Annotated in this window: 61 protein-coding genes and 1 pseudogene (2 of these 62 running past the window's edge); 23 read left to right on the plus strand and 39 right to left on the minus strand. The window is 36.1% G+C overall.

All coding sequences use genetic code 11. The features are described 5' to 3' along the window. Positions 1-769, plus strand: the 3' portion of a protein-coding gene (prsA, locus tag EUC40_RS20035) for a peptidylprolyl isomerase PrsA (protein WP_071711084.1). Its footprint begins 89 nt before the window's first position; only the last 769 of its 858 coding nucleotides appear in the window; its start codon lies off the left edge, out of view; its stop codon occupies positions 767-769. A gap of 51 nt (positions 770-820) precedes the next feature. On the opposite strand, the gene EUC40_RS20040 is transcribed toward prsA, so the two are convergent. After that, positions 821-1,675: a CvfB family protein gene (locus tag EUC40_RS20040; protein WP_088231452.1), complete on the minus strand. Its 855-nt coding sequence runs from the start codon at positions 1,673-1,675 to the stop codon at positions 821-823. Between the two features lie 238 nt (positions 1,676-1,913). Between EUC40_RS20040 and EUC40_RS20045 the strand changes: the two genes are divergently transcribed. Beyond that, a complete protein-coding gene (locus EUC40_RS20045; RefSeq protein WP_001040146.1) occupies positions 1,914-2,405 on the plus strand; it encodes a YajQ family cyclic di-GMP-binding protein in 492 nt (163 codons plus the stop codon). 35 nt (positions 2,406-2,440) lie between these two features. Here the strand turns inward: EUC40_RS20045 and EUC40_RS20050 are convergent, their stop codons facing one another. After that, entirely contained in the window at positions 2,441-2,668 is a 228-nt protein-coding gene (locus EUC40_RS20050; RefSeq protein WP_001170025.1) for a hypothetical protein, read from the minus strand. Between the two features lie 51 nt (positions 2,669-2,719). Beyond that, complete coding sequence (locus EUC40_RS20055; RefSeq protein ID WP_244322167.1) at positions 2,720-4,015, minus strand: alpha-amylase family glycosyl hydrolase; 1,296 nt, start codon at positions 4,013-4,015, stop codon at positions 2,720-2,722. 219 nt (positions 4,016-4,234) lie between these two features. Here EUC40_RS20055 and EUC40_RS20060 point away from each other — a divergent pair, with 219 nt between their 5' ends. Beyond that, on the plus strand, positions 4,235-5,467 hold the full coding sequence (locus EUC40_RS20060) for an ammonium transporter (RefSeq protein WP_071711088.1): 1,233 nt from the start codon (positions 4,235-4,237) through the stop codon (positions 5,465-5,467). 206 nt (positions 5,468-5,673) lie between these two features. Here EUC40_RS20060 and katB read toward each other — a convergent pair whose 3' ends face one another. From katB to asnB, 3 genes are all read right to left on the minus strand, one after another. Beyond that, a complete protein-coding gene (gene katB / locus EUC40_RS20065) occupies positions 5,674-7,140 on the minus strand; it encodes a catalase KatB (RefSeq protein WP_156576369.1) in 1,467 nt (488 codons plus the stop codon). 59 nt (positions 7,141-7,199) lie between these two features. Beyond that, the gene (gene hemH, locus EUC40_RS20070; RefSeq protein WP_156576370.1) at positions 7,200-8,159 is read right to left on the minus strand and encodes a ferrochelatase; all 960 of its coding nucleotides are present in this window, start codon (positions 8,157-8,159) and stop codon (positions 7,200-7,202) included. 189 nt (positions 8,160-8,348) lie between these two features. After that, the gene (gene asnB / locus EUC40_RS20075; protein ID WP_156576371.1) at positions 8,349-10,196 is read right to left on the minus strand and encodes an asparagine synthase (glutamine-hydrolyzing); all 1,848 of its coding nucleotides are present in this window, start codon (positions 10,194-10,196) and stop codon (positions 8,349-8,351) included. A gap of 239 nt (positions 10,197-10,435) precedes the next feature. On the opposite strand from asnB, the gene EUC40_RS20080 reads away from it, so the two are divergent. Next, positions 10,436-10,990 (plus strand): DUF2777 domain-containing protein, encoded by a 555-nt coding sequence (locus EUC40_RS20080; protein WP_071711093.1) that lies wholly within the window; start codon positions 10,436-10,438, stop codon positions 10,988-10,990. A gap of 54 nt (positions 10,991-11,044) precedes the next feature. On the opposite strand, the gene EUC40_RS20085 is transcribed toward EUC40_RS20080, so the two are convergent. Further along, positions 11,045-11,413, minus strand: a complete 369-nt coding sequence (locus tag EUC40_RS20085; protein WP_000233505.1) for a YisL family protein — start codon at positions 11,411-11,413, stop codon at positions 11,045-11,047. A gap of 150 nt (positions 11,414-11,563) precedes the next feature. Between EUC40_RS20085 and rocD the strand changes: the two genes are divergently transcribed. Further along, complete coding sequence (gene rocD / locus EUC40_RS20090; protein ID WP_071711094.1) at positions 11,564-12,754, plus strand: ornithine aminotransferase; 1,191 nt, start codon at positions 11,564-11,566, stop codon at positions 12,752-12,754. Positions 12,755-12,860: 106 nt separating this feature from the next. Next, complete coding sequence (locus EUC40_RS20095) at positions 12,861-13,145, plus strand: hypothetical protein (protein WP_071711095.1); 285 nt, start codon at positions 12,861-12,863, stop codon at positions 13,143-13,145. Between the two features lie 34 nt (positions 13,146-13,179). Here EUC40_RS20095 and EUC40_RS20100 read toward each other — a convergent pair whose 3' ends face one another. Continuing rightward, the gene (locus tag EUC40_RS20100) at positions 13,180-14,079 is read right to left on the minus strand and encodes a fumarylacetoacetate hydrolase family protein (protein WP_001213068.1); all 900 of its coding nucleotides are present in this window, start codon (positions 14,077-14,079) and stop codon (positions 13,180-13,182) included. Positions 14,080-14,325: 246 nt separating this feature from the next. Between EUC40_RS20100 and EUC40_RS20105 the strand changes: the two genes are divergently transcribed. The 7 genes from EUC40_RS20105 (at position 14,326) to gerPF (ending at position 16,587) form a co-directional block, all read left to right on the plus strand. Further along, positions 14,326-14,502: an aspartyl-phosphate phosphatase Spo0E family protein gene (locus EUC40_RS20105; RefSeq protein WP_000462856.1), complete on the plus strand. Its 177-nt coding sequence runs from the start codon at positions 14,326-14,328 to the stop codon at positions 14,500-14,502. 98 nt (positions 14,503-14,600) lie between these two features. After that, positions 14,601-14,822, plus strand: coding sequence for a spore germination protein GerPA (gene gerPA / locus EUC40_RS20110; protein WP_001111191.1), 222 nt, complete (start codon positions 14,601-14,603; stop codon positions 14,820-14,822). A 14-nt stretch (positions 14,823-14,836) separates the two neighbouring features. Continuing rightward, positions 14,837-15,043, plus strand: coding sequence for a spore germination protein GerPB (gerPB, locus tag EUC40_RS20115; RefSeq protein ID WP_001012506.1), 207 nt, complete (start codon positions 14,837-14,839; stop codon positions 15,041-15,043). A 68-nt stretch (positions 15,044-15,111) separates the two neighbouring features. Continuing rightward, on the plus strand, positions 15,112-15,726 hold the full coding sequence (gene gerPC, locus EUC40_RS20120) for a spore germination protein GerPC (protein ID WP_001070758.1): 615 nt from the start codon (positions 15,112-15,114) through the stop codon (positions 15,724-15,726). Positions 15,727-15,732: 6 nt separating this feature from the next. Next, the gene (gerPD, locus tag EUC40_RS20125) at positions 15,733-15,927 is read left to right on the plus strand and encodes a spore germination protein GerPD (RefSeq protein WP_001102342.1); all 195 of its coding nucleotides are present in this window, start codon (positions 15,733-15,735) and stop codon (positions 15,925-15,927) included. A gap of 15 nt (positions 15,928-15,942) precedes the next feature. Further along, positions 15,943-16,329 carry a spore germination protein GerPE gene (locus EUC40_RS20130; RefSeq protein WP_149175974.1) on the plus strand — a complete coding sequence of 129 codons (387 nt, stop codon included), beginning with the start codon at positions 15,943-15,945 and terminating at the stop codon, positions 16,327-16,329. 42 nt (positions 16,330-16,371) lie between these two features. Then, positions 16,372-16,587: a spore germination protein GerPF gene (gene gerPF / locus EUC40_RS20135; RefSeq protein ID WP_001141570.1), complete on the plus strand. Its 216-nt coding sequence runs from the start codon at positions 16,372-16,374 to the stop codon at positions 16,585-16,587. 264 nt (positions 16,588-16,851) lie between these two features. Here the strand turns inward: gerPF and EUC40_RS20140 are convergent, their stop codons facing one another. Together EUC40_RS20140 and EUC40_RS20145 are read right to left on the minus strand one after the other, a co-directional pair. Next, on the minus strand, positions 16,852-17,232 hold the full coding sequence (locus EUC40_RS20140) for a hypothetical protein (protein WP_071711096.1): 381 nt from the start codon (positions 17,230-17,232) through the stop codon (positions 16,852-16,854). 10 nt (positions 17,233-17,242) lie between these two features. Next, entirely contained in the window at positions 17,243-18,412 is a 1,170-nt protein-coding gene (locus tag EUC40_RS20145; protein WP_156576372.1) for a hypothetical protein, read from the minus strand. A gap of 58 nt (positions 18,413-18,470) precedes the next feature. On the opposite strand from EUC40_RS20145, the gene EUC40_RS20150 reads away from it, so the two are divergent. Continuing rightward, positions 18,471-18,848, plus strand: a complete 378-nt coding sequence (locus tag EUC40_RS20150) for a DUF1433 domain-containing protein (protein WP_156576373.1) — start codon at positions 18,471-18,473, stop codon at positions 18,846-18,848. Between the two features lie 236 nt (positions 18,849-19,084). Further along, positions 19,085-19,462: a DUF1433 domain-containing protein gene (locus EUC40_RS20155; protein WP_156576374.1), complete on the plus strand. Its 378-nt coding sequence runs from the start codon at positions 19,085-19,087 to the stop codon at positions 19,460-19,462. A gap of 93 nt (positions 19,463-19,555) precedes the next feature. On the opposite strand, the gene EUC40_RS20160 is transcribed toward EUC40_RS20155, so the two are convergent. From EUC40_RS20160 to cspA, 11 genes are all read right to left on the minus strand, one after another. Continuing rightward, entirely contained in the window at positions 19,556-19,834 is a 279-nt protein-coding gene (locus tag EUC40_RS20160; RefSeq protein ID WP_156576375.1) for an RNA polymerase alpha subunit C-terminal domain-containing protein, read from the minus strand. Positions 19,835-19,857: 23 nt separating this feature from the next. Then, complete coding sequence (gene addA, locus EUC40_RS20165; RefSeq protein ID WP_156576376.1) at positions 19,858-23,583, minus strand: helicase-exonuclease AddAB subunit AddA; 3,726 nt, start codon at positions 23,581-23,583, stop codon at positions 19,858-19,860. Further along, complete coding sequence (gene addB, locus EUC40_RS20170) at positions 23,580-27,095, minus strand: helicase-exonuclease AddAB subunit AddB (protein WP_156576377.1); 3,516 nt, start codon at positions 27,093-27,095, stop codon at positions 23,580-23,582. The genes addA and addB overlap by 4 nt, the downstream gene beginning before the upstream one ends. Before the next feature lie 116 nt (positions 27,096-27,211). After that, positions 27,212-27,775: a signal peptidase I gene (lepB, locus tag EUC40_RS20175; RefSeq protein WP_000751903.1), complete on the minus strand. Its 564-nt coding sequence runs from the start codon at positions 27,773-27,775 to the stop codon at positions 27,212-27,214. 56 nt (positions 27,776-27,831) lie between these two features. Next, a complete protein-coding gene (locus EUC40_RS20180; RefSeq protein ID WP_000347509.1) occupies positions 27,832-28,425 on the minus strand; it encodes a TVP38/TMEM64 family protein in 594 nt (197 codons plus the stop codon). A gap of 305 nt (positions 28,426-28,730) precedes the next feature. Further along, complete coding sequence (locus tag EUC40_RS20185) at positions 28,731-29,327, minus strand: DUF4306 domain-containing protein (RefSeq protein ID WP_156576378.1); 597 nt, start codon at positions 29,325-29,327, stop codon at positions 28,731-28,733. Between the two features lie 216 nt (positions 29,328-29,543). Next, positions 29,544-30,125, minus strand: coding sequence for a competence protein ComK (locus EUC40_RS20190; protein ID WP_071711105.1), 582 nt, complete (start codon positions 30,123-30,125; stop codon positions 29,544-29,546). Positions 30,126-30,344: 219 nt separating this feature from the next. Then, positions 30,345-31,118: an FkbM family methyltransferase gene (locus EUC40_RS20195; protein WP_156576379.1), complete on the minus strand. Its 774-nt coding sequence runs from the start codon at positions 31,116-31,118 to the stop codon at positions 30,345-30,347. Between the two features lie 150 nt (positions 31,119-31,268). Continuing rightward, on the minus strand, positions 31,269-31,838 hold the full coding sequence (locus tag EUC40_RS20200) for a glycosyltransferase family A protein (RefSeq protein WP_156576380.1): 570 nt from the start codon (positions 31,836-31,838) through the stop codon (positions 31,269-31,271). A gap of 360 nt (positions 31,839-32,198) precedes the next feature. Further along, positions 32,199-32,474, minus strand: a complete 276-nt coding sequence (locus EUC40_RS20205; protein WP_156576381.1) for a hypothetical protein — start codon at positions 32,472-32,474, stop codon at positions 32,199-32,201. 107 nt (positions 32,475-32,581) lie between these two features. Next, a complete protein-coding gene (cspA, locus tag EUC40_RS20210) occupies positions 32,582-32,785 on the minus strand; it encodes an RNA chaperone/antiterminator CspA (RefSeq protein WP_000301522.1) in 204 nt (67 codons plus the stop codon). 355 nt (positions 32,786-33,140) lie between these two features. Between cspA and EUC40_RS20215 the strand changes: the two genes are divergently transcribed. Then, positions 33,141-33,932, plus strand: a complete 792-nt coding sequence (locus EUC40_RS20215) for a phosphotransferase (RefSeq protein WP_156576382.1) — start codon at positions 33,141-33,143, stop codon at positions 33,930-33,932. A gap of 100 nt (positions 33,933-34,032) precedes the next feature. On the opposite strand, the gene aceA is transcribed toward EUC40_RS20215, so the two are convergent. From aceA to EUC40_RS20260, 9 genes are all read right to left on the minus strand, one after another. Further along, the gene (gene aceA, locus EUC40_RS20220) at positions 34,033-35,310 is read right to left on the minus strand and encodes an isocitrate lyase (protein WP_071711109.1); all 1,278 of its coding nucleotides are present in this window, start codon (positions 35,308-35,310) and stop codon (positions 34,033-34,035) included. Between the two features lie 21 nt (positions 35,311-35,331). After that, positions 35,332-36,921 carry a malate synthase A gene (aceB, locus tag EUC40_RS20225; protein WP_156576383.1) on the minus strand — a complete coding sequence of 530 codons (1,590 nt, stop codon included), beginning with the start codon at positions 36,919-36,921 and terminating at the stop codon, positions 35,332-35,334. 208 nt (positions 36,922-37,129) lie between these two features. Further along, positions 37,130-37,912, minus strand: a complete 783-nt coding sequence (locus EUC40_RS20230) for an S-layer homology domain-containing protein (RefSeq protein ID WP_156576965.1) — start codon at positions 37,910-37,912, stop codon at positions 37,130-37,132. Positions 37,913-38,041: 129 nt separating this feature from the next. Further along, positions 38,042-38,698 carry an S-layer homology domain-containing protein gene (locus EUC40_RS20235; RefSeq protein ID WP_151626473.1) on the minus strand — a complete coding sequence of 219 codons (657 nt, stop codon included), beginning with the start codon at positions 38,696-38,698 and terminating at the stop codon, positions 38,042-38,044. A gap of 291 nt (positions 38,699-38,989) precedes the next feature. Next, positions 38,990-39,889 carry a DMT family transporter gene (locus tag EUC40_RS20240; protein WP_084064554.1) on the minus strand — a complete coding sequence of 300 codons (900 nt, stop codon included), beginning with the start codon at positions 39,887-39,889 and terminating at the stop codon, positions 38,990-38,992. Positions 39,890-39,985: 96 nt separating this feature from the next. Beyond that, entirely contained in the window at positions 39,986-41,251 is a 1,266-nt protein-coding gene (locus tag EUC40_RS20245; RefSeq protein WP_071711113.1) for a M48 family metallopeptidase, read from the minus strand. A 173-nt stretch (positions 41,252-41,424) separates the two neighbouring features. Next, positions 41,425-41,724, minus strand: a complete 300-nt coding sequence (locus EUC40_RS20250) for a DUF2101 family protein (protein ID WP_151626475.1) — start codon at positions 41,722-41,724, stop codon at positions 41,425-41,427. A gap of 31 nt (positions 41,725-41,755) precedes the next feature. Next, entirely contained in the window at positions 41,756-42,112 is a 357-nt protein-coding gene (locus tag EUC40_RS20255) for a hypothetical protein (protein ID WP_071711114.1), read from the minus strand. Between the two features lies 1 nt (position 42,113). Further along, positions 42,114-42,962 carry a CPBP family intramembrane glutamic endopeptidase gene (locus tag EUC40_RS20260; RefSeq protein ID WP_156576384.1) on the minus strand — a complete coding sequence of 283 codons (849 nt, stop codon included), beginning with the start codon at positions 42,960-42,962 and terminating at the stop codon, positions 42,114-42,116. Positions 42,963-43,102: 140 nt separating this feature from the next. Here EUC40_RS20260 and EUC40_RS20265 point away from each other — a divergent pair, with 140 nt between their 5' ends. Continuing rightward, positions 43,103-43,807, plus strand: a complete 705-nt coding sequence (locus EUC40_RS20265; protein ID WP_151626478.1) for a response regulator transcription factor — start codon at positions 43,103-43,105, stop codon at positions 43,805-43,807. A 9-nt stretch (positions 43,808-43,816) separates the two neighbouring features. Beyond that, a complete protein-coding gene (locus EUC40_RS20270; RefSeq protein ID WP_156576385.1) occupies positions 43,817-45,559 on the plus strand; it encodes a sensor histidine kinase in 1,743 nt (580 codons plus the stop codon). Between the two features lie 232 nt (positions 45,560-45,791). Here EUC40_RS20270 and EUC40_RS20275 read toward each other — a convergent pair whose 3' ends face one another. After that, positions 45,792-46,157, minus strand: coding sequence for a VOC family protein (locus EUC40_RS20275; RefSeq protein ID WP_151626480.1), 366 nt, complete (start codon positions 46,155-46,157; stop codon positions 45,792-45,794). 60 nt (positions 46,158-46,217) lie between these two features. Continuing rightward, positions 46,218-47,120: an AraC family transcriptional regulator gene (locus tag EUC40_RS20280; protein WP_156576386.1), complete on the minus strand. Its 903-nt coding sequence runs from the start codon at positions 47,118-47,120 to the stop codon at positions 46,218-46,220. 118 nt (positions 47,121-47,238) lie between these two features. Here EUC40_RS20280 and EUC40_RS20285 point away from each other — a divergent pair, with 118 nt between their 5' ends. Further along, positions 47,239-47,742 carry an RNA polymerase sigma factor gene (locus tag EUC40_RS20285; RefSeq protein ID WP_156576387.1) on the plus strand — a complete coding sequence of 168 codons (504 nt, stop codon included), beginning with the start codon at positions 47,239-47,241 and terminating at the stop codon, positions 47,740-47,742. Positions 47,743-47,747: 5 nt separating this feature from the next. Next, positions 47,748-48,866, plus strand: coding sequence for an anti-sigma factor (locus tag EUC40_RS20290; RefSeq protein ID WP_156576388.1), 1,119 nt, complete (start codon positions 47,748-47,750; stop codon positions 48,864-48,866). A 45-nt stretch (positions 48,867-48,911) separates the two neighbouring features. Here EUC40_RS20290 and EUC40_RS20295 read toward each other — a convergent pair whose 3' ends face one another. The 4 genes from EUC40_RS20295 to EUC40_RS20310 all read right to left on the minus strand — a co-directional run bounded on the left by EUC40_RS20295 (position 48,912) and on the right by EUC40_RS20310 (position 51,593). Beyond that, positions 48,912-49,889 (minus strand): HD domain-containing protein, encoded by a 978-nt coding sequence (locus tag EUC40_RS20295; RefSeq protein ID WP_156576389.1) that lies wholly within the window; start codon positions 49,887-49,889, stop codon positions 48,912-48,914. A gap of 356 nt (positions 49,890-50,245) precedes the next feature. Further along, positions 50,246-50,662: a YvaD family protein gene (locus EUC40_RS20300; RefSeq protein WP_016093106.1), complete on the minus strand. Its 417-nt coding sequence runs from the start codon at positions 50,660-50,662 to the stop codon at positions 50,246-50,248. Further along, positions 50,659-51,021 (minus strand): DMT family transporter, encoded by a 363-nt coding sequence (locus EUC40_RS20305; protein WP_071711123.1) that lies wholly within the window; start codon positions 51,019-51,021, stop codon positions 50,659-50,661. Before EUC40_RS20305 ends, EUC40_RS20300 begins: the two co-directional genes overlap by 4 nt. Positions 51,022-51,035: 14 nt before the next feature. Next, the gene (locus EUC40_RS20310; protein WP_071711124.1) at positions 51,036-51,593 is read right to left on the minus strand and encodes a TetR/AcrR family transcriptional regulator; all 558 of its coding nucleotides are present in this window, start codon (positions 51,591-51,593) and stop codon (positions 51,036-51,038) included. 577 nt (positions 51,594-52,170) lie between these two features. On the opposite strand from EUC40_RS20310, the gene EUC40_RS20315 reads away from it, so the two are divergent. Beyond that, positions 52,171-53,061, plus strand: coding sequence for a CPBP family intramembrane glutamic endopeptidase (locus EUC40_RS20315; protein ID WP_156576390.1), 891 nt, complete (start codon positions 52,171-52,173; stop codon positions 53,059-53,061). A gap of 73 nt (positions 53,062-53,134) precedes the next feature. Here the strand turns inward: EUC40_RS20315 and EUC40_RS20320 are convergent, their stop codons facing one another. Continuing rightward, positions 53,135-54,241, minus strand: coding sequence for a metallophosphoesterase (locus EUC40_RS20320; RefSeq protein WP_156576391.1), 1,107 nt, complete (start codon positions 54,239-54,241; stop codon positions 53,135-53,137). A 662-nt stretch (positions 54,242-54,903) separates the two neighbouring features. On the opposite strand from EUC40_RS20320, the gene EUC40_RS20325 reads away from it, so the two are divergent. Both EUC40_RS20325 and EUC40_RS20330 read left to right on the plus strand, forming a co-directional pair. Next, positions 54,904-55,611: a M15 family metallopeptidase gene (locus EUC40_RS20325; RefSeq protein ID WP_156576392.1), complete on the plus strand. Its 708-nt coding sequence runs from the start codon at positions 54,904-54,906 to the stop codon at positions 55,609-55,611. A 294-nt stretch (positions 55,612-55,905) separates the two neighbouring features. Further along, a complete protein-coding gene (locus EUC40_RS20330) occupies positions 55,906-56,271 on the plus strand; it encodes a hypothetical protein (RefSeq protein WP_156576393.1) in 366 nt (121 codons plus the stop codon). A gap of 179 nt (positions 56,272-56,450) precedes the next feature. Here EUC40_RS20330 and EUC40_RS20335 read toward each other — a convergent pair whose 3' ends face one another. Beyond that, complete coding sequence (locus EUC40_RS20335; protein ID WP_000435466.1) at positions 56,451-56,702, minus strand: hypothetical protein; 252 nt, start codon at positions 56,700-56,702, stop codon at positions 56,451-56,453. A 112-nt stretch (positions 56,703-56,814) separates the two neighbouring features. Then, positions 56,815-57,671: pseudogene (locus EUC40_RS20340) on the minus strand (fatty acid--CoA ligase family protein); it runs 675 nt beyond the window's last position.

A 57,671-nucleotide genomic window follows, 5' to 3' on the forward strand; every position in this document is an offset into this window, starting at 1 on the left:
CGCTTCAGCAACAGACTCAACCATCACGAAGAGCGACTTCGAAAAACAATTAAAAGATCGTTATGGTAAAGACATGCTATATGAAATGATGGCACAAGACGTTATCACCAAAAAATATAAAGTATCTGACGATGATGTAGATAAAGAAGTAAACAAAGTGAAAAATCAATATGGAGATCAGTTCAAAACAGTACTAGAAAACAACCGTTTAAAGGATGAAGCTGATTTCAAAAATCAAATTAAGTTCAAACTTGCTATGAATGAAGCGGTTAAGAAAAGCGTCACAGAAAAAGATGTGAAAGACCACTATAAGCCAGATATTAAAGCGAGTCACATTTTAGTAAGTGACGAAAATGAAGCGAAAGAAATAAAGAAAAAACTAGACGCTGGTGCTTCATTTGAAGAATTAGCAAAACAAGAATCACAAGATCTACTATCAAAAGAGAAAGGCGGAGACCTCGGATACTTCGCATCAGGCACAATGACACCTGAATTCGAAACAGCTGCCTACAAACTAAAGGTCGGACAAATTAGCAATCCAGTTAAATCTTCGAACGGTTATCACATTATAAAATTAACTGATAAAAAAGATTTAAAGCCTTACAATGAAGTAAAAGACTCTATTCGCAAAAACTTAGAAGAAGAGCGCATCGCTGACCCTACATTCAGTCAAAAATTGTTACAAGATGAATTGAAAAAGGCAAATATTAAAATAAATGATAGCGACTTAAAAGATACATTTACACTTGTATCAGAGCCAGAGAACTAAAAAAGCACCGCCTTATTTTTACAAAAAGTAAGGCGGTGCTTTTTATTCAATTTACTTCTTGAAGTATGTCCAGCCTTCTTCTTGGTAAACCTTTTCTTCTTTCATCAACTTGCCAAGCGCACGCTTAAATGCAGCTTTACTCATATTGAAACGTTCTTTAATGTCTTCTGGGTAACTCTTATCCCAAAACGGCATTGCTCCGCCTCGTTCTTCCATATATTCATAAATTACTGCTGCATCATCTTCCATTCCTTCTTCTTTACGAGGAAGAAGTGAAATATTAATTGTACCGTCATCTTTCACGTCAATAATACGGCCCGTTACACGCTCACCGATACGGACTTGTTCTTTTCTTTCAGTATGGTGTAAGAAAGCACGGAAATGCTCATCAGTAAGTATGAATGAACCAACTTGAAGTGAACGATACACACGTCCATTTACGTTTTTATTACGCATAGATGGCGTCGCATCTACGATAATTTCTTGCATATCGCTGTCTCTTGCCGGAAGAGCGATAAGACGATCACGATTCGTTAATTTTAACGTACAATATAATTCGTCTCCTACTTCTGGCCATACTGGCATATAAATTGGAAACTCATCAGCTGGAATTAGTATATCTTTTGATACACCAATATCAACAAACACACCTAAACTAGGAATAACTTCTACAACCTTTACCCAGTTCCAATCATACGTTGTAATGATTGGCTCCTTCATTGTCGCTGAAATACGATTTTGATGATCCAGGTATAAGAATACATCAATCGTATCGCCTTCTTCAATTTCTCCAGCTACTTCGTTTTTATGTAGGAAGATTTCTTCCTCTTCGTTTCCAACCATATATCCGATTTCTGTTTCGCGTAAAACAGTTACTTGCTCAATCGCTCCTAATTGCAAATACATATTTTTTTAATTCCCTTCTCTATATATAAAATTAACTTTTTATCTTTTTATCATTCCAAACAAAAGTTAATTATAACACGATTTTTCCTTTATTTGTCCAACTGCCCAAAATTCACTATAATAAAATGAGGTTACATAAATATAAGTATGAAAACACTTAAGTCTAGGCTCGTTTTCAGCTATACTTTAGTATGTACAGTACATAAAAAGATTAGAAATTTATTTGGAGGTGCTAACTATGGCAAAAGATAGTTCTTTTGACATCGTTTCGAAAGTAGAATTACCTGAAGTAACAAACGCAATTAACATCGCATTAAAGGAAATCCAAAATCGCTATGACTTTAAAGGAAGTAAAAGTGATATTAAATTAGAAAAAGAAGTACTCGTTTTAACTTCTGACGACGAGTTCAAATTAGACCAAGTAAAAGACGTTCTAATTTCTAAACTTGTAAAACGTAACGTTCCAATTAAGAACTTAGATTACGGAAAAGTTGAAGCTGCGACTGGTAACACTGTTCGTCAACGCGCAACACTTCAACAAGGTATCGATAAAGATAACGCGAAAAAAATTAACAACATCATTAAAGAAATGAAATTAAAAGTAAAAACACAAGTACAAGATGATCAAGTACGTGTAACAGCGAAAAGCCGTGATGACTTACAAGCAGTAATCGCAGCTGTTCGTAGTGCTGATTTACCAATCGACGTACAGTTCATTAACTACCGATAAAAAGAAAACTCCTCTTAATTAGAGGAGTTTTCTTTTTATGAGCAGCAATATATTGCTTTATCAAATGATTTTTCCGGAATATACACTTTATCGTTTTCGATTTTGTATTGAATATTATTTCTCTTAAGGACTGCCGTATCAACAGAATGAACACTATCACCCCATCGAACAAATTCCCCTTCGCCGCCGTTGTCCCACAAATACAAACTTACGAATGCGATAAGAAGACAAAACCATAGAGCGAACCACTTCTTTTTCTGCAAATATCTCACCTCTTCTTAAACTGCAGACGAACTACTAAAGAAAAGAGTTACTCATTTCCGTTTCCTTTTAACCGCAATTAAAAATGCAATGAATACTATGTTTACACCGACGATTAAGGAAATAAATAACCAATTCACACCTGTTTCTCCACTAACTTTATATACATTTGATTCTTCTCGCTTTAAAACGAGATAAAATTGACCGTTTTCTTCCCTTATAATTTCATCTTCCAATAGGCCACGTAATTCCTTTTTTTCTCCAATCAAATTTGCATGAAGAGGAACTTTTTGCGTCTCTTTCGTATTGTTAATCGCTACTAACGTTACCTCATCTTTATACTTTCGTTTAAATATGCTCATTCCACCTTTATCGTATAGAAGTTCAAACGTACCACGGCGTAAAGATGGTCTCATTTGCCTAAGTTCACCTAGCTTTGTTATGTGCTGCATAAACTTTTCATCTGATTTAAAATCCATTAACCTTCTGTTATCCGGAACATCCCCTCCATCTAATGCGATTTCAGTCCCGTAATAAAAATTCGGTATCCCTGGCGATGTGAATAAGTACGTGAGCGCTATTTTTAAACGAGACGGCGGGTAATACATATTTTCTTTTGCAATACGTGCAAATCTTTTTGTTTCTTGATTATCTAAAAATGTAACAAATTCTCCTTCTTTTTTGCTCACTGCATATAACGATTTTACCGATACATCCGCCTTGGAAAACGATTCTACTATTTTTTTGTTATATTCATTATCTTCCTTTGTCATAATACGAAAATCTTTCTTTATCGCTTGCATATCTTTCTGCACGTCAACCCAAAAGGAATGCGGCTTTTTCTCACTATGTATCACATAACTTCCATCTAAATCAACTTCTTTTATCCACCATTTCATCGAATCAATTACTTGTTGTTCATTTTCTCCAAACGGAAATTGAAATACAACTTTCATTCCTTTTTCATGAGCTTTCGTTACAAGCTCTTTCACATCATTTTCCGTTCCGTAATGTTCATTTACTATTTGAAAATTTTGTACGTCTAATCCATCGTACTTTCCACTTTCAAATAGCGGAGAAAGCATAACAGTGGTAAATCCCATTTCTTTTATGTAATCTAGTCTTTTTATAATTCCTCTTATATCTCCACCCTGATATCCTTCTAAATTACCAACGTCTAACCGTTTGTCATTTTTCGGCTCTCCATTATTAAAACGATCGATCGTAATGGAATATATGACTTCATCTCGCCATTCTCTTTTTTCTTCTGCGAAAGTATGTATTGGTACAAATAAAACGACAGCTAAACAAAAGCAAATGAATAGTTTCCTAGTCCATATTTTTCCCACACGCATCCCCCAAGTTTTTTAATTGTAAGAATATTATACCAATTATCCAGACGAAGCGCATACGTTGATTTCATTACTCTGAAAATTATTCATGTCAGAAAATCTAACATGAATAATAAAGTTTTCTGAATTTTTAGTTGATTTTTCTTTTTATTTCGAATATGATATGAAACATAACAAATCGATGTTATTTTTTCTAACATCACAGGAGGAGAGAAAATGAATACAGGAGATACGGTTTTTATGTTTGTGACGACCGTAATGGTCATGTTGATGACACCAGGATTAGCACTTTTTTACGGAGGCATGGTTCGTAGTAAAAATGTACTGAGCACAACAATGCATAGTTATAGCGCAATGGCTATCGTTTCGATTCAATGGGTTGTAATCGGTTATTCTTTATCATTCGGACCAGATTGGCATGGCCTTATCGGCAATCTCGATTGGTTCGGTTTAAACGGAGTTACCTACGCACCAAATCCAGACTACTCATCTACTATTCCTCACAATTTATTTATGATGTTTCAACTTATGTTCGCCATTTTAACTCCCGCTCTAATTTCAGGTGCATTCGCCGAAAGAATGCGATTTTCTGCCTTTCTTATTTTTATCCTTCTATGGACAACACTCGTTTACAATCCTGTCGCTCATTGGGTATGGGGCGTTGGCGGATGGCTAAGAGAACTCGGCGCGCTAGATTTCGCTGGTGGTAACGTCGTTCATATCACTTCTGGTGTTGCCGGCCTTGTATTAGCTATATTCCTTGGAAAACGAAAAAACATAAATGGTACTTCACCTCACCATTTACCATTTACAATGCTAGGCGCTGGGCTACTTTGGTTCGGCTGGTTCGGCTTTAACGTCGGGAGTGCATTATCCTTAAACGACGTAGCTTTAACCGCATTTATTAATACAAATATAGCCGCTGCTGCCTCTGCCCTAACTTGGATGCTATCTGAATGGTTCTTCCAATCAAAGCCAACTGCGATGGGAGCTGCTTGCGGAGTTGTTTCGGGTCTAGTTGCTATTACGCCAGCTTGTGGATTTGTTACACCCTTTTCCGCTCTTCTTATCGGGGCAATTGGCGGCGTATTATGTTTCGGCGCTGTTTTCTTCTTAAAAACAAAATTCGGATATGACGATACACTCGATGCTTTTGGATGCCACGGCATCGGCGGAACTTGGGGCGGGATTGCAACAGGACTATTCGCAACTACTACTGTAAACGGCGATGGTGCGAACGGATTGTTTTACGGAAATACCGCTTTACTGTTTAAACAACTTGTAGCAATCGGAGCAACATATGCATTTACCATCATCATGACGTACGCCATTATTAAAGCCATTAACTTCTTCCTCCCTGTCCGGGTAGATGAGCACGAAGAACATATGGGACTTGATATTTCAATGCACGGCGAGAAAGCTTACGAGTATACTGAGCGAGTGAACTAAAAAAAAGAGATGCAATCTATCGGTAGTAGATTGCATCTCTTTTTTTGTACTTGTTGGCGATATACCCCATCTAGTATCAACATACATATATTAGCGATTCTTTCAACATATCGATTTACCAATAAATTACGACATGTTTTAAACGTAACATCCCCCGTTAAATTTCACACAAAAAAGACGACCGAAGATCGGTCGTCTTTTTCTATTTATTTCGGAGCATTTCCTACATATTGCGTAATATCAACATTTAATGATTGCGCTAAACGCATACCGTACTCTTGATCTGCACGGAAGAAGTTACAAACAGCTAATAATTTCGTGCGCTCATTTACGTCTTTTAGGTCATTTGTTAAGTTTGCAATTAAGTTATCTTGCTCTTCTTTAGAGAATGAACGGTAACGCTCACCCGCTTGTTTGAAGTCATTTGGTTTCTCAATTTTTTCACGAGATACGTAGCCTTCTACTTTCATAGTTGAATCGCGGTAAGCTTTGTCTTCAACCGGATTTTCCGTATGACGGCTTGGTTCGTAGTTAATTGTAGATGGGTTTTGATCGATTTGCATTGCCCCATCACGTTGTTGATTACGAACAGCTGCATACGGGCAGTTTACAGGAATTTGTAAATAGTTTGCACCAAGACGGTAACGCTGTGTATCTGGGTAAGAGAATAAACGACCTTGTAATAATTTATCTTCAGATGGTTCAATACCATTTACAGTTGCACTTGGCGTAAACGCCGCTTGCTCTACTTCTGCGAAGAAGTTTTTCGGGTTACGATTTAACGTCATTGTTCCTACTTCAATTAACGGGAAGCGATCTTCTGGCCACACTTTCGTTGGATCTAACGGATCAAAATCTAAAGAATCCGTTTCATCTAACTGCATCACTTGTACGTGTAAATCCCATTTTGGATAGTTCCCTTTTTCAATCGCATCGAATAAGTCACGAGTTGCGTGGTTGAAGTCTTTCCCTTGTACTTCTTGCACTTCTTTTGCATTTAAATTACGTACGCATTGCTGTGGTTTCCAGTGATATTTAATGTAAACAATCTTACCTTCTGCATTAATCCATTTGAATGAATGGACACCGAAACCTTCCATTTCGCGATAATTTGCTGGTGTACCGTAATCAGAAAATACCCACGTCATCATATGTGTAGATTCTGGTGTTAACGTCATGAAATCCCAGTAACGATCTGGTGTTTGCACATTTGTATCAGGCGCTGGTTTTAAAGAATGCACCATGTCCGGGAATTTAATTGCATCACGTATGAAGAAAACTGGTAAATGATTACCTACGATATCATAATTTCCTTCTTCTGTATAAAATTTAACAGCGAATCCACGTGGATCACGCGCTGTTTCTGGAGAACCTTGACCATGAATAACCGTTGAAAAACGAACAAATACAGGCGTTTCAGTTCCTTCATCTTGTAAAAATGCCGCTTTCGTATATTGCTTCATGCTGTTTTTCGTTACGAATACACCGTGAGCACCTGCACCACGTGCATGCACCACACGCTCTGGAATACGTTCGCGATCAAAGTGTGCAAGTTTTTCTACTAAATGATAGTCTTCTAGCAATACCGGTCCGCGGCGACCAGCTGTACGAGAATTTTGGTTGTCTCCAACTGGAGCACCTTGGTTTGTTGTTAAGCGATTATTTGGATTCATCTAGGGGGATCCTCCTCTTTCTTTCATAGTAATTATTATTTATTTAAAATTATTATAAACTAATTATTATTCAAAACTAAATCTTTGTCAACTATTTCCTTCATTTTTTTGGAAACAATTGCAGCTAAGCAATCAATAAATGTAGGTTGTGCATTCGGCATATTCGGTCTAAAATACGCTGCATTTATTTCATCCGTTACAACCTTGCATTCATAATCGTTGTCATACAAAACTTCTAAATGCTCTGCAACAAAACCAACTGGACAATATATGAAAGATTCATAGCCATGCTCTTCATATAAATCTTTCGTTAAATCTTGCACATCAGGTCCAATCCACGGATCAGGCGTATTCCCAGCACTTTGCCAACCGATTGTATAGTTTTGGATATTTGCAGCCTCTGCAATTAAATCCGCTGTATGTTGTAATTGCTCGACATAAGGATCACCTGCTGCAATAATTTTTTCTGGTAAACTATGCGCTGAAAAAATTACGACCGCTTTCTCTTTATCTTCAATTTTTGTAAATGTTTCTTTTATTTGGTCTGCCCAATATGAAATAAACTTCGGTTCGTCGTACCATTGTTCAATCGGTTCAATAGCAGGCCCACCTATTTCCTCCGAAAGACGAATTGCACGGTCATTATACGCTTTAATGCTAAAAGTTGAATAATGCGGCGCCAATACTATACTAATTGCCTGCTCAATCCCATCTCTCTTCATTTCTTCTACTGCATCTTCTATAAATGGAGCAATATGTTTTAAACCTAAATAACACGTAAATTCATACCCTTTAAATATGTTATTCATTGAATCTGTTAATTTATGCGCTTGCTCTTTCGTAATTTTTGCAAGCGGCGAAATTCCACCAATCGCTTTATAACGCCCGACTAAATCTTGGAGCGCTTCTTCAGATGGTTTACGACCATGACGAATATGCGTATAATACGCCTCTACATCATCTAATGACTCTGGTGTTCCATACGCCATTACGAGTAAACCTATTTTTTTCTTTACCATCTATATAACACCTCAATTTCATAAATGAGAATATTTTTCAAGAACATTTGTTTCCAATTATAACAAGCAATAATGAGTACGTCAAAATAATAATTCTAATTAAGTATTATTCATAAGGTGATTTTGAATTTTATTTGACAATTTTTTTAATAAAAAAAGCGACTCACATAAATGCAAGCCGCTTTTCTGCTATTCTTTAATATTCACTCCATACTCTTTAAACCACACATGAATTTGCGCTAAATGAGCTAAAAGCTGAGGCCCAGTCATTAATTGACCGAACCAAGGTTTTTGAAATGCACTACCGCCAGACTCGATCAATCCACTTAGCTGTTCTTTATCAAATAGTTCGTGTAAAATTGAGCCTTTATCCGTTAATAAACCTTGTAACCATACTGTTACTGCTTTTGTATAGTGTGGATTATGCGTTTTCGGATACGGACTTTTCTTTCTATACAATATATCATTTGGAAGTAATCCTTCTAGCGCTTTACGCAATAGACCTTTTTCGCGGTTTTTATACATTTTCATTTCCCAAGGAATATTCCACGCATATTCGACAAGTCGGTGATCCGCAAATGGAACACGTACTTCTAAGCTTGCGCCCATGCTCATACGGTCTTTTCTGTCTAATAATGTTGTCATAAACCATACCATATTTAAATAAAATAATTGTCGTCTCTTTGCTTCAATTGGGCTTTCTCCCTCTAAAATCGGAACTTCTTGAATGGATTCTTCATAGCGCTGCTGTACATATTGTTGTAAATTTAATTTATTTCTCCATTCTTTCTTTAGCAATTGTTCACGTGCTTCTGTAGAACGCATCCACGGAAATGCACTCGATTGTAAATCATCTTCTCTATAAAACCACGGATAACCACCAAATATTTCATCTGCACATTCCCCAGATAAACCGACGACAAAATCTTGTTTAATTTCGCGGCAAAACCATAACAATGAAGAATCGATATCTGCCATACCAGGCAAATCACGAACGAGTACTGCTTCCGTTAAATACTCTGCTAGTTGTTCATTCGAAATGACGCAACGATGATGAATTGTTTCAAATGTCTCCGTCATTAAATTAATAAATGGTGCATCTGAATTCGGCTGAAATGCATTTGCTTTAAAATACTTGTCATTATCTTCGTAATCAATAGAATACGTGTGTAATTGTCCTTTTCCTGATCTTTCGTATTCTTTTGCAGCAATCGCTGTAATCGCACTCGAATCTACGCCGCCCGATAAAAAAGTGCATAACGGTACGTCAGAAACGAGCTGTCTTGTAATCGCATCTTGCAATAAAAAACGCGTTTTCTCTACCGTTTCTTCAAAAGAATCTTCATGTTTTTTGCTTTCAACATTCCAATATCTCCATATACATAAACCATTCTTTGAAAATGTCATCGCATGACCTGGACGTAATTCTTTTATACCAGCATAAATACCGTGACCAGGTGTTCTAGATGGTCCGAGACCAAATATTTCTGATAATCCTTCTAGCGTTACTTCCGCTTTTACATCTGGATGCGCCAATATCGCTTTTAGCTCAGATCCAAATAATAATCGTCCGCTATCATATTTATAAAATAGCGGTTTTACGCCTAAACGATCTCTTGCAATAAACACTTGCTCTTTCTGCTCATCCCATACTGCAAAGGCATATATACCGTTTAAATGATCGACACATTCTTCTTTCCATTCAATATAAGAAGCTAATAGTACTTCCGTATCAGAGTGACCTTTGAACGTATATCCTCTTCTTAACAATTCCTTTCGAATGTCTTCTGTATTATATAATTCGCCGTTGTAGCAAATAGCATAATTCGTTTCATCTTTTAAACAAGTCATCGGCTGTTTACCGCCCTCAGGGTCCACAACGATTAACCGCTTATGCCCAAATGCAACATTTCCTTTAATCCAAACCTTATTATCATCCGGACCCCGCTTCGCTAACGTTTCAGCCATCTTTGTAACGACGTCTCTTTCTCCTTCTAATGAGCGTTTATAATCCACCCATCCTGTAATCCCGCACATATGAATCATCCTTCCATCTTATTTCTTTTCCTAAACGAGCAGCAATCCCCACCCTGTGAGTGCGGATCAAAAAAATGACAAACTTGACGATAACCTACTATCCACATATGGAATAGCATTCTCACTCAGTAAAACGTGTTTTATTGTATGCCCACCTATGTCTAGATGTGTCTAGTTATAAAGAATGCAGGAACTGTCTATAACAAGAATAACTACTTTCAATAAAGGAGAAATCATGTATGATACAACGTAAACATATTTTATATAACCAACCCCGCGCTCATACAGTCGGTAATGTAGAATGTATAAATAATGAATGGGTGTTCTTTGATGACGAAAATGAAGAAGCTTTTTTATTAGAAGACATTGCTGAAGATGGGTTTGAAATTTTGTATAACAACAATTGGCTACCTGCCCGTTTCTACGAACAAGATATATTACAAATCGCCAACGAGCAGCACCATTTGCAAAACGGTGAAATGATACGCATTCGAAAAAAATTACTTCTTAGCTATAATGAATGGCTTGAGGAATTACCTGATTCTGTCTTTACATTATTAACTGAATCATTACAATCCCTTCACTACTCTTTATATGATTGCATGTATTGTCATAATTATTTATCCTTCTTACCAAAAGAGGAAGCATGCGAAGGAGTAAACATTCTTTTATTCGATAACGAAGAGATGATTTGTGCACTGCAGCACCATTTCGTCCGTCACGCTACTTCAAATAAAAACACGTTCCGTTTTACGAAAGTAAATGGAGAAGAGTTGCATATCGATGCGACATAAAAATAAAAACCACCTTATCTCCCAAATACTTGAGATCAAAAGGTGGTTTTATTTTTATTTGAACACGTACCAGCCAATCGGTAATTTTAGTCCTAAGTAAATTACTGCTACTAACGCGACAATAAATAAGCCCCAAACCGCCCCTGTTGGTTTGTTTTTGCTCATTTTTACAAGAACCATTTCCATGCCGCCAATTACTAAAATACCAGCTAACATTTTCATGCCGTACCACATGTGCATGCTACCTGTTGCTGTCTTCACAATACTCATGTACAACATGAAGCCTGTCACAATAATGAGTATATACATTAGGCGAAGCCCCATATGTACACCTTTACCTTTTCTTCCTGCCGAATAAAGTGAATACGCCACAAAGAATAAAATTAAACCTAACGCCCATGCTGTAATATGCATATGTACCATCGTATTCCTTACCTCCTCTTTTCACACTTTTTCACTCTATATGATAACATGTTCATTTATTTTCAGGAAATGTTTCGCTTTTTTACATTTAAATGCTATAATATTTAGAGTATTTACAAACTTCTTGTAATAACAAAAGGGGGAACAATCATGATTCAAACTAAGGATATTATCGAACTTACAGACACATACGGAGCAAATAACTACCACCCACTTCCAATCGTTATTTCTAAAGCAGAAGGTGTTTGGGTAGAAGACCCTGAAGGAAACCGCTATATGGACTTATTAAGTGCATATTCTGCAGTAAACCAAGGTCATCGCCATCCAAAAATTATTAACGCTCTAATCGAACAAGCTAACCGTGTTACGTTAACTTCTCGTGCTTTCCATAGTGATCAATTAGGTCCTTGGTACGAAAAAGTTGCGAAACTAACTAATAAAGAAATGGTACTTCCTATGAACACAGGTGCTGAAGCTGTTGAAACTGCAATTAAAACAGTTCGCCGCTGGGCTTATGATGTGAAGAAAGTAGAAGCAAACCGCGCTGAAATCATCGTTTGTGAAGATAACTTCCACGGACGTACGATGGGCTCTGTTTCTATGTCTTCAAACGAAGAGTACAAGCGTGGATTCGGTCCAATGCTTCCTGGCATCATTGTAATTCCTTACGGTGATTTAGAAGCATTAAAAGCTGCAATTACACCAAACACAGCAGCATTCATTTTAGAGCCAATTCAAGGTGAAGCAGGAATTAACATCCCACCAGCTGGTTACTTAAAAGAAGCTTTTGAAGTATGTAAAAAAGAAAACGTTTTATTCGTAGCAGATGAAATCCAAACAGGCTTAGGCCGTACTGGTAAAGTATTTGCTTGCGACTGGGACAATGTAACTCCTGACATGTACATACTTGGTAAAGCACTTGGCGGCGGTGTGTTCCCAATTTCTTGCGTAGCAGCAAACCGCGACATTTTAGGCGTATTTGAGCCAGGTTCTCACGGTTCTACATTCGGTGGTAATCCACTTGCATGTGCTGTGTCTATCGCAGCTCTTGAAGTATTAGAAGAAGAAAAATTAACAGAGCGTTCTCTTCAATTAGGAGAAAAATTAGTTGGGCAATTAAAAGAAATTGATAACCCAATGATCACTGAAGTTCGCGGTAAAGGTTTATTCATTGGTATCGAATTAAACGAGCCAGCTCGTCCTTACTGTGAACAACTAAAAGCTGCTGGTCTATTATGTAAAGAAACACATGAAAATGTAATTCGTATTGCACCACCTCTAGTAATCTCTGAAGAAGATTTAGAGTGGGCATTCCAAAAAATTAAAGCTGTATTATCGTAATGATAGAGAGGTTGTCCTACACGTTGGGACAACCTCTTCCTTTCTCTAATCATTTACCTTAAAATAAGATTGAATATTCAGTTTTCTAAAAAGGAGGAGGAACTGTGTGCTATTAAAATACGGGAAACATATTAACTATTTAGCTACCATTCTTATTTCCATTACATTCATCGGATTCCTATTATCCACAACATTACTCAGTCACTATTCAAATCCTCATACATTTACATTACTTAAAGCCTCATTTTGGGCAGCCGTTTTCCTTACAGTTATCGGATTTGGTCGTGAAAGAAGTTCTATTGCTGTTATGCTAATCGGGATTTGTACATTAGCACTTATCGGATTATATATTTTCGCTATTTTAGATTTTTTTAATAATCCAAGGCCATAAAAAAGAGCTATCTTTTAATAAGATAGCCCTTTCTTCATTTCACTATATTTCGCAAAGTACCAATTCCTTCTACTGTAATGACCACTTCATCACCTGCATGTAAAAATTTCGGTGGTGTAAAGCCTTTTCCTACACCAGCCGGCGTTCCTGTTGCGATAATATCGCCTGGCTCTAATGTCATTCCTTTACTTATCGTTGAAATAATTTCTTCTACTGAAAAAATCATTTTATTTGTGTTTGACTGTTGCCTTACTTCTCCATTCACTACTGTTTCAATGTGTAATGCGTTTGGCGTTCTAACCATAGATTTATGAATTAAATACGGTCCCATCGGACAAAACGTATCGAAGCTTTTCCCAAGGAAAAACTGTTTATGCTTCCTTTGAATGTCTCGAGCAGTTACATCATTTATAACCGTATAACCAAAAACATGCTCAAGCGCTTTTTCTTTTTTTATTTGTTTCCCTCGCTTGCCAATAATGATAGCTAGTTCGCCTTCATAGTCTAGTTCATCCGTTGCGTGAGGGTGACCATTAATTTGCTCATTCATGCCAATAACTGTTGTTGGTGCTTTCGTAAAGATCATTATATTTTCTGGAATAGACTCTACTCCGCCCATTTCCATCGCATGCTCACGATAGTTTTTTCCAACGCACAGAATATTCTTTCTCGGCCTTGGAATCGGTGCTAATATTTTCACCTCTGTTAACGGATAATACGCCGCTTCCCCGTTCTCTTTTGCCCAATTTACAATTTCACATACCTTCTCAAAGCATTCATTCCCTCTTTCAATACATTCTAACATTGTAATCGGGATTGTAACCTTTTCCCCTTTTTGCCTTTGCGCTTCCCTTAAATGCAATACCTTCTCTTCTTCCTCATCCACAATACCTACGAATACCTTTTCTTCTTTCTTCGCCGTTACAAAACGCAATATTTCCACTCTCCATCCTAAAACTCATACCCTTTAATTGTATTCGCATCCGTAAGAAAAAAACCTTCTCATGCACGCTAATTTTTACAATATTCTTCTCGCATCCTATTCGTTACTCAGCAACTATTTGACATAAAATGTAGAAATTATACTTTTTTTAGCGAAAGTGTTTCTTTTTTATGGAATTTTTGTATAATATGTACTACATATATACATAAAATTTATTGAGCGATGGAGCCGATTTCAATGTTTGAGCAAGCTATCGAAAAAAAACGTGAAAAAATGATCTATTTTGCTGAACGCTACGGAATGACTTCTCAAAAAACAGTAAATTGTAGCCAAGAATTGGACAGGCTCTTAAATGTCATTTGGCACATGCACACAGATTACACGCAAACTCAAATGTTCGAAACACATTCGTAATATCGGATGTGTTTCTTTTATTTCAAAAAAGTACACATTTTATTAAAAACGCCCATACAATAATAGAAAAGAAAATTTTAAAACGAAGGGTGTTTTGTATGCCGGCTATGGTTGGACATATTCGTATCGTTAATATCGGATCGAGTGGGATTTTTCATATTGGAGATGTATTTGCGATTAGGCCCATTAGTTATTCGCGTGCTTTCGCTGGGGCCGGTTCCTTTAATGTTGGGGATAATGTTTCTGTCTACAATTATCAAAGTTCAACGACTGTCAACGATTCAGATGTAATCGATCAAGCAATCATTGGTTCAACTTAAAGGGGGCGATTACATTGAATTTTTATGTAAACCAAAGTATCATCATCAACAGTATTAAGATTGATAGCATTACAACTTCTTCTGTATTCCAAATTGGCACTGCCGGAAGTATTAAGGCTCTATCTAAATTTTCAAATTCTGGCGGATTTACAGAACCTCTTCGCCCATTACAGGCGAAAGGACAAATTATTTCTATCAAACCATCAACTAGTTCTTCTTAAGGCATCCTTGTCATAAATATATAGCAGGAATATATTTACCCTCCCTATTGAAAAGGAGGTTTCACAAAATGAATCAAGATATATATACTTACTTACACCAACTTCAACAAGCTCTCCAAATGCAGCAAGCAACTATCCTTACCCTAGAAGAACAAGTCCGCCTACTACAAGAAGAGCTTACTGAATTAAAAAGTCGTCCCTCCTCTTCTATAGGAAAAGTGGAATACAAATTCGATCAATTAAAAGTAGAAAACTTAAATGGTACGTTAAACATTGGTTTAAATCCATTTTCAACAAAAGGACAACAAATTGAGGATTTTCAAGTGGATACAGAAACATTGAAGGTAAATCCTGAAACCGAAACAAACCCAGACTTTTATCAAGGTATCCTCCAGGAAATGCATCGATACTTAGATGAAGAAGCATATAATCGTATTCTCCATTTTGAACAAGAAGAGAGAACACCACTTGATGAAATGTATCGACAAATGATGGTGGATGACATAAAAAAACAGATGGAACATAGACTTCCTTATTATTTATCACAAGCTCAATCTTATGAAGAAGCTTCAACAAATCCAGATTATTTACGAGATATCATCCTTCAAGCTATGAAACATGACATCGACAAAGCCTTCCTATCTTTTATTCAACACATACCGGGAAATTTCCGAAAGGAGTAAGTATGTATGAATGTTAATGTTGTAAATCGCGAGTTAAAAGTCGGACAGATTAAAATGAATGGTGTATCTTCGTCCGCACTCTTTTTAATTGGAGATGCCAACCTCCTCATTCTATCTTCTATTCTTGATACACCATTTGAAACTGTTACCGAGGGGCCATTTGTACCATTAGTAACAGATGTCCCCCCTACTCCAGGTTAAGGAGACTGAAAACTTATGTTACATCATGTATCAGTTGTCCAAAATGTTTCGATTATTTCTTTAGGGATTACTGCCGTATTTCAAGTTGGGGATGCCAATCAAATGGAATTAAAAAGTAGAGCTATTGCCGTCCACCGAGAAATTCCTTGTTATATAAAAGGTGAAGGTCGCTTCGATGCCTTTGAAATCTTTACAGATGAGCACATCACAATTCCAACGCGAACGACAGATGTAAAATTAAATATTGTAAATGAATGCCCTTTTCTTGAAGTAAATAACGTTGAATTGCGAACACTTTTAAACTCTGGTTGCTTTCAAATCGGAAATGTTGATTACGGTTTTAATAACTCTCGTATTATACAAATCCGCCAATATATTACGGATGAACCTTCCGCTCCATAATTCATATAGTAATTAAAAAGCTTAGAAAAGTAGGTGGATGGTATGCCCTCTGTTGTTGGAAATCTTGTCGTTCAAAACAGTAATGGCTCTTTCAATTTAGGGGATTTCTATAACGTATCTCCGAAAGAAAATACGAAAGCTTATAATGGATCTGGCGCTTCCAATGTTGGATTTGTCGTGAATACGTTTAGCGGCGTTAGTGCAACAAATACGTTTGATTCTGATGTGGCGGATCAAGATCAGATTGGAACAGCGTAAAAAGAGAGACCACTTCGCACTATCTCTATGGATAGACAGTAAAAAACGTCTCCGATGCCAAAGGTATCGGAGACGTTTTTTTACAACCTTTGAATAAACCGCTGTATTTTTGGCATACTCAAATAGAAATTCCCTTGGTTCATATTTTATGAAACCATTAGAAGTTGCTCCGTTGACCTCTGGTACCGCCGCGCTTTTTCCCATTGTTACTAATATCTTAAAAAATCTGCTAAACACTGAACCAGGATGCTTGAGAGAAATCCTTCACCTTTTCCCACAACTATTTGATAGATGAATATATTTATCTAAGAGGTTATGGGATGTTTCTTTTTCATGTTTTTTTAATACTTCTTGTATTGCAGTACCTGTTTTACTTTCAAAACTACCCTCTAATTTTGATGCTATATTACGGATACTGGTTTGCAGAACGTGAAACTCCCTAATATTTTTTTGTAAAGTATGGTTGTCCTCCTTTATAATATCTAATGCTTTCAGGTCTACCTCTGTTTTTAGCATTACACGTTCCATTTGTCTTTCGATTTGTTTTTTAGCAGCTTGTAATTCATCAATAACTTGATTGGCTAAGTCCCCTGTTGTATTAGCAATTTGATTTTCTATTTTTCTTATTTCTTCAATGAAATTCATTTTACACCCCTCACCTTACTAATCCTTTGAAATTTTTATTTAATTGACCATCTTTGTCTCTTAATGAATTAGCTGCATAGATAATTTCTTCCCCAAACTGTTGAAATTCTCTTTGTTTCTTTTTTAAATTATGTATTAATTCTTCTGCAAGTTGTACATTATAAAAATATTCTTGACCATTTTGAGTTGTTTTTGCTACTTCTCGAATAGCATCGTCTATTTCATATTCTGCTAAAAGATGATATTTTCCACCTGGTTGTGTTTCATATTTTAATTTTCTTTTTAATTCTGATATTCTCTCTGCTTCTTTTTGTTGAAACTCCTCTATATTTCTAATTACAGTAGATAATACATCGCTTAACCGCTGAAATTCTCTTGCATGTTTAATAATTTCATCAGGCTCTAACTCTAATCGGACACTACCACTTTTGCCGAACATGTCTTTAAAGGTCTTCATAGGATGTTCTCCCATAAATAACACCGCAAGGACCCTATCTACCCCATTACTTTTTGTTGTAAATTGTTTACCAATCGTAGGTGCCCCGAACTGTTCAAAATTTCCTACAGCATCTTTTTTATGTGTATAATCTACAGCCTTATTTTCCATGACACCTTCATCTACCCGTTTTTTTGCTTTATCACTAAGTAAGCGATAAATATTCGGTGCAGCAAATGTTGTTGTATAAAAATTCCTCTCTGCTGCTACATATTGAGCTTCTGCGGCCCCTTTACTGTGTCCAGTAGTGTGAACAGAAGTTGGTTCATATTTTTTATTCACTTTATCTACAAACTCTAGTGCACTATCAAATGATGTAGGTAGATTTTGTACCTTTCCATCTACCATACCTAAGTTTTTTTTCATCCCACCTGAAATCTGAAATGTGTCTGTAGATAAGTCTCCATCAAATTTCCCAAACTCTGTTCCACGGAATGAATAGATGATATTTTCATAATGTTTTTTATTTGGTTTATATTCTCCTGCAGGTACTACAGCGATTGCTTGCAATCCGTTTTTTATTTTCTCTTTATCTGCATCTATTGTTTCTATAACGACCCATTCTTGCCCTTTAAATCCAGTTATTTTGGTGCCCCTTTTTAAAACTTCATCATCATAAACCTGATCTGATAGCTCAAAATAATCTTCATCTGTCGCAATAGGATTCTTTTTAAATTCATTCATATGTTTCAACTCATTTCATGGTATATTTTAACTATATTCAAATTCAAGGGGATATCCTATGAAAAACAAATTGGTAATTTTTACATTTATTATTTGTATTATAGCAGGAGGGTATTTTACTATGGAATACTTAAAACAAAAAGAACAAGAAGAAAAATTTTGGAAAGTGCAAGAAGCAAGAGTAGAAAAGTATTTACATTATAATATTAAGGATGTAAAAACAATTACATTTAAGGAACATAGTGTAAGTCCAATGGGTGTTCCTAGATTAAAAGGTTATATAAACAATGATGAAAAATTAGATTTCATAGCTCGTATAAGTACGACTGAAAACTTTGAAGACAAATTTACATGTTCTGGAGAATTAGATGAAATGATAAAAAAACCAGCAAAATCTGTATCTGAAATTGAAAAAGAAGAGAAAAGAGAAGAGTAGTCTTTGCACTATTCTTCTCTTTTGCGTCCTATATTTTATGAAGCCGCCGGAAGTTTGCCCGTTTCAATCAGTATCTTTTTTACGTGCATAATCTACGACCTTATTTTCCACGACACCTTCATCTACCCTATTTTTGTTTTGTCACTAAGTAAACAATAAATATTCCGTGCAGCAAATTATGTTCCAACTCATTCCATGGTATATTTTAACTATATTCAACTTCAAGGGGATATCCTATGAAAAACAAATTGGTAATTTTTACATTTATTATTTGTATTATAGCAGGAGGGTATTTTACTATGGAATACTTAAAACAAAAAGAACAGGAAGAAAGGTTTTGGAAAGTACAAGAAGCAAGAGTAGAAAAGTATATACATTATAATATTAAGGATGTAAAAACGATTACATTTAAGGAGCACAGTGTAAGTCCAATGGGTGTTCCTAGATTAAAAGGTTATATAAACAATGATGAAAAATTAGATTTTATAGCTTATATTAGTACTACAGAAAATTTTGAAGATGATTTTACACGTTCTGGAGAATTAGGAAAACTTATAAAAGAACCTGAAAAATCAGTATCTGAAATTGAAAAAGAAGAGAAAAGAGAAGAGTAGTCTTTGCACTACTCTTCTCTTTTGCGTCCCGTTTTAAAAAGAATGTAGCGGGAAGCTTTTTATAAGGACTAAGGAAGTTATATAATACTCTTTTTATTTAAATGATAACCCGCTCTCCTCCAAAGCCTTTCTAAGCTTCGGCAAAGACGCAGGTCCCATACCATGCAGTTTTAAAATTTCTTTCTCACTATACTTTGAGAGTTCTTCTACAGTGTGAATTCCATGATGTTCTAGTGCCCTTCTTGCTGGTGCTGAAAGAAGAGCGAGAAAACCTTCTTTCGGTGCACTCTCTTTCTCACAGGTTGGGCAAGTTGGACAATCGCTACTTTTATAGTACTCGTGTCCTTGTTCACAAGTTCTTAACGTTGTCATGTTTTATAGCCCCTTTCTGCTCTTTATTCCTCAATATTCACAACGTGATTCCCATCAAAGAAGTATAAGCATTTCTCTTTCACAGGATGTTGTAAGCTTTTCTCGAGTGCTTTTGCATATAACGAAAGCTGCACTTTATATCGATCCTCTAAAATCGGTTTCGCTTGATCGAATCCGCCTGGGAACTTTCCTTCAATCGTATCCGTTTTAAAGTCGATTAACGTAATGCCGTCTTCCTCTTCAATCATGCAGTCGATAACCCCTTGGACAAGGATTGCTTCTTCGCTCTTTCCTTGCCAATCTTGATATGCTTCTTCTGCTGCAAGCATCATCGTAAATGGTACTTCACGCTCTACACTTTTTGCCGCTAATACCCTTTTACCTAAGTCACTGTCAAAGAATGAAATTACTTTTTCAATTGCCATTTCTTCTGCCTGCTCGAATGTTAATAATTCCTTATTTACCATTGCTGCGATTTGTTCTTGTAGCGTTTCGGCCGTAATCGGTTTCTTCAAATCTACATGCTGCATAACGGCATGGACTGCTGTTCCGCGCTCTGCGTACGTTAATCCTTTTTTCTCCATGAAACGAGGACGCGTTTTAATTGGTGCACGTAGTTTTTTAATAAAGGCGTTATCACTACCATCTTCTGATTGATAGTTTCTTTTTATTTCTGTAACAGATTGCTTCGCACGGTGAGAGGTTGCTTCCTCATATCCGTACTTCCACAGTAATCTGTCATACACTTCTTCTTTTCGTTCACTTTCTAACGGAACAGCCTTTTTCTCACGAAGTGCTTCTAATAATTCTTGTTTCTCTTCTTGAACTGGTTCTGGCGCAAGTAACGTGTTACCGTCAACAACCTCCACTTTCCAGTTCGTATCATACTCATAAATTTCACCTGGAATATTTCCTTGCCCTAATTCAAGAAGCATTTCACTATCACGATGCCTATATAATGAAGGGGCAATCCAGTCTAAATAACAAGACGCTCCGGCACGTATATGATCTGGTAATAACCATTCACTATGCTCTCTCGCATCAAGCCATTTTTCCATTTCTTTATTTGCATCCTTAACCGTTCCGATTAAAATTAACTTCTCTTTCGCACGCGTTAACGCTACGTATAATACGCGCATTTCTTCCGCAATTAATTCCATCTTCATTTTACGCTTAATCGCAAGTTGCGATAATGTCGTATATTTAATACGTTTACGCGGATCGATAAATTGTGAACCGAAACCGAAATCTTTATGGAGTAAGAAGCGCTTCATTAAGTCTTGTGTATTAAAACGACGACCAAGTCCCGCTACAAATACGACTGGGAACTCAAGTCCTTTACTTTTATGAATCGTCATAATACGAACGACGTCTTCTTGTTCACCTAGAGCTCTTGCCGTACCCATATCATCACCGCGTTCTAAAATACGTTCAATAAAACGTAAGAAGCGGAATAATCCTCTAAATGATGTTGCTTCATATTGTCTTGCGCGGTCATATAGTACGCGTAAGTTTGCTTGTCTTTGCTTTCCTGCTGGTAAACCACCAACGAAGTCGTAATAACCTGTCTCACCGTACACTTTCCAAATTAAATCAGAAAGGGATTGTTGACGCGCAAATTCACGCCATCCTTGCAGTAAGTTATAGAACCACTCTAATTTATCATGTAGTTCTTGCTCTTCTTCAAGCGGTGCTCCTTTTAAGAACGAGCTCATTACTTCATAAAATGACCCTTTTTTCCCATGAGCACGAAGCGTCGCAAGTTCTTCATCATTTAGTCCCACGATCGGTGAACGAAGTACAGCTGCAAGCGGAATATCTTGCATCGGATTATCAATAACGCGGAATACGTTCATCATAATATTTACTTCTGTCGCTTCAAAATAACCAGTCGCAAGGTCTGCATATACTGGAATTCCTTGCAGCTTTAACTCTTCCATAATTTGCGGCGCCCACGGCATGGAGCGAAGTAAAATAACGAAATCACGGTATTGTACCGGGCGCATACTATCATTTTTACGGTCATACACTTCATAACCTGAATCGACCATCGCCTTAATACGCTGCGCCATAAGACGAGCTTCAAGCTGTGCCTTTTCGACTTCTGCACCTTCTTCTCCGTCTATTACTTCTTCTTCCGTTTGCTGAATGCATAATAGTTCAGCCGCTACATCTTCACCAATTGGATAGCTAGCACCTAGCTTTAATTCAGCGTCAGCATCGTAATCGATTTCCCCAACTTCTTCGCCCATAATTTGTTTGAAGATGAAGTTCGTTCCTGCTAGCACTTCATGGCGACTACGGAAATTTTTCGCTAAGTCTATCTTCATTCCGCCGCCTAATCCTTCTTGCGTAAAGCGTTTATACTTTCCTAGGAATAAGCCTGGTTCTGCTAGTCGGAAACGATAAATCGACTGCTTCACGTCGCCAACCATGAACAAGTTTCCTTCACTCTCAGAATCTTTCGTTACAAATTTAATAATCGATTCCTGTACGAAGTTCGTATCTTGATATTCATCGACTAACACTTCAGCAAATTTATTACGATATTGAAGCGCTACTGCTGATGGCTTCATTTCACCGTTTTCACTTTGCTCGCTTAAAATTTGTAAACAGAAATGCTCTAAATCTGTGAAATCGACCATTCCTTTATCTCGCTTCATCGCTTGGAAACGCTCTGTAAATACTTTTACAAGCTGAACGAGTTTTTCTAATACAGGATGCATATCTTGAAAATCTCGTAAGAAACTTTCAGGTTTACGGCTAAATAACTCTTCTTGTAATTTCTTCACTTCATCTTTCGCTTTATTACGAAGAGAGTCTACTTGTTTGACAATATCTTCGTTATAATCACTTTTCTTAATACGTTTTAACGTTTGCCACGATACGTTTTGCATCGCTTCATATACGCTTGTCCACGATTCACGAGCAGCGGATGATAACGTTCCAAGTAAAGCTACGTCTGCTTGCAGAGTTTCAACGCGAGGCACTGGACCGTCAGGAAGCATCGCGAGTTCCGTCGCTTTACGAATATGCTGTTCCGCTGTTTCAAGCTGGAACTTCACATCTTCTAATAAGTAAGAAGCGTACACTAAATCTTCAATGGTCTTTCCTTCGACGTCGTATGCTTCTACTAATTTATCAAGCCATTTCTCGGGATTCGGATGCGCTCTTGATTCTGTATGAAGTGCTAAAATCATACGCTGTAAGTCATCATCACTACGGTCACTCGTATAACGATCAACAAGTTCAAAGAATATCGTATTATCTTCAATTCCATACTCTTCTTCTAATATGTCATCTAGCACTTCTTCTTTTAACAGTTCATTTTCTGTTTGATTCGCAATGCGGAAACGAGGATCTACATCAAGCATGTAGTAATATCCTCTAATTACTTGTAAACAAAATGAGTGAATCGTTGAAATGGAAGCTTTATTTAATAGGCTCAGCTGCTTTCTTACGTGCTGCGAACCTGGTTCATCAATTAATACTTTTTCTAATGCTTCTCCGATTCTGTTTTTCATCTCTTGCGCCGCTGCATTCGTAAATGTTACAACGAGCAGGCGGTCGACATCGACTGGATTTTCTTCGTTTATAATCTTTTTAATAATACGTTCAACTAATACTGCTGTTTTACCTGATCCAGCTGCTGCTGCGACTAAAATATCACGCCCGTTCGCTACAACGGCTTTCCACTGATCATCTGTCCATTGACTACCTTCTGGTTTTTTAGGCCAATTTTCTATCATTCTCCGCCAACCTCCTCTCTTATTTTCTCCATCGCTTCACTATCTTTCATATCTTTTAACGCACGGAATTGATTATCTTCAAGTGACTCATCAAACTGACAAACAGATTTGAAGTTACAGAACGTACATGCCGCTTTATTCCCCATTTTATAAGGAGCAATATCGATAACACCTTCTGTAATGTCTTTTCCGATATTTTCAAACGTATGATGTACGTATTTTTGCAATACGTTAAACTCTTGCTCACTTGCAATGCTAGAACGCGCACTAAAGCTACCGTCTTTTTTCAGACCAGCAGAAATAATATCTGAGCTTCCTGTTGAAAGTTTGTTATCCATTAAACGGACAACGTCAGCATCTCCTAGTACGAGTCCTTTCATTTTAAACTTCTTTAAAATTTCTTTTTCAATTTCTGCTTCCGTTGCGTCACCTTTCATCTCAACGATTGGGTTATGGATATGGAAATACAGTACACCAGCTGGCGATGCTGCATGGCCTTTTTTCATCCACGTCTGTGCGTTTGAAGTAACAACATCTAAATACGTTAACATTTGAAGTGCTAATCCGTAATACACTTCCGTTAAATCTAATGCTTTTGCACTTGATTTATAATCAATAATACGAAGGAACGTCCCGCTCTCATCTTCCGCCTTATCGACACGGTCAATACGGCCAACTACTTCCATCTTCACACCATTTGGTAATGCAAATTCCATTGGCGGAAGCGATCCTGTACCGCCCATACCGAACGGCACTTCTAAATCAACTGGTACGAATCCGCTCGATTTCGCATGTTCACGAAGAATGATTGATGTACGGAAAATGATTTGTTGTAGTTTTTGTTTTAAATAGAAATGACGATTTGAACTTAATAAAATTTGCCTTTGTAATAACGGCGCAATTTCTTCTATTACTAAAACAGAAAGATGCTCACACTCTTTTATTGATAAATCTGCCCAAGTGCGGTTTTCACGTAATAACTTGTCCGCAATTTTCTTTAGTGCTGCGTGGAATAATTCACCGATATCTGGTGCATCAAGCTTGAAAATATCACGCTCTCTAAGCGATAAACCGTGCTGCGCAAAATGAGCGTACGCACAACGGTTAAATAGTTCCATACGAGAGACACTTCCCTTAATTGTATCTCCATATAAATCTCTACTTACAGCTGTACTTAGTTTCTGCGCACGATTTCGGTAAAACAAACTTGATAGCACGCGGCTACTTTTTTGTTTCCATTCATCTGAAGTTACGTAGAAGTTATATACGTCCCACCAAAAGTCTAAATTCCCTTCAAATCCGTATCGCTTCCACGTTTGCAATTGCTGCATAACGTAAGATAACGTTACTTCTGGTGTTGCTACGTATGAAATTTGTTCTGAACGCGATAAGTCGTTTACGTCATTCGTAATGAACGAGTCTTTTACATCTGGGAACATTCTTTTTATTTTCTTAATAAAGCTAGACGCTAGTAACGTCTTTCCTTCTTCATCTGCAAGTGGACATGAAATGTATAATTTCTCAGTCGCTCTCGTTACCATTTGGTACATAACGAACTGTTCTTCTAATAAAGTTTGTCTCGTCGTTGGCGCTAATTCAATTCCTGCCGCGCCAAGAACTTCTCTTTCCTCATCAGAAAGCATTCCTTCATCCATCGGTGCTGCTGGTATGACGCCTTCATTTACGCCGATAATGAATGTTGCTTTCACGTTTGATAACCTGGAGTGATCAATATTAGCAACTAATACTTGGTCTAATGACGGCGGAATGTTAGCGAATTGAAGTGCTTCCAGACCTGTCGACATAACGTCCGTAAACATAGAAAGTGACATTTTCTCTTCACCAAGCATCTCTACAAACGTATCAAGAAGGCTCATTACTTCTTCCCAAACTTGCTCATGGTCTGTCGCAAATAAGAATTCTCCGCTCTCTTCTGCACGTATACGTAATTCCTCTAACTTCTTCGGAACATCAAGTTCTTCTAAAAATAAGTAAACGGCTTCGCACATTTGCATAACAGTTCCCGCACGCTTTAACCTTTTTTGCATGCGAATAACAGGCGTTCTTACAACGTCACGCAGCCTGTTTATTTTCTCTTCCATTTCACGTTCACTGTCAGTTATCATTCCGCTTGTATCGTCAAGTGAACGATAGCGGCGATACATCCACGGATCCTCAGAAGTCCATCTCTTCCCTTGTACACCGTACGCTAGGCAGTAATTCTCAAACTCATCCATTTCTTCGCGCATCGCTTCTTTTCTTACGTCTAGCGGATATAAAAGCTCCGTTTTAACGCAGCGAAACACTGCGTCATAGCGCCAATTCCCGCTAATAATCTCGAGTGCAGAACGAATGCATTCTACTAATGGATGATGTGACATCGGGCGTTTTTCATCGATGAAATGCGGAATATTATAATCCGTAAATAACGTTCGCATTACATCGTAATAACTTTCTCCGTTACGAAGAAGGACTGCAATATCTCGGTAACGATACTGTTCATCCGCGACAAGTTTACGAATTTCACGAGCAACTCCTTCTACTTCAGCTCGTAAATTCGCTGCTGTACTAATTGTTACGCTTGCTTCACCATGAAACTTTTCATTTGGACGAGCTTCATAATGCGTTTCTAAATGAGCTAATGCCGGAGAATGAAAACGAGGCTGTTCCATAAGTGGAATTGTTTTTTCAATTTCTATTTTCTCTTCACGTGCTACTTGCTTTATTTTTTCATATGTTAACGTCGTCTCATAAAATAGATCTAGTTCACTTACTGGCTGCGCTAACGTTTTTTCATCTATCGTCAACGTAATTGTGACTCTCGCTCCGCACATCATGAGCTTTCTTAAAATTTCTAGCTCTTGCGGGGAGAACGAATGAAATCCATCTATATAAATTTCAGCTCCATTTACATATTCAGACTGCGGAAGTTTTTCCACGAGTAATTGCAGATAGTCTTCTGAATCTAAATACTTTCCAATTAAAGCACGTTCAAAATCATCGTATAATAGTTGTAAATCATATACTTTATTCGCTAATAGCTTTTGTTCTGCACTGCTACTATGCGCATCTAGTTGTTGCCACATTTCATATACGTTAGATGGCGTCACATTATACCGTTTAAACTCTGCAATCATACTACCAAGATGTTCAAAGAAACCGTTTTGCTCCGCTGCTTTTTGGAACACTGATAGTCCATCTTTACGCGACTCTACAATTTTACGAAGTAACATATGTACGCCCGCTTCATCAATATGAAGACGGCTCGCTCCGCCAACTTCTTGCAACACTTTCCACGCTAATCGTGAAAAACTAAAAACTTGTGCCCGAATAGAACCTCTTACATCCTCGCTTCCAATTAACGCCTGCTGCGTTTGGAATGTCATCTGTTCTGGCACAAGATATAATATTGTTTTCCCACTCGGGCGCTGCTTTAACTCTTCCTGTACTTCGTGTAAACAAAGTGTACTTTTTCCACTTCCCGCTCTACCAATCACAAATCGAAGTGACATGTAACCCCACCTTTCACTTACATAACGAACGTTAGTTTGCTACTATAATTGTATTATAGTACACGAAAAAAGACAAACGGAGTTGTTTGTCTTTTCTATACTTCTACTTCATTATATCAACCTTTTGAAAAATTCGTTTGTACCTCTTTAATTGGCCAATATCGTAAATCAACTTTACCGACAACTGTATCAGCTTTCACAAATCCGAAGTGTCTACTATCCCAACTGCCAAGTCGATTATCACCAATTACAAAAATATAACCGGGCGGTACAGACTTTTCTTTCGTTAACTCTTCTAGTTTAAAATCGCCTGTTAGTTGCCGTCCATTTATCTCTTTCTTAAATGTTTCTAAATAAGGCTCATCCACGAATTGTCCATTTATGTAAAGTTTATCATGCTTATATTCGATATGATCCCCAGGTAAACCGATAATTCGTTTTACATAGTCCTCTTTTTTATTCGCATGAAACACAACAACATCGAACCTGTTTAAGTCCCCTACTTGATAACTCACCTTATTGACAACGAGCATATTGCCATCTTGCAATGTCGGCATCATTGACTTCCCCTCTACAACGTACGTTGAAAAGAAAAACGTTCGAAAAAATACAGCTAATAATACACCAATTAAAATTGTTCGTATCCACTCTATGCCTTCTTTTTTCAAAGTTTTCTTCATCCGCTTCTCCCCTTACCCTTTAATAATGAAGCTTGCCTTTACAAAGAAGACTATTCTTAATGTAGTTCTAACCTTACTTCAATTTTTTTACCGACATACCATAAAATAAAAATACTAATTGCTACAATTACTGATTTCACCGGATTATGAATAAATGACATTAAATCATGACCGATATACGTTAAAATAAAAATCATCACAAGCTTTCCGAATGCGAGCGCAAGTCCAAACTGTTTTACGCTAATGCGAGATAAACCAGCGACAACGTTTATAAGCGCAGACGGTGTAAACGGAAAACAAAATATGACGAAAATCGGTGCGAATCCTTTTCTTTCAATCCACCCCATTGCCTTTCGCACTCTCTCATGCTTATTTACAAAAGAGAAGAAACGACTGCGTCCAAAATGACGGATAATGAAAAAGACAAGCATGGCACCTATTACTGAGCCAAGCCATGAATATAGAAAACCGAGCCAAAATCCAAATGCAACAGCATTCGCTAGTACAAACACAATAAGTGGTAATGCTGGAATTAGCGCTTCTATCATCGGTAAACCAATACCAAGAAGTGGTCCGAACGCTTTATAACTTTCCACAATATGATCCATATTTTCTGGTGAAAAATACTCTTTGATCGACTGAAAATCCATTCTACACTTTACCCCTTTACTCTATTACTACCTCTACTGTATCACTGCGGAAATGAAAGAGGAAATGGTAGATACGACATATGGAGATGTATTTATTAAACTTTCCATACCTTTCATTAGAATTCCTTCATTATTATGCTATGATAATCTATCAATATTCGACAGGATGTGAAGTTAATTTAAATAACGTGTCCGATTATAACTTAATGGTTACGTTTGATGAGAAAAAAGAGAATACAGAAAGTAATAATTAGTCTTTTCCATATAAGTAGCGACGGATCATTATTTTCCCTTCAAACAATCATCTATTTGCTAGTTCTTACAAGCATTTTTTTTAGCAAGCGTATACTGTCAATTACGATGAGTATTAACATATATAAGAAAGATAGTATTAATACTGTACTCGGAATAGGTAACATTCGAAATTTGTATAGAAACTTATCAATCATATATATATCTTCTTCATTCGTTATAGTTGCAGGAGTGAAGATGAGGTAATCTTTCCAATTATCTATCCACGTTAAATTAACTGCGGAAAAATTTATTGTTCCTAACCACAAGTAAAGAAACATTGGTATAAGAATCATATATTGCAGGCTATGTAATATCTTTCTTTGCTTCTTACATTCAATAATTTGAAAGACAATAAGTGTTAGTACATACACGATTGACAGAAAACATACTATAGTGACAAACGGTTGAATTGAAAAAGCAAATAGCAATTTATCAATTTCACTAATTTGACTATAATCAGTTGCATTTTGAGGTGTGAAAACAAAATGTCGTTTATCAGCATCTATCATCAACTGACTACCAGTGAAACTTGTAAACATAAATGTAATAAAAAATATAGGCAAAGCAAGAATATATTGCACCCAAAATAACATGGTCCTTTTCAACATACCATCTCCTTTTTATACAGCATGGAAAAAATATGATGTATGTTCACACTATATTAAATATACAGGATAATTACCATTATATTGTAATTCAATATTCTCTTTAGCCCTCTGAGAACAAAAAATTTGTACATTTCTCTCGTTTTATTTATGAATCTTACAGCGTAGACGGTATATATAATGAAATCAAAAAGGATGAGTCTCCCCATCCTTTTCCTCTCATATATCCTCTTCTCTAACAACATACACTTTCTCATAAGCTGGTCTTAACGTTAATCCATCTCTTTGATCAACCTCTTTAAAACAAGGACTCCCTTGTTTCTTCCGACGATCTTCATACTCTGTACGCAATTTCGCTGTACGATTTTGTTGATTTTCAAAACTAGTTTTTGATATTTCTAGCTTCACAGCAAAGCCATTTATAAATCTAATAATAAGATTTCCATCTTTTAATTCTTTATTACTTTCAATATAAAAATGAGATAACCACGCGCACTCTTTTCTAGAATAAGAATAGGTAGGGAAAAAATAAAGTTGATCCGTCGGACTAATCGCAATCGGTGCTTTATGTGTAATATGAGTTAACTCTTTCGTTCCTTCTTTTCTGCCTAAGAAACTAGAACCATGCTTGCGGCAACTTCTTTCTATAATATCTAGAGGCTTTTGAAATACGAAAAAAGAATCTTCTATTTCGACAACTCGCGTAACAATTTTCTTTTCACTAAGGATAACAGGAAGTAAGGCCATCGTATTTTTATTTACAACATAATTTTCGACATAGCGTTCTACTTTATTTTCCATACTTTACTATCTCCCTTTTTATTTTCTATTTATACTAGCAGCTGCATGTATAATGTTAGCACTAAAAAAAGGGAAAAACCTTACAATCTACGATTATTTACAAAGGTTTATCATTTATTAAACACATTATAAATTTATTAATGGGAATATAGTAATAATAAATAATTAATTCATATAAAAAGAGGATTCTACATAAGGAAATGAATGTATCATTTATACTTACCAATTTTCATCCGTAAATACAAATTCTCCGGTATTCGTAATGGTGTGAATATGATCACGATTGACACGATTACCAGAAATATCATATATATTTTTGTAACTCTGTAGACTATCAAGCAATTTTTCAGTTTGAATCGCAGGAGAGGTTTTATCTTCAATTGATACAAAATGAAGATGTTCATGTAAGAATTTTGGGTGTAGTGACAAATATAAAGTTGGTTTATGCGATGTTAAAAATTCCTGCAATTGCGGAATAAGAGTATACTCCCCGCCCTCAATATCCATTTTAATAAAGTTTATATCTTGGATGTTATTATTATTTATTAAATCGTATATTGTAAGAGCTCGCACTTTGCAAGAGTGATCTGAAATAGTTGGAACCAGACTAGAAGTAGAATCTCCAAATGTATGTCTCATGTATAAGTTAATATCTCCAGATTCTTCAGCTATAGCCGCATTAATAGGGGTAATCTTTGAAGCAATAGAATGATTTAATGCACAATTTGCTAGAAGCTCCTGAAAAGCGATAGGATCAGGCTCAATTCCATACACACGTTTAGCTCTATGTGCTCCGTATAATACAGTTGGACCGATCCAAGCTCCTATATCTAAATATGAGTGTGTGGGACTTAAAAATCTATCAAAAATCTTAAATGTTTCTTCTTCCCATTCCCCTCGGTTCATATGATTCCAAATCCATACTGTCTGCGGATTAGAAATCACATTAAAGTGTACATCATTCTTTGTAACTTGAATTGGCTCTACAAACATCCTATCACTCCTTTAATCATTCTCACCTATATAAACCCTACTTATATTTTCCATATCATTATTTTATAAATATTTCATACGTTGCTATACCTTGCATTCAAATACATTTTCACATGATATATTTTTAAAGAGGGCTTATATAGATTGAATTCACGTATACCAACTTGCTGGCTTTGGCACATAATCATAATGATATAACGTAGCTGGAATTTTCACTTGATTCACAATATCTTGTGATACTCTAGCACCCCATTCATCATCTTCTCCATAACTTACATTTAAAAATTTGTGTTGTACGGCAATTCGTTTTGCATAGCACATGATATGATTCGGTTTTCTATAATAAAAATTTTCATCTTCTGTATGCTCGAGTTCTTTTCCAAATTTAGTAACTTTAGTGAAAAGATTATTGAAATTTACTGAAACATCGAATACGATACAATCAGCTGTAGCATTTGAAGCAATAGTAGTACATAGCGTATCAATATAATTCGGCTCTACTCGATCATCATCATCTACAAAAGCAACGTATTCACCTTGCGCTTGTTCAATAAGAATATTACGCTTTTCTCCAGTCGTTCTCTTTTTATTTTCGAGCAATACAAGTATTTCTACAGGTTTATCTTTAGCTTGTTCATATAATGTATCAAGCATTTGCTTTAAATGAGTCATCCGTTCTGGAACAGAAGGAATTAGAATCGAAAGTACAATATTCGTCAACTCCTCACCTCTTTTTCAAAATTACATACCCTTACTTAGTTACATATTAGGATACAAAATGATGTAGTATGCATTTTCAACCTATCTTTACAATATGTAAGATTCTCTGTTTTGTTCATGATTTTTATGAACGGTTCGCATATTACATAGACAGATGCAACAGTAATGAGGGTAGTATAAAACTCATAAATATTCAAAAGTGAACAGATACATGGACAAATCAAATAGTATTATATTCACTTTCTTTTTGCCGGATCGTTCTTTACAAAACGTTTCAGAAATCTACATGTATAGCACGTGAAAATATATTAAAAGACCTTCCTTCATGGAACGCCTTTTACATCTCTACTACCTTTATATTTACTCTTCTTCATCCTCAAAAAAACCTACTATTTTTTCTTCTTCATATTTATACTTTCTTCCAAGATTCTCTGTATTCCTTTCTATTTGTAATAATATTATATATCGATTTTCAGATGAAATGTGCGAATGAGATTTCTTCAAATCAATTAACGTCACTTTATCATGTTCATACGTTTTCGCGTACGCCTTTATCTCTTCAATCGTATGTTTTAAGTCCTCTTCGTTACCTATACGAACATCTAGTATTACTTCACTTGTATACTTCTCTACCATATATATCCCCCACCTTCTCCCCCCCCAATATAATCAATGTGCTCATATATTTCAACAACAAAAAAAGGATGGCATGAGCCATCCTTTTTTCCATCATCAACTATAAATTATAGTTTGATTACGTTTTTAGCTTGAGGTCCACGGTTACCTTCTTCGATTTCGAAGCTAACTTTTTGACCTTCTTCTAGAGATTTGAAACCTTCAGTTTCGATTGCAGAGAAGTGTACGAATACGTCGTTTTCGCCTGGAACTTCGATGAAACCGAAGCCTTTTTCGTTGTTAAACCATTTTACTTGTCCTGTTACTGCCATGATTATTTCCTCCTAAGAAAATACAAATTTTTAATTTTTTAGTCTTCCTGTCTAAAAAAAGAATCCACACATTATCAAATACGAAACATAAACTAGTTCTCACATACTTTTTCTCGTTCGTTTCCAGCACTTGATAACATATGGATTGCTTAATTTAACTATTCAACTGACATCATCATAGCACACTTAAAATAAAATGTACAATCTTTTTTGAAAATAACTGACAAATTAAGTCGCGTATATAATTATAAATATCTTATTTGAACAGGAACAAACACATTATTTGAATGCGATTACACTTCTTATTCTAAGGTGTTAAAATATAATTTCACAATAGTTAAATGGAGGGGATTATATGCCAAACTATGAGAAAGAAGAAAAGCTAACAGGGGGAAACGTCTCTAACGTATATCGTTCTGAAAATACTGTTCGGCGCGAATTAAAGCAAGGCAGCGCAAAAACCCATACGTTATTACATCATTTAGAAAACAAAGGTTTTCATTATGCACCGAAGTTTTTAGGGATAGATGAAAAAGATAGAGAGATTTTATCCTTTATTGAAGGAGAAGCTGGGAATTATCCTTTAAAAGAATATATGCGATCTAATGATACTTTAAAAGAAATAGCAAAGATGCTTCGTCTTTACCATGATGCGGTAAGTGACTTTCCGTTATCGGATGAGTGGAAACCGATGGATCATACGCCAAATAACATTGAAGTTTTATGCCACAATGATTTTGCCATATATAATATTATTTTTAATGACGAGAAACCAGTGGGTATTATTGATTTTGATGTTGCTGCCCCTGGACCAAGACTTTGGGACATCGCTTATACGCTTTATACTTGCGTGCCTTTAAGTAGAGTATATTATACAGAGTCCGGAGACGCCGTTCATTATGACTCATCGCAACATGCCAGCCGCATAAAAGAAAGAGTGAAATTGTTTGTTCAATCCTACGGTAAAAGCATGGATGAAGATTATGTAGGAATGGTGTTACTACGGTTAGAAGGATTATGTACATATATGAAACGAAAAGCACAAGAAGGCGACGTGAATTTCCAAAGAATGATAGATGAAGGACATTTAGAGCATTATGAAAAAGATATGAAGTTTATTCGTGAGCATGAGAAAGAGTGGATTTGATCATTGTATCTTTTTTGCCCGATCATTAGTATCATTTCATTTACTCTCAAATCGTTCATAAAATAACAAGGGGCACCCTTCAAAAAGGTGCCCCTTCCTTTTATTTCGTAAACTGCGCCTCTTCTGTAGATCCTTTTAATGCTGTCGTTGATGACGTACCGCCTGTAATGACTTGTGCTACTTCATCAAAGTAACCTGTTCCTACTTCGCGTTGATGACGCGTTGCAGAGTAACCGTGTTTTTCAGCCGCAAATTCTGCTTGTTGTAACTCAGAGTACGCTGCCATGCCGCGCTCTTTATAGCCACGTGCTAATTCAAACATGCCATAGTTTAATGAGTGGAATCCAGCTAGTGTTACGAACTGGAACTTATAACCGTAAGACGCGATTTCTTTTTGGAAGCTCGCAATTGTTTTTTCATCTAATTTTTGTTTCCAGTTAAATGAAGGTGAACAGTTGTAAGCAAGTAGCTTTCCTGGATGCTCCTTATGAATTGCGTCCGCAAATCGTTTCGCATCTTCTAAATTTGGTTCAGACGTTTCGCACCAAACGAGATCTGCATAAGGAGCATATGCTAAACCACGTGCAATTGCTTGATCAAGACCTGCTTTCGTACGGTAAAACCCTTCTGGTGTTCTTTCTCCTGTAATAAACTCTTTATCAACTGGGTCGATATCACTCGTAATTAAATCTGCCGCATCCGCATCTGTTCTTGCAACGATAATTGTTGGCACGCCCATTACGTCTGCCGCAAGGCGTGCGGAAATTAAATTGCGCACCGCTGTTTGCGTCGGTAGTAATACTTTTCCGCCTAAATGACCACATTTTTTCTCTGAAGATAATTGATCTTCAAAGTGTACGCCTGATGCACCCGCTTCAATCATACCTTTCATAAGTTCAAATACGTTTAATTGTCCGCCAAACCCAGCTTCTGCATCTGCAACGATTGGTACAAAATAATCTGTATCTCCGCTTCCTTCCATATGCTGAATTTGATCCGCACGTTGAAGCGTTTGATTAATTCGTTTTACTACAGCAGGTACGCTGTTCGCTGGATATAAACTTTGGTCTGGATACATATGTCCAGAAAGGTTTGCATCAGCTGCTACTTGCCAACCGCTTAAATAAATTGCTTTTAACCCTGCTTTTACTTGTTGCATCGCTTGGTTTCCTGTTAATGCGCCAAGTGCGTTAATATAATCTTCCTTATGAAGTGACTCCCAAAGCTTTTCTGCACCGCGGCGCGCTAATGTATGCTCAATATCAATCGATCCGCGCAGACGAATTACATCCTCCGCTGAATATGGACGTGTGATCCCTTTCCAACGCTTATCTAATTCCCAGCTTTCTTGTAATTTCTCGATTCTTTCGTTTTTCATATGTTCCATCCCCTTTTCGTTTTATAAAATTTCATAACCCGGTAATGTTAAAAATGGTACGAATTCATCATTTCGAACGAGATTTGTAAATAACGTTGTTGCCTCTTTAAATCTCCCTTTCTTAAAGGCTTCCTTACCAATCTCTCTTTCTATTTTTGCTAACTCTTCTTCTTTTAGCTCTTCCATTAATGCAAGCGTAATATTACGGCCATCATGTAACTTTCCACCTTCATGGCGAATCCATTGCCATACTTGTGCCCTAGAAATTTCCGCTGTTGCCGCATCTTCCATTAAGTTATAAATTGGTGCTGCTCCCCGTCCGCTTAACCAAGATGCAATATATTGAATACCTACGCTAATATTCGTACGAAGACCCTCTTCTGTAATCGTTCCCACCGGCACTTCTAATAAATCTTTTTCTGTAACATGTATTTCTTCACGTTTCCTAAAAATTTGATTCGGTGTTTTCATAATGTGATTAAATACTTCCATCGCAACCGGTACAAGTCCCGGGTGGGCAACCCAAGTCCCGTCATGACCGTCTAAAGCTTCGCGCTCCTTATCAGCACGCACTTTTTCAAAAGCAGCTTCATTTGCTTCCGGATTATTTTTAATCGGAATTTGTGCTGCCATCCCTCCAATAGCCGGTGCATTACGGCGATGACATGTTTGAATTACTTTTAACGAGTACGTGCGCATAAACGGCGCCGTCATCGTGACTTGCGCTCTATCTGGTAGTAAAAATGCATTATGATTCCGGAAAGCTTTTAAAAAGCTGAAAATATAATCCCAACGTCCGCAGTTTAATCCAGCAGAATGATCTTTTAATTCATACAAAATTTCATCCATTTCAAACGAAGCGTGAATCGTTTCCAGTAACACCGTCGCTTTAATTGTTCCATTTGGAATCCCGATGTATGTTTGAGCAAACACGAATACATCATTCCACAACCTTGCTTCCAAATGACTTTCCATTTTCGGTAAGTAGAAATATGGGCCGCTCCCTTTTGCTAAAAGAGCTTTCGCATTATGGAAAAAATACAGTCCGAAATCTACTAAGCTACCAGACATATTTTGTCCGTCAACTTTCATATGTTTTTCTTCTAAATGCCATCCTCTTGGACGTACGATAAGTACTGCTGTTTTATCATTTAATCTATATTCTTTTCCTTTATCATTCTCATATGAAATCGTTCCCTTTACTGCATCTCGTAAGTTCAGTTGACCTTCCACCGCATTTTCCCAAGTTGGTGAATTCGAATCTTCAAAATCCGCCATAAAAAGATGCGCTCCTGAATTCAAGGCGTTAATAACCATCTTTCTATCTACCGGTCCAGTAATCTCTACGCGGCGATCCTCTAAATCTTTTGGCAGCTTGGCAATCGTCCAATCCGATTCACGAATATGCTTTGTTTCTTCTAAAAACTTTGGAAACTTTCCTGCATCAATTCGTTTTTGTTTCTCTACACGCTTTTGTAAAAGTTCTATGCGGCGCTCATTAAAATTTTCATGCAGTTTCTTTAAAAACTTAAGCGCCTCAGGTGTCAATATTTCGTTGTACGCTGGTAACATTTCTCCTACGAGTGTAACCCGTGAAGTTTGCGTCGACATATTAGCATCCCCTTCTTAAACTGTTTTATAACAGATTTGATTTCATGTTTTATATTATATAACAAATCTTCAGAAAAGGAAGTTTTTTTTGAAAATTCATTTCATTTTTTTCCAAAACGCGATGATTCCGCGCTTTATTCCATACAAAAAAGGCCGCTGTTATACAACAACGACCTTTTTGTATGATTCTACTTTCATTTATTAAACTTTATTGTTGCCCTGCTTCTTTCACCTTCTGCAACATTGTTTTATATAAAAACTGTGCGTATTGTTCTCTCGTTACTTTCATAGACGGGCCAAATTTATTTTCTCCGATTCCCGCTGTAATATTATTTGTTTGGATTGCACTAATTGCGTTTTTTGCCCATGAATCTGCTGCAACATCATTAAACGTATGAGGTCCCTTTGCCTGTAAGTCAAAAGCATTCGTAAGAACTTGCGCCATTTCTGCACGCGTTAACGTCGCCTTCGGTCTAAAGTTTCCATGCTCGTCTCCCATGAAAATTTCCAGTTCCGTTAAAGCCAATATTTCCTCGATAAAGTTTGTCGAGTTTTCATCGATATCTTCATATGGGTTTTCATATTCATCTTGTTCTTCTATATCAAACACACGATAAATTAAAGCTGCCACTTGCTCACGTGTTACATCATCCCCAAAACCAAATATGTCATTTCCATATCCAAAGATAATTTCATTTGCCGCTAAACTATGAATCGCTTCATATGACCAATGTCCTTCTGGTACATCTTTAAATACAATTGTATTTGTATTTTGTAGCGGTGCACTTTCCGCTTTTACATAATTACTCTCTGCTGAGAATAACACCCCACCCATAATTGTTAATGCTGTAGCTGTTTTTAATAATTTTTTGCTCATGAAATTATCTCCCCAATATGCATATGTTTTTTTAAAAATATACAGAAAAAACGGTATAGCAACAATATATTTTTCGACAAAATTCGTGACATTTTTGTGAATCATATTACACATCATTTCTTTTTTATGAGGTTGATTATCAAGCTTATGTACAACAATAAACATACATATTAACGGATAATTATTCCTTTTTAAACAAACAAAAAAGCACAAATATTTCTATTTGTGCTTTCCTATTTCACTCTATTTCCAGTCCTCTTTCAAATGATAATTAATAATCGCATTGTTTATAAACTGTGCATATTGTGCTCTCGGTACAAAGGAATTTAATTCATACATACCGTTTCCAGTTCCTGTAACAACTTGATTAGATTGCAGTGCACTAATTGCCTCTTCTGCCCAATGTCCTTTCGGTACATCTTTAAATGTATGCTTTTGTTTCGCTTCGAAAGTATATGCCTTTTGAAGTACTACTGCCATTTCAGCTCGAGAAATGGGTGCTTTCGGTCTAAAGTTTCCGTTTGTATCACCTTTAAAAACACCACGTTTTGTTAACGCTAAAATTTCCTTCTTGAAACTAGTAGAACTTTCAGAAATATCTTTGTATGGATTCGCTACTGCTCCTTCATCTTTCATTTCAAGAGTTTTGTAAATAACGCCTGCCACTTGTTCACGTGTTGTAAGATCGTTAACACCATACTTTCCATTTCCATACCCAACTATAATTTTATTATAAGCTAAATCTAAAATAGCATCATATGCCCAAAATCCGTATGGAACATCATCAAATACAATCATTTCCGGATACTCTTCCGCTTTTACAGGCGCCACATTCGTTCCTGCAAATATACCTCCTACCATTGTCGCAATCATCATTACACCCAATATTTTTTTCTTCATTGTCCTCTCTCCCTATTTCTATTTATATTAAATAGAAAAATAATTGATAATACGAAGCATTGAACTTCATTGTTTCAGGAGTACTAAATTGATGGTGAATGTAAGATAAAATGCCAATCTTCTAGAAGAAACATTTTGACTACCTTTTTGCTTTATACCTCCTTCTTTCTTTTTCAAAAGGAAGTTGTCACATCTTAGGTGTTATATAATAAAATATTCTACAATCTCTTTGTGAACTCCTTTGCATTTTTAAATTTCACTTTATCGACACAAAAAGCGAAAAAAAGTGAATTATGTTGCGCTCGTATTCACCGATAGATCCTTCTCTGTTCCCTTGCGAAACGTTAGTGCCATCCCTACGAATATAAGAACAATCCCTACTACTTGCATGCTAGTCGGTCTAAATCCGGTAAAGACTGTGTCTAATAGTATTGCAACAGCAGGGTCTAAAAATACGAGTACAGAAATGAGTCTCGTCGATAAATCTCTTAAGCTGTCAAAAAATAAATAATATACAAACCCAGTATGTATAAGCCCTGTCGCTGTGATCATCATCCAGTTCATCTCTGTTAATCCTTGAAATTTCCCGAAATCTACGAATGGTAGCAATAAAAAAATACCTAAAAATGTTTGTAAAAATGTCATTGCATATGCGCTCGTATGCTTGATTCCTTTCCCTAGTAAAGTAGTAAAAGCATAGAATAACGCCGCAAGTAGTGCCCATACCATTCCAGATGACATGAGTTTCTCGAGCGACACACTTCCATCTACTCCAGCTACTAAAACTGTACCGAAGAAACAGATAGCAATCGACATGACCGCAAATATTGTTAACTTCTCTTTAAATACGATACTCCCAATCATTAATACGATAATTGGAGCAAGATGGTAGACAGAAATCGCAATGGTAATTGACATAACTTCAAACGCTTTAAATAGAAATACCCAGTTAAAAACGAGAAATACGCCGCACGCTAATATTTGCACGATCTCTTTTTTATTCCATTTTTCATTTTTATATTGTCCTGTTACGAACCAACATAAAGTTAAAAATAAAGTAGCACAAATACAACGAACGAATACTAATTCAAACGACGGTAAACCCGTTTGGACAGAAAAAAATCCAATCGATCCGAAAATAGACATCGAAAGAATCATTTTGATAGCCGGCATTGATTTTGAATGAAACAAAATATTAACCTCCTAAACATTTCACTGAATATTCTTTTTATTATACACTATAATTTTCCAAAACTCGAATATGCCATAATAAAAAGAAGCAGTACACTACTGCTTCTTCGTTTTTTCATATTGTTCAAACGTATGAATTCTTTCAAAAATTGGTGGGTGTGTGTATAAGAAAAATTTCACTAACGCAGGTGGATTCACTTGGCTTAAGCTTGTTTTTGATAAATATTGAAATGTTTTCACACCAGATTTCCCGTCCTTCGTCATATTTAAAGCATATTGATCCGCCGCGCGTTCTTCTATACGTGAAACATAGTTTGTTGCTGGTTGTGACGCGAAGGATAGTACAGAAGAAATTAAGAAAAATAAAGGTAAAATTGAGAAACATGCCACTTTTGAAATTTGCAGCGTATCTCCCCATTTTCGAATACACATATTTATAATACGACTAATGAGATACATACCTATAAACGATAGCAACACATAACTCGCAACGCCCCAATATATATGTTTCATAACATAATGCCCCATTTCATGGGCCATTATAAATAAAATCTCTTTATCTTTTAATTGCTTAAGCGTTGTATCCCACATTACAATACGGGCGTTAGGGCCAATTCCTGTTACGTATGCATTTAACGCATTCGTTTTTTTCGACATATTTACTTCATATACATGTTTAGCAGGAATGTCAGCTTTGTCTGCTATCGCTAAAATTTTCGTTTCTAATTCTTTATTTTTCAGCGTCGAGAAGTCGTTATACAGTGGATCAATAACGACAGGCTGTATGAATGTTAAAAAGATTGTAAACGGAACAGAGAGTGCCCACCCTGCTACCCACCATCTCTTCGGGAATTTACGGATAAGCCATAGAAGAACCGTAACTACGATTAACATCGTCGCATAACTCTCCCAAAAACCGATAACATGATCTTTTATCCAGCTTTGTGTACTTTGCGTTGAAATGCCGTAATCAACGGATACTTTACGGCTAATCCATTGCATCGGCAGAGCAAGAACTGTAGTAAGTAATGATAAATAAAAGAAATAAATCGCAACTTGTAAAACACTTATTTTCGTCGTTTCCTTCGACCATTTCTCAAACTTTCTTGAAACACCGAGCACAAGAACAAATAATAAAATAATCCATTCAAGAGGCGTCGCTAAAAAGTACAGTAAATTTTTCACGCGCGAATAATCTTGGCTTAGCGTAAGCTCTCTTGCATTCATAAAAGTTTCTGGATCTGCACTCGTTCCTTTATACATCTCCGGAATGAGTTCATGATTCCATCCAAATAAATACCAATATATAAGTAACGCAAATCCAACGTACAAAAAAAGCGACCACCCAATAACTTTCCTCACGCTATTCCCTCCTCTATGCTGCCTGTCTATTATTATTGTAAGTTCGTACATGCTAAATTAGAACAAGCTAATGGTATAAAAAAACTCTTCTACATAAGAAGAGTTTCGCCTACCTGTATACACTCTATTCAGTTAGAAACACACCCGCATACTTATTAAAACAAGTGCTCTTCTTAAGGTAGAACCTCTATTAACAAACTAAAATCATGTAAAGAAAAAGAACTATATTTCATAATACCTTGCACAGCTAAAAGTAAAATAAGACCGATCACACACATATAGTTAATACTTTCTTCACTCTTTTTTTCAGTAACTATTCCGCCACTTATACATAAAATCCCTAATAAATGGAGCGCTAAATACATGAAAAAGTAAGCTTCTTCCCAGCGAAGAATAACATTTCCTGTCGTTATTAGCACTATACTAAGTAAAATCAAATAAAAAAACTTATTTGATGATATCGTTTCATTCATGTAATTTTATACATTCCTTTCAAATTTCGAATTAATGATGTTTCAAAGCTATAACGTAAATGATTGTTTTCATACTATAAAACAAAAGGAAAGCCACTATTACTTTCTCGAATACTGTATGAACCCACATATACTTCTCTTCATTTTTTTTGAAGATGCGCTTCATCATTTCTTCTACAATTAAACCAAATATTAGTAAAACCCCTAACACAATAAGAAGAGAAATAATATTTTCTTTTAAATGAGTACTAGAAAATAAGTAATACTCTGGAAACACAATCGTATCTACTACAGGTTGCACCCAATGACACACGCTTTTATCACACATATCTGTAAGAGACGTAGCATCTATAATGTCTTTCAATATTTTTTCAATCGTCTTCTTCATTTCATTTACTCCCCACTACGTCTGAAAAGCTTTTTTCCTGCTCTCCATATATAACTGGAACTTCTTTACTCCAATATTTGCGGTTAACAAATAAAAAGATGAGTACTAAATTTAATCCTGTTATAAAAATTATAAGTCCTGGGAAAAACGTCGTGTAGTTTGAGAAATCTGCAAAACTCATGATTTTTTCCCTACTTACTAGAAACGAAGCACCGATTACAAATGCATTGTTTAACATATGGATCGCAATTGGCATGAGTAAGCTTTTCGTACGAATATATACAATGGATAATACGATGCTAAATAAGGCCGCACCGAGGAAATCGACATGTAACATTGCAAATAAAAATGCGACTGCAATCATCGCTATACTCGTTCCCCATTTTGCAGCAAAGCGCTGCAGTAAAAATCCGCGAAATACAAACTCCCCAATAATTGGTGCGATAAATACGACCATAATAAATTGATATACATATCCCCCGGCACTATCTACAATTGGTTCATGCAAAGCGTTCATAATAAAATCTGGTGTAATCCATGCAAAGCTGTACATGTACAAAATGAGATAACCGTAACTGAACATGCATAATATAATCGTTATGTAAAAAACTTGCACCAAGTTAAATGTTTCATTTTTATTAATAAAACATGCAAATGAAACACGGTGTTTTCTATACTCATAAAAAATCCATGTAATCGGAAGGATATAGAATATACAAATATTTATGAAAGAAGAATTTTGTATATGAAATGTACTTTCTAGCAATTCCCCACTACTTCTCGCTACTAAAGTTAATAGTGCAAATACAATTAAAAAATATCTAGCTCGCATCATTTGAAACGGATTCACACTCATCTCCTCCCCTATGTTACTTTTATCATATCATTTGATTCTTAATTTTTTGTGAAAGAAAACCTTAAAATTTCCTTAAAAATTCCATAAGTTACAAAATGATGGTATGATATTCGAGGAAATTAGGAGGGATTCTTATGTATGAAGCAAATATTTTACTCGTTGATGACGAAACAGCAATATTACAACTACTAACTACCATTCTTGAAAAAGAAGGTTTTTCTCATATTACAACTGCTACTTCAGCGGAAATGGCTTTATCTCTCACTGGGCAACACAACTACGATTTAATCATTTTAGATGTCATGCTTCCTGGACAATCTGGTTTTGATATTTGTCCAATCATTCGCCAACAAACAGATTGTCCAATTTTCTTCTTATCAGCGAAAGCGTCCGATTTAGATAAAATATCTGGTTTTTCATACGGTGCAGATGATTATATTACGAAGCCATTTAATCCACTAGAAGTAGTAGCACGTATAAAAGCGCAACTTCGAAGACATATGAAACAAGCAGTACCACACGAACAAAAAGCACACTCCAGTTCATTTGGCAGATTTGAAATTGATCGATATTCCGCAGAACTTACAGTAGGTGGACATGTTGTCGAATGTTCCGCCCAGCTATTTCAGCTATTACTCTTCTTTTGCGAGAATCCGAACTATGTATTTTCGAAGGAAGAAATATACGAAAAAGTTTGGGGAGCACCTGCCTACAATGGCGATGACAATACCGTTATGGTCCACATTCGAAAACTACGTGAAAAAATTGAACAAGACCCAAGTAAACCAGAATATATAAAAACTGTGCGCGGACTTGGCTATAAGTTCATTACAAAGTAGGGTGACGATATGAACTTTAATAAACGACTTATTATCCAGTTTATTCTGCAACACGTATTTGTTTTGGTTACACTATTGATAGCTGTAGTAGCTGCTTTCACTTATTTAATTTTTCTTGTTACGAGTACTTCATACGAACCGAACATTCCAGATTCTGATAATTTTATGATTTCAAGATATATCTCTTCAGAAGATGGCGATATTTCGTTAAAAACTGAAGTAAAAGACTTAATTAAAGAGAAAAATGATTGGATTCAAATTGTGGCGGAAAACGGAAAAGTTCTCTATCACTTTAATACGCCTAGTGACGTACCAACATCTTATACGAAAGTATCATTATTCTCATATATACAGAATCATATAGAAAGCCCTTATACATTTACATATTGGGAAATTGAATTAGAAGAAAAAAACGTACTTGTTATTTACGGCGGTACGTTAAAAAGCAATGGATTACTGAAATCACTCCAGAAAGAGCACCCTTCTGTATCTACGGATACATTCACATTAACAGAAGAAGAAAAACAGTTACTTTCTAAAGAAAAAGCAACGCTTCAAATCTTTAATAGTGGCGGCGAAGAAGTATTCTCCTATCCAAATGGAAAGAAAAAAACGTTTTCTGCCATACAAGCTGCTCTTAACGCAAAAGAACCGTGGAATCATAAAGAAAACACGTCTAGCTTTTACGATGCAAATAGCGGTCTTCTTCTCGTTGTAACTGCCAAAAACGAGCACTACTACCCAGATGATGAAATAGAAGATGTATTTGCTAAAAAGTTTCTAATCGGATGCGGATTAATCCTGCTTATCGTATTTGTTTATTTAGTCATTCTTTCTATTTGGTACGGTAATAAATTTGGAAAACCGTTATTGCATGCAATGCGCTGGCTTAAGAATATAGCTGGTGGAAAGTACGAAGAACCTGTTAGTAAAAAAGGGAAACCTGTCAGGTTCCGGCGATCCGGTAAAGAAAAATGGTCATTCCGCTTATTTAGTGATGTTACAAATTCACTAGAGCATCTTTCTATTACACTTAAAAAAAATGATGCAATGAGGCAAGTACTGCAGCAAACACGTGAAGAATGGATTACCGGTCTCACACATGATTTAAAAACGCCACTTAGCTCTATATATGGCTACGCATTATTACTAGAATCACAGCAGTACAACTGGACTGATCGCGACATTCAACAATTCGGCAGCGTTATGAAAGAGAAATCTCGATATATGACGACATTAATTGATGACTTAAGCTTAACGTATCAATTAAAAAATAACAGTCTTCCTGCGCAGCACGTAAATATTGAAATGAATCAATTCGTCCAAAAAGTATTATTACAATTCATTAATAATCCGACACTTCAAAATCAAAATATTGAATTCGTACCAAGCTCAAACAAAATTCAATATTTTATTGAAGAAAAATGGTTCCAGCGTATTATCGAAAACTTACTCGCAAACGCTATAAAACATAATAATGAGACGACGAATGTAATCGTAAACCTTTCACAAAACGAAAATTTCTTTACACTATCTATTTCGGATAACGGAAAAGGCATGGATGAAAAAACGAAAGAACTTCTATTTGAAAGATATTACAGGGGAACAAATACAGAAGAAAGCAACATCGGAACTGGACTTGGACTCGCTATTACAAAACAGCTCGTTCATGCTCATAACGGGACAATCTCCGTTGAAAGTGAAATTGGAAAAGGAACGACGATTATTCTTGTATTTCCGTTTCGTTCATAGAAAAGGCGCTGTGTGGTGCCTTTTCTTTTTTCTATTCTGGGAGAGTTCAGCGATAAATGAAATTATGTAGACCATCTTTCTGAGTTACTTTAGCGGTATATGAAATTACATCGGCGATTTTCTAAATATATCGACTTACCGACAAAAACCGACAACACTACCTACTTTCCCTGCTATACAAAGTAAAAATAACCTTTCATAACTCACTATGAAAGGTCACTCCATATTTCAGCTATTTCCCTACTAACACAAACACATTCTCATCAGGCGCTTCCATTACCGCAACGTGTCCTGATTCTGTTGGAAATGGTTCACGAATCCATTTTACATCTTTATTATCTTTTAAACTTTCATACATTTGTTGCACATCTTCTACCAATACTTCGACTTCCATAAAATTAATATCCGGATGATTGCTTATTACTAACTCCGAACTTTTCTCATCTGGAAACTTCAATCCTATTAATGTCCAAATAGCTCCTTCTTCTAATTCTCTTTCTATAACCCAGTTTTGCTCCATTCCCATTTCTTTATAAAAAGAAACTGATCTTTCTATATCCTTCGTATGTATAGATACACATTCTAGCTTTTTGAACATCTTTCCATTTCCCCCTTTATGAAAAAGCGAACCATCTCCCAATGATTCGCTCTTACCCTATTATTTTTTCTTCACCGGTATCCAAAGCTCTACTTGTGCAAACTCACTCTTATCTTCGTGGCAACGCTCATCGTACAGTTCAAACTCTGTCACGCCGCAATGTTCATAGCCTGAATGCGGGAACCATTCTGAGAATACTGCATTCCACGTTTGGTGAATAGACGATACCATTTCTTCATGAGGAACTTTCGGTGTTGTAAATACGGCATATGTTGCTGCTGGGAAAGTACGCTTTGCAACTTCATTTGGTACATTTTCAAAGTCTGTAACTTCCATTCCGATAATATAAGTGAAGTCTCCTTTTTCTAAATTAAAATCTGTACATAATCCAAGCTCTACCCATTGGCTCGTATCTTTACGATTCGGAATTGTTGTTCCAAGATCTTTTTGTAAATATTCTTGCCAAAATACTGGAATGTCTTGATGGTTCTTCCCTTCTTTACTTGTCGTCTTCAGTTCATAACCCGCCACTAAAAATTCTGGTTTATTTACAATACGATATTCCATTTGTATGCCCCCTAAATACGGATTTAATTTTCTTTGCTTTACATTCACGCTGTAATACATCGGTGTTTCGATTTCTTGTTTTCGATATTCACTCGGTGTCATTTGAAATAATTTTTTAAAGGCTCTCGTGAACGTTTCGTGAGATTGAAAGCCATGCTCAAATGCGATATCAATAACTTTTTCATCCGTATGAGAAAGTTGATAAGCTGCCCGGGCTAACCTCCTCTTTCGAACATACTCCATTACTGTATCACCTACTAACGCCTGAAATACACGATGAAAATGCGACTCAGAAAAACCTGCAATGCGAGCTAAATTACGCAGCGTCTGTTTTTCCATTACATCTTCCTCAATATAATCAATTGACCTTTGAATTTGTGTTTCATAGCTTTCCATCTCTGTTCACCCGCCTTATATGTATTATGATAAAAGAGAACGCAATCCAATTCTTGACGTTTTTTACTATAATTTTAAAAACAAATGTAACTTTTTTATATGTATTTCGTTGTTATGTATGAAGGGAGGGAAATTAGTGAAACGCAACCAATCATTAGAAGACATTTATTCAGATCATATGCATGATTTATTTCGCTATCTTCTCTCCCTAACCGGAGATTCTCACTGTGCGGAAGATCTCATGCAGGAAACATTTTACCGCATGCTTGTCCATATTGATTATTACAAAGGCGAAGAAATTAGGCCGTGGTTATTTACAATTGCCTACAACGCCTTTATCGATTGGTATCGAAAAGAGAAAAAATATAAAACAACAAAAGTGGAAGAATTCCATTTACCAAACGTGCCCAGTACAGAACATGAATATTTCGTAAAACATGAGATTGCTAGTTGGTTAGACAGTTTATCTTCTCTTCCACTCGAAAGACGAAATGTCCTACTACTACGAGATTACTACGGATTCGCCTATAAGGAAATAGCAGAAATGACCGGTCTCTCATTAGCGAAAGTGAAAATTGAATTACACCGCGGACGGAAAGAAACAAGAAACATAGAGGAGTGATACAGATGGGTTGTGCAGCATTTAAAAAACTATGGGAAAAATATGAAAAAGGAACACTCACACGTGATGAACAAGAAGAATTAGAAAGTCATATAGAAACTTGTGAGGAATGTGAAGTGTATTTGGATGAATTGCTTACGAAGAGTGAGCCGATCAAGAAAAGACTACCACCACAAAATCTTAATGTCCCGTTTTGGAAAATAAAGTGGAAACAGCGTTGGCAAACTGTTAGTTTTGTCCTTGCGGTTTGTATAGCAATCTATTTTGTCGAGCATTTTTCATCTTCTCTTTACTTCAATAATATGAAAAAGTTAGCTGAAGTAAATGAGATTCCAGCACTCGCACTAGAAGCAACAATTCCAAATAGTCGTTCCACTGGAGGCAGTACAAAAATCAAACCCTTTTTCCGTACAGAAAATGAAACGAATTTAGTTAAAACTGTCGGCAAAAAAGAAGTTCAATTCGGTACAGTAACAACGAAAAGCTTCTTATCGTCTGTAACTGCTACAAATAAATCCTGGGCAAACAAATTGAATTACTCTAAACTTTCCTTTGTTCATCCGAAAATAAAGCAAGGTGATCATTTGAAAGAACCATCTAAAAAAGTGTGGGATACACTTGCAAAAGTACATGAGGGAACCGTTGCAGAAGTAGCGATATCTTTTGACAAACCTTACACTTTACAAGAATTAGAATCCATTCTATATAGCACATTTGAAGCACAAGAAATGCCACCAACTCCTGTATGGTACGCTTTAGACACAGGACAAGAGAGAATAGATGAGGAAGATTTCATCCTACATGGCGGAGAGGTTATCGGATTTCCAGAACATATAAACCTCCCTGATAGTGAAGCAGAACGACCGAAGACAAAAGAAGATGAGGTAATCGAAATGATGCGCATTCTTTCTGAGCATAAAAAAACTGTAAGTAAAACTACTTGGACTCCTGAAAAAGAGCTGAACTTAGATAAGCGTTATGAGTATGTAAAAGAGAACGGTGTAAAAGTATACGGGATCGTCATTACCGGACCATCGAAAGAGTTATTAAAATTACAAAACTCGCCTCACGTTCGTTATGCGACTCTTGGAGATATTGAGGTTTGGAATTGGTTTGATTATTAACAGCGAAAAGGTGTCATCATAATTGATGACACCTTTTCCTTTCCATTAATCCGAAATCACTTTCACATACGTCCCTCTCACCGCTTTTTCATAAACTGTATCACTCATCTGTCTTATGTTTTCTGACACGACAGACGATGGAACAACTTCCCCGGCGCGACATACCGGCGGATCAATAAGGCGTACTTTATTTTTCTGATACAAATCATAATCGTTTCTATCTTCTTTTACTTCTACATTTGGATGAACTTTTCTTAATAAAGCTTCCACTTCTAGATCGTTACATCGCTGTAATTTCACTATAAGCTCGTCATCTTCAAGAAGGAAATCGTCTGCATGAATGACCTTTTTATGAAGAGCCAACTTTAACGTTTTCGCTAACATATCATTTCCGTATATATTCATTGGCTTCATAAAGAAATCAATTACCTCTTTGTAATACGTTTTTGTAAACCATTCTGCAATTTCGATATTTTGAAGCACCATTTTCCCGTCCACTTCGATGACATCCTCTAAAAAGCTATGAACCTCTTCCAAAGAAATATATCCGTATGTATACATATCTCGTAACGTATAATCCACTCGGTCTGCACATAATTCTGGCGCGGACCTTTCGAGTAACGTCCACTTCGAATCATCTAACAAAATATCTTCATAGTCATAGCCATGCTTCGCAAGAATCGCTGGAATTTCTGAATTTTTCACAACCGAGCTAAATATCTCTTCATGATAACTTTCATTGTCGTTATCAAAAACGTAATCAATCACATGAGAAAAAGCAGTATGCGATACGTCATGCAGTAACCCCGCAATTTGTTCTTCTACTGAACCACCAAGTTTTTTAATTAACAACATAGCACCAACTGAATGATCAAAACGCATTACATTCCACTTCTCGTTCATTAAGTAACTCGCTCCGTTTTGATGAATGCCTTTCAATCTTTGCACAGGCTTACTTACAATCAACTCTTCTAACACTTGATCTATTTCAAATTCTCCGTATAGTACATCTGATATAAGCACTTATAATCCCCCTTTATTTCAGCCGCGTTTTATAATCGTACCTCTTTTATAAAATTGACATCAACACAAATGATAATCCTGAATATTTCGATATTTTTTAAATGTTGTATATTATACATGTCTGTTATTTGTTTTAATTCATTTGTTTTTATTGAGTAATTCTTATGTGGAGGCTTTTTTTATTGAAAAATATGGGGACTTTCATTTCTATCAAGCTAAGATATTAAAGTATCCTAAAAAGAAAATTTTATCTCTTCATAGTTGTCCATGGGAATTCAGTTCGTTTTTTTATTTTTAGAAACAATGTACTTCTTAACTTGATGGCGAGTTCCTTTTTTCTTCCACTCCGATTATACCTATTGAATTTTCTTCTCTCTTATCTCATGCCAGCCACACTCTCTCCAAATAATTTTTAAATAGAAACATGGATAGACTAATAAATATAAATTAGGAATCCACCAAGAAATATCGAAATCTAAACGGATTGTCCAAAATGCTAGAGCTTGTAACCCTGAACAAAAAGTTAAAATTAATGATACGAACGCAAAATGGCTCCAAATAGGATTTTGTTTAAAGTGCAAATACAAACTTAAAAATCCCGTCAACGAGATTAATAAATCTAAAGGTAGAAAAGACCAATTCCATGCTACTAAAATAGGATTTTGATAATCTTTAAACAAATATTCTTGTGGAATCATATGAAAAATTGTTATGAACCAATACATAACGAACCCAATATCAGTAATAAGGAAAAAATATTTTAAACGGTTCAATGTACACGCTCCTCCACTACTTCTTTTTTCTTCTGTTCATGTGCTGCACTATTAAAATTTAAGATTACAACTCCAATTAAAATAAAAAGAATCGCTAGTATCTTAATTACATTGATACTTTCTCCAAAATAAACAAAACCAATTATTGTAATCGTTACAATTCCCATACCTGACCAAACTGCATATGCAACGGACATCTCCATCCCCTTTAATGCGAATGAAAGAAATGAAAAACTTACTACATAAAATACAAAAATAAGAATACTTGGGACAAGTTTCGTTAATCCATCAGATAGTTTCATCGCAGTTGTACCAGCTACTTCAAATAAAATTGCGAAGCATAAATAAATCCACTGCATTATTCTCCCACCTTCTATTTCGAATTGGAAATTCCATACAACAACATGTCCATAATTGATTCAAGCATACTTCCTAATGTATAATCACTCTTTTCAATAAACATAGGATCATATATGCGATTCAGTGCTCCTAAATATACTTCAATAAAAAACGGAACTTGAATTTGTCTAATACTCCCTTCCCTCATTCCCTCCTCTATTAACCGTATTACAGTAGACCAACCTTCACGTAAAAATCGATCTAATTTCAACCATTGATTATAATGGTGTTTTTTTAGTTCTGCTAATAAACGTGCATCCATGAATTTAAATTGTTGTGGAATACAAATTAAAATACTTCTTATTTTTTCAACTGTTTGTAACGTATCATCTTCAGCGATATTTTTTTCCTTTTCTTGAATACTTTCTATAACATTGAGAATAACCTCATCTACTATCTCATCTTTTGAAGAGTAGTGTTCATAGATTGTCCTCTTACTCACAGCTAATTGTTTTGCCAAGTCACTAATTGTAAATGTAAATCCCTTCGTTTGAATTTGATAAATTGTTTCTGTTAATATTCTTTGTTTCATAATCCGCCCCCTAAACCTTTGGTACCCAATTAGTTTTATTGGTACCATTTTATTTTACAATATTTAACACTTTCTGCACAACTAGTATTTCACAAACTCTCTTTTATGTAACGAATTAAAATCGCATCTGTTAGTTCTCCTAGTTCAGCTATTTAATATCTCAATCGTCGTTTCAAAAAACTAAAAAATAGTAAAACATAAGATTACTGAGACGATAAAGGTGCATTTATAGTATCTTGATCACATAAATTTAAGAAATTAGATGCAAAAAGTAAAAAACTATATGCGCAGTTACAATTTGTTTATACAGAGGTCTATAAAAAATAAGGGGGCATACCTGACTGTTCAACAATCCGGTTAATTTGCAGGAGCATGCTGATACATGAAGCTCTAGATAAAGTTAAACACAACTCTATATTTTTTTAGAAATTACGTCGCATACTTTTAGCAATTTGATAACATAAGTATATTATTGAATTTCGTCAAAAAATATTGCCTAAATAATGATAGGTACAATACAGCAAACGAAGCCACTTGGAAACTAATTTATAATTATAGTATGAAAGGTCGGATAACTATGAGTAGTTATTTTTCAAAAGCGGGGAAGTTAATTGGCTGGATAATTATGCTTATTATTTTTCTTTCAGCTCTTTGGCTTATATGGACTGGAGAAACAAACATTCGTTATAGTGGGGATCATAAGGGCACGATGCCTTTTTGGAACAAGTGGATCCCTGTTATTGTCGGTATACTCCTTGTCCGTTTCTTACCATTTCATCATAAAAACTATAATCCCCTTCAACAGTCTGAACCAAGGCGCATCATGATTCAAACTATTGTCTTATTGTTGAGTGGGTCCCTCTTCACAATTAGTCTTCTCACCACGAACCTTGAAGGAATGGCATTACAATTGTGGTTTATTATATTTAAAATTATTTTATTATTATTCACCCCATTAATGCTTATTTTGTTTTATAAAAGTAACCGCAAAAAAGAGCGACCAAAATCTGTAAAATCAATAGAAAATAATAGATGGTATCGTTTTACACCGCTTATTGTCATTATAATCTGGGGTTACTTTAACTTCTTTTCTACATTCTCTACACAATTTGTTTCAGCGAGAATGGAACCCACGGTTTTACTCTTAATCTTACTCGTAGGGTTTCTTATAAATAGTGTACTTGAAGAGATTTTTTATAGGGTCTGGCTGCAAACACGTTTGGAATTATTACTAGGTACTTGGCCGGCTATTCTTCTTACATCATTATTATGGGCGAGCTGGCATATCGCATTACACGGCTCTGGTCATTGGGATATTGATACAGCTACGGTTATTGTGAACCATGGTATCGTAGGTCTATTCCTTGGATATTTGTGGACACGTTATCGCAAGGTATGGGCAATTATTATTGTACATGGACTAATTAATGCACATCCACTACAACTAATTGAGATTATATTCAAGTAAAGGGCGCGATTGCGAACTAAAAAATAAAAAGAACTATACATAGTAATCATGTATAGTCCTTTTATATATAATCCTATTCAAACGTAACCTCCACCTGCACAATCTCTGACCTACTTCCAAGTCTAAGCGGTGGTCCCCAAAATCCGAATCCAGAAGAAACAATGGCGTGGAATGCACCTTTTTGTGCATATCCCCAGTCTAATTCGTACATTCTTCTCGTTACAATATGATTTGGTGCCATTTGTCCGCGGTGCGTGTGACCGGATAATAATAAATCTACACCCGCATCCGCTGCTTGCTTCAATTCAAACGGCTGGTGATCCATTGCGATAACTGGCATCGATTTATCCACTGTACTCATAAGTTTCTCAAAGCTTTGGCGATCTCGCTCTGTTTTATCTCTTCTTCCAACGAGATAAAACTCATTTTCAATTGTGATCACTTCATCTAAAAGAATACGAATATCAATCTTATCCATCTCCTGCAAGAATTCAGGAACCGCTCTTCCGTAATATTCATGGTTTCCTAATACGCCGTATACGCCTAATGGAGCTTTCATTTGTTTCATAATGTGCCCCATGTTTTTTTGAATGAATACACCTGGGTGGTCATCGATAATATCACCAGGCAGTAAAATAATATCTGGCTTCATTTCATTTACATGACGAACAAGTCTCTTTAAATGCGAAACACCAGACAGTTTACCAAAATGCATATCAGAAGCCATCGCAATGCGTAAACTTTTATGCCCTTCTACTTTTTTCGGTATATGTACTTCATATTTTCTTACTACCGGGCTATATGCGTTGAATACTCCATACGCAAAGATAAAGATAAATGCAGCTAACACAGCCGCCCCTGTCCAAATAATTGCCGCCTCTTTCTCCACCCCAAACTGTAAAAGAAAGACTGTAATATCAGCAAGTGGCAACAACATAAGCGCGTATTGGATGACCGCAAACCAAATCGAACCAATCGTTCGTAGGAATGGAAGGAACTTAAACACTTGCACAAGAATGTACGCATATGAAATAAATGCAACTACGAAAGCGTAATATCCCCAAGACTCCCAGCCAAACACGGTACTAAGCCAAACCCAGCCGTTCCAGCCAATGTAAAACATAAGTAGTGTGTATACAAGTAACATAGTAAATATATTGAAATAACGACGATTCTTCACAGCGAACCTCCTTATTGATTTCTTCTATTATATCTTGTTATGCACGTTAAACGTAAATATTAAGCACTTTGTTTATCATAGTAAAGACCTCTAATTGTTAGATTTGCATCTAACACCTCAATTGGATTAGCTTCACGATTTAAACAGCCAATACTTCATGTTTTGTGGCTTTATTATACCCCATAACAAACCAATGCTTTTTTTACATTCATTTTCTACTTATGAAACCTTACAAGATTGTCACCTCTACGTAAGGTTATTAGATAGTTTATTTACTATTGCAATGTAATAATAAAAATCTGGTTCTGTGACACTATTCCGCCTCTCTTTATGTCTTCAGAAACTTTGCAACAAAACCTGAAATATACACTTTGCTAGTAACAATGATGAAGGAAAATATTATTTTACAGGTACAGCAAAACAGGCTGATTTCTGTTGTTATGGAAACTAGCGAAGATACTAAGAGATTTATAGAAACAAAAAAATATTTTCATATGGATTTAATAAAATCAGCTCAACTTTTTTGAATTGGTAGCATTAATCTCTAAATTAAAATAAATGACTAATACGAAATAATATAGAAATGCAAAAACAATTCACTAGTTAGCTTCATCACAATACGATGTGAATTTTAAAATGGATCGCTATAAGGAGTAAATAAAATGATTAGAAAATTAATAGGTAGCTTAGTAGGGGGAGCTGTTTTTCTCTTCCTATGCATATATATTTTTTTACCTAGCATCACTGACATTGCTAAAGGTAAAGACGATATACAAAATAATGATGGATCTGTAACTATTGCATCCCCCGATACTGTGGATGTAGTAGTTAATAAAAATAGGAAACTTCCAAGTAATTATAGACCTGACGATTTAGTTGTACCTAAGGTGACATTTGCATTTGATGGGATTCAAGAAAAAAGTCATTTACGAAGTGAAGCTGCTATCGCTTTGGAAAAATTATTTGCCTTAGCGAAACAAGAAGGAATCGTATTACATGCTATATCTGGATTTCGTTCTGAAGAATATCAACAAACTGTTTATAGACGAAATGTAACGAAACAAGGTCAAGTCCAAGCTGATAAAGTTTCTGCAAAGCCAGGTCATAGCGAACATCAAACGGGGTTAACGATGGATGTATCTGCAAGTAGCGTCAATAATACACTAGAAATACAATTCGCGAATACGATTGAAGGAAAATGGCTGAAAAACAATGCTCATCGTGCTGGATTTATTATACGTTATTTAAAAGGAAAAGAGCACGTTACAGGTTATTCATATGAACCATGGCATATTCGATACGTAGGCGACATTGCAACAGAGATATATGAGAAAGGTATCACGTTAGAAGAATATCACAATGAAAAATAACCCATCACCTTGTTAAAACTACCTTATGAGGAATATAATGAAAAAATTATTTAATGTATCCTACACCTCTGTACCTATAGAATTATCAGGGAATAAAAACAGGGCAGTGGAATTTATTCGTAAATGAACTCAAATAGTTTCTAAATGAATATAAAACTGAGAAGTACGGATTAAACGCCCCTTCAAAGAAAGTTCTCTATTTATGTTAAAATATTGCAAGTAACACGCTATTCTTAACAATTTAATCAAGTAGTAAACAACACCATTTAAAAAAGAAGAAAGGATAGTACTAATATGGAAAACGTATCAGATGTACATAAAGAGGAATCTATAAAATCCTTACAGTCAACAATCCGTAAACTCGAGAGTGCCTTTTCACAAATGACTCAGAAAGGTGCCAATACCACTTTAGTAAAGAAACGCCTCAAGGCAGCTAGCATTGGCTTAGCAATGCTAGAGAGTGTTTGGAATCAAGAGCCTCATCCTTACAATCAGGGCGATTTAGCAGAAGCTCGTACTGTTCTTACTGGTTTGCTTCCATCCATTGAAAAGGCTTATGTTAAGTCAAAGGTTGGTAGTCCTCAAAGAACTCTTTTAGAAAGAAGGATTACATCGTTGGAGCTTGCTATTCAAGCGATTGATGCTACTTCTAATGAATAATTTTTCCGAATAAGACAACTGTAAAGAGCCTTACTACAAGTATGTAGCAAGGCTTTTATTTCGGGCTTTATTATTAGCAAATTCATTAATCGACTTCAACACGTTCCACTCACTTCTTTATTGATAACCATTATCATTAAGTGTTAAAAATAATAAACATCCCGTTATACGATGAATGTTTATTTGTTACATAAATATGCTTTACGATCATTTTTAAATAATAAGTAGTGCGCTGTATGGACTTTTCTTTCTAAATAATCGATAGAGTATGTGCCGGATGGATCTACTAAATCTCCAATTGCGCCTGAGAGCTGGTCAATTACTTTCTGCAATGTTTCTAAGTTCTTCTTTTCATTTTCAGCATTCATTTCATCCATAATGTCACAAATAAGATATTGCACTCGCCGCAAACGTAATTCCTTTTGCTCCACGTATATCTCCTCCTTACTAGTCATATTACGGTTTAAATATATGGCATCATAGCTTAACCAATGCTAAAAAATATGAAGGCAACCACCTTCATCACGGTGGTCGCCTCTATTTTTACACTTGTACCGCTTTTTCTCGTAATGCTCTTCGCAGTAATTTACCTGTTGTATTCTTCGGCAATTCTGCTAAAAATTCAATACTCATCGGTACTTTATATTTCGCTAAATGTAACGTGCAGTAATGCATGAGCTCTTCTTCTGTTACGCTCGTTTGCTTCAGAACGACGTAAGCTCGTACTGCTTCTCCTAAGTTTTCGTCCGGTACGCCAATTACGACAACTTCCGCTACAGATTCGTGCGTGTACAATACTTCTTCTACTTCACGCGGATATACGTTATAACCGCCAACTAGGACGATGTCTTTTTTGCGGTCAACGATATAGAAGTAACCTTCTTCATCCATTTTCGCTAAGTCACCTGTATATAGCCAGCCGTCTTTTAATGTCGCAGCTGTATCTTCTGGCGCATTATAGTAACCTTTCATCACGTTAGGCCCGCGAACGATTAATTCACCGACTGCACCGACTGGTACTTCTTCCCCAAGTTCATTTACAATTTTATTTTCTACATGCCAAATATTTGTGCCAATTGATCCTGGTTTACGAGGACGATCTAACGGATTGAAACAAGTAACTGGTGATGCTTCTGATAAACCGTATCCTTCTGAAACAATTACGTCAAAACGTTTTTCAAAGTTTTGCAGAAGCGCAACAGGCATCGATGCACCACCTGAAATACAAAGGCGAAGTGTCTTCACATCTTCTGCGCTCGCTTCTTCAAATAAATATAAGTAATTGTACATCGTCGGTACGCCAGCAAAAATCGTTGGCTCATACGTACGACAAATACGGAATACTTCTTTCGGACTAAACTTTGGTAACATTAAAATCGTCGCTCCGTTCACAATCGGTG

It is taken from the genome of Bacillus luti (genome assembly GCF_009739945.1).
In the GTDB taxonomy this organism is placed as follows: Bacteria; Bacillota; Bacilli; order Bacillales; family Bacillaceae_G; genus Bacillus_A; species Bacillus_A luti.

What these genes read in the sequence shown, in the direction of transcription:
- asnB (WP_156576371.1), bottom strand. Translation starts at nt 10,196, where the DNA reads ATGTGCGGGATTACAGGATGGGTGGATTATAAACGCTCATTAGAAGGA.
- EUC40_RS20235 (WP_151626473.1), bottom strand. Translation starts at nt 38,698, where the DNA reads ATGAAGAAAAAAATATTGGGTGTAATGATGATTGCGACAATGGTAGGA.
- EUC40_RS20305 (WP_071711123.1), bottom strand. Translation starts at nt 51,021, where the DNA reads ATGCAGTGGATTTATTTATGCTTCGCAATTTTATTTGAAGTAGCTGGT.
- EUC40_RS20265 (WP_151626478.1), top strand. Translation starts at nt 43,103, where the DNA reads ATGTATGAAGCAAATATTTTACTCGTTGATGACGAAACAGCAATATTA.
- addB (WP_156576377.1), bottom strand. Translation starts at nt 27,095, where the DNA reads ATGTCACTTCGATTTGTGATTGGTAGAGCGGGAAGTGGAAAAAGTACA.
- EUC40_RS20160 (WP_156576375.1), bottom strand. Translation starts at nt 19,834, where the DNA reads ATGACAACGTTAAGAACTTGTGAACAAGGACACGAGTACTATAAAAGT.
- gerPA (WP_001111191.1), top strand. Translation starts at nt 14,601, where the DNA reads ATGCCGGCTATGGTTGGACATATTCGTATCGTTAATATCGGATCGAGT.
- EUC40_RS20195 (WP_156576379.1), bottom strand. Translation starts at nt 31,118, where the DNA reads ATGTTTGTAGAGCCAATTCAAGTTACAAAGAATGATGTACACTTTAAT.
- EUC40_RS20325 (WP_156576392.1), top strand. Translation starts at nt 54,904, where the DNA reads ATGATTAGAAAATTAATAGGTAGCTTAGTAGGGGGAGCTGTTTTTCTC.
- EUC40_RS20145 (WP_156576372.1), bottom strand. Translation starts at nt 18,412, where the DNA reads ATGAATGAATTTAAAAAGAATCCTATTGCGACAGATGAAGATTATTTT.
- EUC40_RS20040 (WP_088231452.1), bottom strand. Translation starts at nt 1,675, where the DNA reads ATGTATTTGCAATTAGGAGCGATTGAGCAAGTAACTGTTTTACGCGAA.
- aceA (WP_071711109.1), bottom strand. Translation starts at nt 35,310, where the DNA reads ATGAAAAACGAAAGAATCGAGAAATTACAAGAAAGCTGGGAATTAGAT.
- EUC40_RS20330 (WP_156576393.1), top strand. Translation starts at nt 55,906, where the DNA reads ATGGAAAACGTATCAGATGTACATAAAGAGGAATCTATAAAATCCTTA.
- EUC40_RS20310 (WP_071711124.1), bottom strand. Translation starts at nt 51,593, where the DNA reads ATGAAACAAAGAATATTAACAGAAACAATTTATCAAATTCAAACGAAG.
- EUC40_RS20215 (WP_156576382.1), top strand. Translation starts at nt 33,141, where the DNA reads ATGCCAAACTATGAGAAAGAAGAAAAGCTAACAGGGGGAAACGTCTCT.
- EUC40_RS20150 (WP_156576373.1), top strand. Translation starts at nt 18,471, where the DNA reads ATGAAAAACAAATTGGTAATTTTTACATTTATTATTTGTATTATAGCA.
- EUC40_RS20280 (WP_156576386.1), bottom strand. Translation starts at nt 47,120, where the DNA reads ATGGAAAGCTATGAAACACAAATTCAAAGGTCAATTGATTATATTGAG.
- EUC40_RS20190 (WP_071711105.1), bottom strand. Translation starts at nt 30,125, where the DNA reads ATGGAAAATAAAGTAGAACGCTATGTCGAAAATTATGTTGTAAATAAA.
- gerPC (WP_001070758.1), top strand. Translation starts at nt 15,112, where the DNA reads ATGAATCAAGATATATATACTTACTTACACCAACTTCAACAAGCTCTC.
- EUC40_RS20180 (WP_000347509.1), bottom strand. Translation starts at nt 28,425, where the DNA reads ATGGATTTTCAGTCGATCAAAGAGTATTTTTCACCAGAAAATATGGAT.
- EUC40_RS20315 (WP_156576390.1), top strand. Translation starts at nt 52,171, where the DNA reads ATGAGTAGTTATTTTTCAAAAGCGGGGAAGTTAATTGGCTGGATAATT.
- EUC40_RS20130 (WP_149175974.1), top strand. Translation starts at nt 15,943, where the DNA reads ATGTTACATCATGTATCAGTTGTCCAAAATGTTTCGATTATTTCTTTA.
- EUC40_RS20205 (WP_156576381.1), bottom strand. Translation starts at nt 32,474, where the DNA reads ATGGTAGAGAAGTATACAAGTGAAGTAATACTAGATGTTCGTATAGGT.
- lepB (WP_000751903.1), bottom strand. Translation starts at nt 27,775, where the DNA reads ATGAAGAAAACTTTGAAAAAAGAAGGCATAGAGTGGATACGAACAATT.
- aceB (WP_156576383.1), bottom strand. Translation starts at nt 36,921, where the DNA reads ATGTCGACGCAAACTTCACGGGTTACACTCGTAGGAGAAATGTTACCA.
- rocD (WP_071711094.1), top strand. Translation starts at nt 11,564, where the DNA reads ATGATTCAAACTAAGGATATTATCGAACTTACAGACACATACGGAGCA.
- EUC40_RS20045 (WP_001040146.1), top strand. Translation starts at nt 1,914, where the DNA reads ATGGCAAAAGATAGTTCTTTTGACATCGTTTCGAAAGTAGAATTACCT.
- EUC40_RS20270 (WP_156576385.1), top strand. Translation starts at nt 43,817, where the DNA reads ATGAACTTTAATAAACGACTTATTATCCAGTTTATTCTGCAACACGTA.
- EUC40_RS20250 (WP_151626475.1), bottom strand. Translation starts at nt 41,724, where the DNA reads ATGAATGAAACGATATCATCAAATAAGTTTTTTTATTTGATTTTACTT.
- gerPD (WP_001102342.1), top strand. Translation starts at nt 15,733, where the DNA reads ATGAATGTTAATGTTGTAAATCGCGAGTTAAAAGTCGGACAGATTAAA.
- cspA (WP_000301522.1), bottom strand. Translation starts at nt 32,785, where the DNA reads ATGGCAGTAACAGGACAAGTAAAATGGTTTAACAACGAAAAAGGCTTC.
- EUC40_RS20105 (WP_000462856.1), top strand. Translation starts at nt 14,326, where the DNA reads ATGTTTGAGCAAGCTATCGAAAAAAAACGTGAAAAAATGATCTATTTT.
- EUC40_RS20060 (WP_071711088.1), top strand. Translation starts at nt 4,235, where the DNA reads ATGAATACAGGAGATACGGTTTTTATGTTTGTGACGACCGTAATGGTC.
- EUC40_RS20255 (WP_071711114.1), bottom strand. Translation starts at nt 42,112, where the DNA reads ATGAAGAAGACGATTGAAAAAATATTGAAAGACATTATAGATGCTACG.
- EUC40_RS20185 (WP_156576378.1), bottom strand. Translation starts at nt 29,327, where the DNA reads ATGTTGAAAAGGACCATGTTATTTTGGGTGCAATATATTCTTGCTTTG.
- katB (WP_156576369.1), bottom strand. Translation starts at nt 7,140, where the DNA reads ATGAATCCAAATAATCGCTTAACAACAAACCAAGGTGCTCCAGTTGGA.
- EUC40_RS20285 (WP_156576387.1), top strand. Translation starts at nt 47,239, where the DNA reads ATGAAGGGAGGGAAATTAGTGAAACGCAACCAATCATTAGAAGACATT.
- EUC40_RS20080 (WP_071711093.1), top strand. Translation starts at nt 10,436, where the DNA reads ATGATACAACGTAAACATATTTTATATAACCAACCCCGCGCTCATACA.
- addA (WP_156576376.1), bottom strand. Translation starts at nt 23,583, where the DNA reads ATGATAGAAAATTGGCCTAAAAAACCAGAAGGTAGTCAATGGACAGAT.
- EUC40_RS20230 (WP_156576965.1), bottom strand. Translation starts at nt 37,912, where the DNA reads ATGTGTAATATGATTCACAAAAATGTCACGAATTTTGTCGAAAAATAT.
- EUC40_RS20140 (WP_071711096.1), bottom strand. Translation starts at nt 17,232, where the DNA reads ATGAATTTCATTGAAGAAATAAGAAAAATAGAAAATCAAATTGCTAAT.
- EUC40_RS20290 (WP_156576388.1), top strand. Translation starts at nt 47,748, where the DNA reads ATGGGTTGTGCAGCATTTAAAAAACTATGGGAAAAATATGAAAAAGGA.
- EUC40_RS20275 (WP_151626480.1), bottom strand. Translation starts at nt 46,157, where the DNA reads ATGTTCAAAAAGCTAGAATGTGTATCTATACATACGAAGGATATAGAA.
- gerPF (WP_001141570.1), top strand. Translation starts at nt 16,372, where the DNA reads ATGCCCTCTGTTGTTGGAAATCTTGTCGTTCAAAACAGTAATGGCTCT.
- EUC40_RS20155 (WP_156576374.1), top strand. Translation starts at nt 19,085, where the DNA reads ATGAAAAACAAATTGGTAATTTTTACATTTATTATTTGTATTATAGCA.
- EUC40_RS20085 (WP_000233505.1), bottom strand. Translation starts at nt 11,413, where the DNA reads ATGGTACATATGCATATTACAGCATGGGCGTTAGGTTTAATTTTATTC.
- hemH (WP_156576370.1), bottom strand. Translation starts at nt 8,159, where the DNA reads ATGGTAAAGAAAAAAATAGGTTTACTCGTAATGGCGTATGGAACACCA.